Consider the following 57,671-nt stretch of genomic DNA (forward strand, 5'->3'; position numbering starts at 1 on the left):
TAGAAAAAGTATTCCCACTTTCTGCAGATTTTTTATATAAACTAAAGGCCTTTTCATGGCTCTGCTTCACACCTTGACCAGCATGATACATGCTTCCAATATTACCAAGAGCAAGAGCATACCCACGGTCAGCCCCCTTCTTATACCAACTTATGGCCTTGGCATAATCCTGAGAAACAGCCAGTCCAAATTGATACATACTTGCCAGCAAAAACATCGCTTGAACATCACCTTTTTTTGCAAGCTCCTCCACTTTAGATTTATTTTTACTCGCAATTTTTTGAGCTTTTGCCACATCCTTCGGAAACCCAACCCGCCCCGTAAAAGAACTTCTTGCGATCCACATATCCGCTTTGGGATTGCCAAGCTTGGCGGCCTGCAAAAAACAGCTTCGGGCCTTCTTATTGTCCACGTGCGGGACACCTATATACCAGTTAATGCCTTGAGCCAGAATATTATCACTCGCGGTATAACCTTCCTGCCCTCCACTCTCACCCGGAATAATAAATTCAGGGACAGCGTCAACATAGGCAAAAAGCATCGTAGGCGTGCTCAGTGCAATCATAAGAAAAAACAAGACTATTTTATATTTGTTATGCATAGCTTTCCATATTGATCAATTTAATCGGCAGTAGATTTAAAAAGTCGCCACTTTTTCTTACCAAAACGAACCATCACTTTTTCACTATCAGCCCCGACAGTCGTAACCGGATCCTGATTTCCATTGGAAATGCGGCGGGCAACAACCGGAACATTTTCCTTGAGATAGCTTGTCAGCTCATTAACGGTAATTTTTTTATCTTTGTTGGAATCCGCAGCACCAGCCACACCTTTGAGGAAAAAATATGTATATAAACCATGCCCTTTGTCTGGATACCAATGACTGACCTGCGCAGCATCAGAACTGGCAAACAATACTGTGCGTGATGAAATATTCATAGCGGATTTATTTATTTTTGGCTTAATAAGCCTGCGCCCTTTAAGGAGCGTCCCTTCACTGAATCCACCAGAAAAGCAGGCATCCATAACAACGGTAAGTTTAGCAGCCTTGAGTTTAGCCATATTTGCATAGAATTCCTGCATGGAATAACCGTTATTGGCTATATAGTTTACGTCCGCATCTACAGGAACAAGATATGGCTTACCAGTTTCCATGTCAGGCGCGCCGTGGCCGGAATAGTAAATAAATACATCCGACTTACCGGGCTTAATCATATTATGAAGTTTACCACGCCTGCCCCCGGAGCCAAACACAGTATTAAGACTCCCCCTAGTTGCATCAGTTATGTAAATAATATTATCCGGGCTGTAACCGAAAATAGTTACAAGATATTTTTTCATGAACCCGGCATCGCGTGCAGCATAGCGGACATCAGGAATGCCATTTCCATACCGAGCATAATTTTTATTACCAATAATAACTGCTACAGCATCAGGACGCTTATCCATACCTTCAGGAATATTTTCATCTACATCAGAAACAAGTGTTGCGGCTGAACCGGAAACAGCCGTTTCACCATCACGCAATCCATCAAGAAGGTTATCCACACTATCTCCTCCTGCTGCCGCAACAGCCGCACGCTTAGGGGGAGGAGCCGGAAGGTGAGCCTCGCCCTTAATGGCGGTCCACATATCCTTATCAGCCTTTTTCAAGGCTACATTACCGGGAAAATGTCTTTCAAGCATAACCTTAATATCTTCAATGGCAGCAAACTTATCGTCGGTTCCTCCACGGCGAAACTGACTATATCGAGCGCGAATATAGTTACTCATCAGTTCATCAAACATATTATTAATAGGAGGATACTCAACACCGAAACGCTTACTGGACTTACTGGAAAGCTTGAGAGCCTCAATGGTTTTGCCCTGTTTATCAAGAATCAAACACCGAGCTTCTGCGGCCTTCGGTGAATCATCTAACAACTTTAAACCCTTTAAAGCTTCATCCGGCTTGGATTTTGCCATAAGAATTAACTGCGCAAGATACTTCTTTTCAATATCTTTGACACGCACGCCAAGCGGCCCATCATTCGGCCATTTTTTACTGGATTTTACGGCCTGACTAAAAGCTTTATCAATCTTACCATTAGCAATGAGCGCACGCAGAAGGGTATCCTGAATTGCTGGATTATCGGAATCAAAAGATTGAGCCTTGAGAGCATACTGCAGCGCCTTGGCATTAGCTGTACGCCCGTCAAGAGTGACCCACGCAAGAGCATTCCATGCTTTAGCATTATCAGGAGCGATTTTAACAGCCTTGCCTAAGTAAACCGCAGCCTGTTTAGGCTCGCCATAAAATCTATAGGCCGTCCCTAAATTCCAATTATGAACAAACGTAGAGGGGCACATCTCCTGCGCCTTAATAAATAAAGCCAACCCCTTGCGTTTATCTTTTTCAAATTCAGTTCTGGCATCCTTAGCAAGCCGATCAGCTATTTTACACGCAGCACTTTCCGCGAAAGCAAATTGAGCGCAAAACACAACGCACAGCAGCAAAAAAAATGGCAATATTTTCTTCATTTAGTCCACCCAAGTTATCTGATCATCACGTATAGTTATGTACTCATAAACTTATATACAAAATTAGAAATTAGAAAGAAAAGAATCCTGCAATTCTAAACACCCTTCACTTCCCAATTTCACTTGATATTTTCAACACATGAAATATGGTACTTTATTAACTTTCCATTGTTTTTGGCATTTATTTTGAATAAACTTAATCGAAGTGTCATAAAACACACATTGTGTCGCAAATTTCCCTATTTACTGAGTGATTTTAAACCAAACCTACCAAATTAAGCACACTAGAGACTTATTCATGCAGCAAAATGAAATGCAAAAACTTCGCAAGCTGGCTTCATCCATACCCAAACAAAAAAATCTCACCATTTTTTTCGGACGGGCCGGAAGTCATTTCATGGACAATGTTAAATATTTTTTCCTGCATTGCGTGAAAAATCAGCCAGAACTGGAATGCCACTTCATGGCCTTTGATAAAAAAGAAGCTGATATCCTGCGCGAACAAGGGTTGCCCGCAACATGGGTAAATCACCCCGAATCCGCGGATCTTATGGCTAAAACAGGCATAGTTGTTTCTGATGATTTCAGTTGGAAAGACCAAGATTTTCTGTGGGCACTGCTTTCAAGCGCAAAAACGGTTCAGCTCTGGCACGGGATTCCCTTAAAAGCCATTGGCTTTCCTGAAATAAACTCCACCGTGAACATGACTCCCGAAAAGGCCGAACATCTATCCTTTGCATATTCTGGATACGATGCAGTAGTTTCCACTTCGCCATTTTTTACGGAAAAAGCTTTCGGACAAGCGTTTAAAGCTAAAGAGTTCATAGAATCTGGCTACCCGCGCAATGACATTTTCAAGCGCCGTCCGACAAAATTAGACATGATTAATACGGATCGCGACTTATACGGAGAGCTTGTTAAATTTCGCAAAATGGGCGGCAAAGTAATTTTCTTTATGCCGACATTCAGAGATACCGGAGGCGGTCCATTTGAAGATGGGGCAATCGACATGATGCGCATGTCCGAATTTTGCAAAAAGAATAATCTGATGTTCGTCTGTAAATTTCATCCATATCTCACGCTGGGCAATGTAACTCTTCCCGACAATATCAGGTTGGTAGATTCCAAGAGCGATGCATACCCGCTTCTCCCCCTTTGTGATCTGTTGTTAACGGATTACTCCTCTGTATATTTTGATTTTCTACTAGTAGACAACCCCATGGTTTTCTACCCGTATGACTATGAGCAATATATCAGTAAAAATCGTGAGCTTCTTTTTGATTACGATTCAATGACTCCGGGTAAAAAAGTAATGACCGAAGCCGAACTCTATACCGCCTTTGAAGATATAATGCTAAAAAACATCGATGATTTCGTGGACGTAAGACAGAAACTGAGGGACTTATCTTTCAGCAATGCTGACGGTAAGGCAGCCAAAAGACTTGGCGAGCATATAGTTTCTAACTATCTATAAATAAACGGAGGCGTACAACATGAAAGCTATTATTCTTGCAGCAGGTATCGGCAGCAGACTCAGCAGACCTTTCCCGAAATCACTTTCTGTACTGCCATACGGAGAAACAATTCTCGGTAGACAGGTTAGAATATTAAAAGATCTTGGCGTGACTGAAATCATCATCGTGGTCGGCTTCAAAATGACCCTAATCATGGAAAACTTCCCGAACGTTTACTACAAATACAATCCCAATTACTACATTACGAACACGTCTAAAAGTCTGCTTTGCGCCATCGAAGACTTAGACGATGATATTCTCTGGATGAACGGAGACGTTGTATTTGATAAAGCAATTATTCGTGAGATTCTCAGCATTAAAGATGATAATTTCGTCTGTGTTGACCGCAAATCATGCGGCGAAGAAGAAGTTAAATATACCCGTAATGAACAAGGATACATCAACGAAATTTCCAAAGAAGTCCTAAACGCAGAAGGCGAAGCGGTCGGCATCAATATGATCCGCAAGCGCGACCTCAAAACTTACGCAGAAGCACTTCGCAAATGCGATGATAACGATTACTTCGAAAAAGCCATTGAGATGATAATTCAGGACGGTGTTCAGATTAAGCCCGTAGACATCTCTGATCACAAATGTATCGAAGTCGATTTCGAAGAAGATTGGGTTTCAGCTCAGGCAACTTTCACAACAGCGGGACAATAGATATGCAGGTCGCAATCATCCCCGCTCGCGCGGGTAGTAAACGTATTCCCAAAAAATCGATCCGTCCTTTTCTAGGGAAGCCGCTAATTGCCTATGCCATTGAGGCCGCCCGTGACAGCGGTTTTTTTGACCATATTATAGTAAGCACAGACAGCGAAGAGTTTGCAGAAGTAGTACGAGAATATGGCGGGAAAGTTCCTTTCATGCGTCCGGCTGAGCTTGCAGATGATTTTGCTGCAACAGCGCCAGTCATAGAACATGCCCTTAACTGGGTGCGGGAAAACCTTGGCGATCCCGAAAGATATTGCCAATTTTACGCGAATCCTTTTGTCACGGCTGAGAGTATTCGCGGTGGATATAAGCTCCTGCGCGAGAAAAAGGCGAACTGTGTTCTGGGCGTGACCGAATTTGCATACCCGATACTGCGCTCCTTTAAGCTTAATGAACAGGGCGGCGTGACATATGCCTTCCCCGAATACAGCCAAAGTAGATCGCAAGATCTTCCTACATTTTTCCACGATGCTGCTCAATTTTACTGGCACGAATTAACGGACCTTCCCGCAGATAGAACAGAAGGGTTGAACCTGCCTTATTTCCTACCGCGCCATATGGCGGTAGACATTGATACTCCTGAAGATTGGGAAATTGCCGAGCGACTCTACAAGGCCTTCGCAACAGATGCATAAACCAGCTTCAAAAGATCAATCCTGCACATCGCAAGTGGAAAGCGAAAGCAACCCACACGGCAATATACTCTTCTTCTGTGAAGGCTCACCAGAACGAGGATTTGGGCACGTTAGTAGATGCCTTGCACTCGCCGCAGAATTTAAAGAACACAGCCGCAACTGTATCTTTGTATTCAGAGGAAGCGAAACTGCACGAAACAAAATATCCGAAGCCGGATTTGAAGTTATCGAAGTGGCTAACGAGGCTTGTTTTAGCAGTTACAAATTTTCAAACGAAGCCGCAGTAGTTCTTGATTTACTCATCCCGCTCGAAGATTCATTCTTTGCAGATGCATCAAGTAAGAACGTTTTAATTTGCACTCTCGATGATCCCACGCCCAATAGAATTAAATCTGATTTGGCTTTTTACCCGCCCGTCCCGCAAGTAAAAGAACTTGATTGGGAAAACTATGCTGGCGAATTATTTTGTGATTGGGACTTCATTCCTTTGCGCAAAGAATTTGCCAACTGCGCTAGCCCTGCGCATCACCCAAAACCCTCTGCGCAGCCTGAAATGCTGATCACCGCAGGTGGAAGCGACCCAGCTGAGCTTACCCTTAAAATTTTGCTAGCTTTACGATCTTTAAATGAGCCATTCCATGCAAAAGTAATAGTCGGCCCCATGTTCAAAAATCTGGACAAAATCAAGGGGATATCCTTAGAACTCGGTGACAAAGTAAAACTAATCACTGGCGTAAAAGAAATGGCTGAACTTATGCTGGAAAGTGACATGGCAGTGGCATCTTTCGGCATGACGGCATATGAGCTTGCCGCATGTAAGACTCCGCAATTATTGATCTGCTTAACGGATGATCATGAACGCTCGGCATCCGCCTTGCATAATGCAGGAGCAGCCATTTCACTCGGCAGATATGACCTTGTCAGTGAACAAATTTTGATCGAAAATCTGCACAAACTTATTTCCAGTGCGAATCTACGGTCTGAAATGAGTTCCAATGCTGAGAAACTAGGCATTGGAGACGGCTCATCAAACATTTGCACAGCCATACTGAAGAGACTGGAGCTTAAATAGTGAGCGATGTAAAAAGCTGGAAAGAACACAAAGGTGCAGTACTACACAGCATGGACGATTTTGATGTAATCGACTGCACCACTTGTGGTTTCAAGCATATAATACCAATCCCTAGCGAAGATGAATTGCGTGAGATTTATAAACACGATTACCATGTTAAAGATAAGCCGCTCATGCTTGAGCATCAGCTAGAAGATAAAGAATGGCTTGAAAGCGTCAATGATGCACGTCTCGCCACTCTGGAAAAAATTTTAGGCGGAACAGGTAAGTTTCTTGATATTGGTTCCGGTAACGGATTCTTACTCGGGCAGGCGCAAAAACGCGGATGGACTGTAAAAGGAATCGAGCCATCCGATAAGGCGGCTGATTATTCATGCTCGCAAGGGCTTGATGTTGCGTGTTCTGTATTCGATAAAGAATGTGCGGATAGTCTGGAACTTTTCGATGTTGTCCACTTAGGCGATGTCATGGAGCATCTGCCATCTCCGCAGGACATGCTTGATCTATGTAATCAAGTTCTGCGTCCGGGGGGACTTATTGCTGTCGGCGTACCAAACGAATACACTCCCATCCAAAAGATTCTTAATGAAGACATGGATGTGCGCCCATGGTGGGTGGCTCCTCCCCATCACCTTAATTACTTTGATAAAGAGTCCCTCGAAGGGTTACTCTCCCGTGTAGGATTTACTCCCTGCCATTCAGACATTTCGTTTCCGATGGAACTGTTCCTGCTTATGGGGAAAAATTATCTGGATGATCCAAAGCTCGGGCGTGAATGCCATGCCATGCGTAAAGAGCTTGAACTGAAACTTACCAAGTCCGGTAACAAAGATTTTTTAGATAAACTTTACAGCTGTTTTGCCGAGGCCGGAATGGGACGAACCGTACTTGTAATTGCGCAAAAGAATAGCGAAAAGGAATAAATTTAAATGAGTAGACTAGAAAATAAAATAGCATTGGTCACAGGTGGCGGACGAGGAATTGGTAAAGCCATATCCACCAAACTTGCTGAGAACGGAGCGGAAGTAATTCTCACATGGGTTTCGGACAGCGCAAGTGCGGATGAAACTGTCGGATCCATAATTAAAAACGGTGGCAAAGCGCGCGCCCTCAAGCTTGAAGTAAGTGATGCAGCTTCTGTTGAAGCTGTAGTTAAAGATATTTCAGGTAAAGAAGGACGGTTAGATATTCTGGTCAACAACGCTGGAATTAACAACCCTACAGATTTTGACCAGATTACTTCTGACGATTGGGATAAAATTTTAAACGTGAATCTCAAAGGACCATTCCTTTGTACACAGCGTTGCCTTGATTTGCTCAAAAAAAGTAGCGCAGGTAGCATCATAAACATTGGTTCTGTCAGCGGACAGTATGGCGGACCCCGGACCGCACATTACGCAGCAAGTAAGGCGGGACTAATTTCCCTCGGACAGGTTGCCGCACGTTTTGGAGCAGAGTGGAACATCCGCTGTAATACCATTTCAGCGGGCCTTATCGCTTCCGAAATGGCAGACGAAGGGCTCAAGAATCCGGCTGTTCAAAAAGCCGCTGAAAATGTACTTATGAAGAGATTCGGAGCTGCGACAGAAGTAGCAGACACTGTAGTCTACCTAGCATCCGACGACTCTTCTTATATCACCGCACAAACGATCAACGTTAATGGCGGACTTTATTTCTAAACGAGTTCAGACTGCAAATTGAACCATTCAGTTTTCAAAAGATCGACAGGAGAAACAATGAGCGTGTCCAAGTATGACGAACTTGAAAAGTTTGCTGCAGAATTAAGAAAGTCAATCATCATCATGAACTGCCATGCAGGATCAGGCCATCCGGGCGGATCGTTATCATGTGTAGAAATCATAAGTTGGCTTTACTGCAATGAAATGAACTACTCCACTGAAAATATGAACGATCCCGAGCGCGATAGATTCATTCTTTCTAAAGGACACTCCTGCCTATCTCTTTACGCCGCATTAGCGGAAAAAGGATTTTTCTCTAAGGAAGCTTTCAAGACATTGCGCCACGCGGGCGGAATACTGCAAGGACATCCCGACCGTTTGAAAACTCCGGGAGTTGAATTCAACTCAGGTTCACTCGGACAGGGGTTTTCTTTTGCACTCGGCTGTGCTCTCGGAGCCAAAAGAGCAGGCCGGAAGAACCGTACATATGCGCTGCTTGGTGACGGAGAACTCAACGAAGGCCAGATCTGGGAAGGGTGCATGTTCGGAGCGCATCAGAAGCTAGACAACATGGTTGCCATCGTCGATTACAATAAATTTCAAAGTGACGACCTGAATACCAACATCACTGCCATTGAGCCTATGAATGATAAGTTCAAAGCTTTCGGATGGCACGTGATAGAAATTGACGGTCATAATTTCCGCGAGATTGAGAACGCATTTACCCGTGCTAGAGCCATGACAGGCAAGCCGACCATGATCATCGCGCATACCATTAAGGGTAAAGGAATCTCATACATGGAAAATGTACCAAAATGGCACGGCAGCCTCTGCCCCACCGGAAAAGAAAGAGAATGCGCCATGCGTGAATGCGGATGCGAGGAGTTAATATAATGGAAAATATGAGAGACGCCTTCGGTAAAGTATTAACTGAGCTCGCGGCAGAGCGTGACGATTTCGTAGTTCTTGACGCAGACGTAGCCGGCGGAACCGGAACCTACCATTTCCGCGAAGCTTATCCAGACAGATTCATCCAGTGCGGAATTGCAGAGCAAAACATGTTCTCAATGGCGGCAGGTCTCGCAGAATCAGGGATTATCCCGATTGTTACTTGCTATGCAGTTTTTGCTTCCATGCGCGCTATTGAACAGGCTCGTAACTCCATCGCTTACCCGGAATTCAATGTAAAAATAGCAGCCAGCCATTTAGGACTCGATGTTGGTCCAGATGGGGCAACTCATCAGGCACTCGAAGACATCGCCATTTATCGTAGCATTCCTAAGATGAGCGTGGTCTCCCCTGCCGACCCAATAGAACTTAAGGCCGTGATGCCATATTTGCTCGATAATACGGGACCATTATATTTGAGAACAGGGCGCAGTCCACTGCCGAATGTTTTTGACGAAAACACAATTTTCGAACACGGCAAAGCACAGGTTCTCCGCGAAGGAACCGATGCAACCATTATGGCTGTGGGCGTTATGGTTCACCGCGCACTTATTGCTGCGGACGTTCTTGCAAAAGAAGGAATATCCTGCCGCATATTAAATATGTCATGGCTAAAACCCATGGACGAAGCCGCTGTAATCAAAGCCGCAAAAGAGACAGGCGCAATCGTTACCTGTGAAGATCACAACAAGTACGGTGGACTCGGCGGAGCTGTTATGGAAATAGTCTGCGAAGGCTGCCCTGCTCCAGTTGAACGCGTAGCTGTAAACGACATTTTCGGAGCATCCGGCGAGCCGGAAGACCTTGCAAAAGAATACGGGCTAATGCCGGATGATATTGTTAAGGCAGTGCGCAAGGCTGTTAGCCGGAAACTTTAAGCAGAGCTACACCTATGCCTACACATAGAAAAAAGAAGTTACTCATCATAGGTTGCGCTCAGCACAGCCATATTGAAGAATACTTAAAAAGTGTTGATCATACCAATAATGAAACACATATCCTTGTACCGTACAGAGACTTAAACGGCTACAATGTTCCGAGTGCGACCTATTTTAGAGGTTCTTTCCACCCTTTCCTCTGGCCGCTTGTAAAAGTAATGTGTGCTTTTAGGCCGGATGAGGTCGTCATAGTCTGTGGACTGACGTATGATCATGATAATGTGGTCCATGCAGTTAAATTCTATTCAAATTTCAAAGATATTAAAATCAAAATATCTGTTAGAAATAACGAATCCGTAACGGACTCATTACCAACCCCTTCTCTAGTAAAAGAAATCGCAAAATGGGCTGGTTTGGGAGCAATTGCTCTTTTGGTTAAGGCTGCCAAGCCTTTTATCAAAATTCGGGCAGGAGAATTGTATTCAAGTCGCCTAGGCCATCTAGCCTTAGAATGCGAAATATACTTATCTGAAGCAGATCTCGGATATCACAACAAGAAGTATGACCTTTTCTATTTCAAAGATGGAAAAGTTGCCAACAAAACCCTTGCACAGTTGTACTCTCTGCAAATGAATATTTCGGCCAAAAACCAATATGTTCTTGATGCACTCCGCAGATTTAATCTCACCCCTGAGCACGAAGTAATTTTGAACACTCAGGTGATGAAACCAGTTCGAGACTCCCAATGTGTAATTCAACAAACTGAAAACCATATTGAATTTACTTCAGAACAAGAAGAACGTGCCCAGAGGGAAATGGAATCTATGGGGCTAAATCAATCCCAAAAACATGTATGCATTTTTGGACGTGACTCTGCATATCTCGAGCAATCTTTTCCGGTTTTTAATGATTCAGACATGCAAGACTGTCGTGACATGGAAATAAACTGTTTTAAGTCAGGAGTAGAAGAGCTTCTTAACTTGAACTACAACGTTTTACGAATGGGGAGCATTGTTAAAGAACCTTTACAAGTAAATCACCCTAACTTCGTCGATTATGCCACAAGTGGAAAACGTTCGGACTTTATGGACATTTACCTGACGGCAAAATGTAAGTTTTTCGTAGGAATCCAAAGCGGCGTACAACAAGTAGCGAACGTATTTAGAGTTCCTTGCCTTCGAGTTAATGTTGTACGACTTGAAATAATTGAATATTGCTCTCCAGAAGATCAAGCTTTATTCAAACTTCACTGGTCTAAAAAAAAGAAACGATTCTTGAAAGTTAAAGAAATTGTTGAGTCAGGCATTGGTCTTTGGCCCATAGAAAGATATGCAAATTCCGACATAGAACTTATCGACAATACGGAAGATGAACTTATGGAAGCCGTCAAAGAAATGCATCACAGGGTGGAAGGAACTTGGCAGGTCCTCCCTGAAGATCTTGAACTTCAAAAAAGATATCATTCTTCTTTCAACGTTTCTAAATATAATAGCCAGTTTAAAACCCCAATAAGCTCGTACTTTCTGCGTAAATACGCAAAGGAACTACTCTAAACATGCATAAGGATAAAACAACCACTCCCATAATCCTAGTACAAGCTGCATCCAGAGCATGGAGCGGAGCACCGGACTGGTGCATGAACGAAATTGACGGCCGCCCGGTTGTAGCCATTACTATTGAGAATGGGTTGAAAGAATTTCCTAATGCGGACATTAGAATAATTGCGCCTGAATTCGATAGGGGCGGACGCTTGGATGATCTTCCGTCTATGTTTCCAGACAATACAATAAGCGTCTACTACGGATTCGATGCCAGTCCATTAGGTCGCATGATCGCGGCTCTTGAAGGTTTGGAGGATGACACTCTGGTTCTTCGTGTAGATGGTCTGCATTTTGGATGGTTACCGAAACACGGTGCCTCCATGCTGGAATCTGCTAAACAAAACAATTTGGACTGCATGAAAATGCCGGACGATTTTCCAATACAGCTCACCTCAGATGTATACAGACTGAGCGCACTGAAAAAAGTATCTGCCATGCTCAGCGAATTACCGGACGCTGGAATTTTCAAGATCCATCCAAAATTTTTCATGTTCAAAAACACTGACAATTTCAAATCAGCTCACTACACAGACTACCCCCATGTTGCAGACTCTTGGCTTAAAACATGCCGTAAAATTGCAGAGGGAGTATACGTTGAAGGTAGAATGCTGGTGGGTAAAAACGAAGGCATCAAAGCTGGCGATCAGCTAACTTTCCACTATGAACTTGCGCTTGATTTTATCACTCCGCAAGCAGAAATACTAGATTGCGCTTGCGGCCCCGGATACGGAGCGCGCATGCTAGCAGGTAAAGCAACTTCTGTTATCGCAGCTGACCTTGACGCAGAAACGGTGAAAAATGCGGCGGCAGCCAGTGAGAATCCTGACAATCTTTTTTTCCAAACAGCCGATGCAACAGCGCTCGATTTTGCAGACAACTCCTTTGATGCGGTCACAAGCTTTGAAACGGTAGAGCACGTTGATCCCGTTCCATATTTCGCGGAAATGTACCGAGTGCTACAGCCCGGAGGATTCCTTATTTTAAGTACACCGCAAAACAGCCTAGGACACATTCCGGTTAACTCTCAGCACCGCAGGGAATTTTCTATAGATGAAATTACGGAGCTTGCTTCCAGATATTTTGACATTCATAAAATTATCGGAATTAAACAGGGACGAGTCATTTTCCCAGACGACTCAAAGGGGCAAAACACTTTTATGGTCTGCCAAAAACCGGAATAAAAAATGAAAAAGATTTTAATCATGGTCGGAGCAGGACTTGAAACTATCCCAACCATAACCAGGGCTAAGCAAATGGGTATATACGTGGTAGCCACTGACCTGAACCCAGACGCGCCCGGCTTTGAACATGCAGATGAATCTATCATCGGATGCGTTTATACTCCCGAAAAAACGGTCGCTGCTCTTAAAATATGGGCGGCAAAAGGGGCCAAGCCTGATGGCGTTATGTGCGCGGCTGTTGACGCTCCCCATACAGTTGCGGCTGTCGCAAAAGAGTTTGGATTGCGCGCAGTCAGCACAGAAACTGCAGCCCTTGCCACCGATAAGCTTGCTATGAAAGATCGCTTCAAAGAAGTGGGTGTACCCATTCCTTGGTATAAAGAGATATTCAGCGCCGAAGAATTGGAGCAAATCCTTAGCGAGCGCAAAGAATCCCTTGTGATAAAGCCTGTGGACAGCCGCGGAGCCAGAGGAGTGTTACGGCTAACTTATGGGTCAGATAAAATGCCCGCCTCTGAATGGGCCTTTGAACAAGCGCAAAACGAGTCTCCCACGAAACGCGTCATGGTGGAAAGCTACCTTGATGGCCCACAGATCAGCACCGAAGGTTTTGTGGTATGTGGAAAGGCTTACACGCCCGGATTCTCAGATAGAAACTACGAATTTTTAGATAAGTTTGCGCCCCACATAATCGAAAATGGTGGAGAGCTACCGTCCTTTCTACCGGATGACATCCAAGCAGCGGTGAAAGATCTTTCCGGAAAAGCAGCGATAGCTCTTGGTGTTGATCACGGTGTCGCAAAAGGGGACATGGTCGTTCACAACGGGAAGCCATACGTTATTGAAATGGCGGCTAGACTTTCGGGTGGATATTTTTGCTCGCACGAAATACCGTGGAATACAGGAGTGGATTTTGTAGGAGTAGCAATCAAACTGGCCATGGGAGAAACGCCCGCGCCCGAAGAAATGATTCCTGAGTATCAAAAAGGGGTCGCCCAGCGCTACCTATTCCCAGAGCACGGCAAAGTTGTCGCCATTGACGGAGTAGAAGAAGCCAAAAAGATTGAAGGGCTCCGCATGGTTGAAATAAGATGTGAGATAGGCGAAACCATTCCTCCGACAACCAGCCACCCTGCCCGCGCAGGAGTAGTAATCGCAGTTGCAGATACTCGTGAGAATGCGCTTATAGCCGCCCAAAAAGCCGTCAACTGCATCAAAATAACTACAAACAAAATTTAGTCATGAAACATTTTGCGATATTTCATCTCAATCTGATGTTCTCCTCCATTCCGGTAGAAAGCAGGCCTGAAGTCATAGAACGTTGCTATTGGCCTTTATTAAGACTCATCGAAGATGAAGCTTTTCCACTTGGGATTGAAGCGTCAGCCATAACTCTTGAAATAATCCAAAAGCTTGATCCGGCATGGATCGACAAATTTAGCAGCCTGCTTAATTCCAAAAAATGTGAATTCATAGGTAGCGGATATGGGCAGGTAATCGGCCCTCTTGTTCCAGCATCTGTGAATAAAGCAAACCTTCGAATCGGCAACCAAGTATATCAAGAAATTTTAGGCCTAACTCCCGTAATTGCGCTCGTGAATGAGCAAGCATGGTCCGCGGGCCTTGTCGCTCATTACCTCGAGGCCGGATACGAAGGCGTATTCATGGATTATGACAATCCTGCCCGCTTTGCAGAAAATTGGGACGCTCGACTTCAACATTTCCCGCAACGGGCGCTAGGAGTTTTCGGGGAATCTATCCCCATTATATGGAGCCGCTCCATGATATTCCAGAAGCTGCAACGCCTCGTACATGGCGACTTGGAATTACCTGAGTACCTAGATTATATAGAGAACATGGGTACAGGCGACGGCTGGCTGCCCATTTATGGTAACGACGCAGAAATATTTGATTTCAGACCGGGGAGATACAAAACCGAAGCGGTACCAAGCGAGGAAAGCGAATGGAATCGTATTTCAAAAGCTTTTAATGCTCTGCGCGATAGGAACCATAATTTTTACTTGCCTTCTCAAGTTTTGAACGACCTTGATCACAAGCATGCAGGAAGAGAACTAGTTTTAAGTTCAGCCCAGCAGCCTGTGCCTGTAAAAAAACAGAGCAAATATAATCTAACCCGCTGGGCGGTAAGCGGAAAGAATGACTTTTTTATAAACTCGCTATGCCGCGCCATTGCCGCCATTTTGGAAAAGGCAGATCAGTCTATCGCCTCTACAGAAGAAAAATGGCAGGAGCTTTGCTTTTGCTGGTCCAGTGATTTCCGAACACATATTACGCAAGGCAGATTTAATAGTATGACTCAAAGGCTGAGCAAACTAGCAGAGTCAGTTGGAGCTTCGGTAGGAGGTCCGCAATTTGATGTTCAAGGTGACAATTCTAACCACAAGGGACGCCTTTTATCCATCGAAACACCATCGACAACAGTTACTTTAAACACGGCAAAAGGGCTGGCTATACACAAAGCCGGCTTTGCTGATCACGGTCATATCCCTTTGTTCGGAACGAAGGAACATGGCTATTTTAATGATATTGATTTGGGCGCGGACTTCTTTTCCGGTCATCTGATAATTGAGGGGCCCGGAAGTCCGAAGGAAACGGATCTTTGCAACATCGCGCCCAAGATATTGGAACTGGACGAATACACACAAATTTCATGCGGCATTGAAATTCATCAGGGACACCTTGATAAGGCCGTTAGAATCCACAAGGACAAGCCGCAGATTGATATACTTTACCGATTCAATTTTACAGCAAGACCACAAGGAATTATCAGGCTTGGACACATTACTTTAATGACCGACCAGTTAAGATCGGATGGACTGTTCTACAAAGTCGCAAATGGAGGGAAAAGCGAGACTTTCTCCTTAAAAGGGAAAACCTTTGACCATAGCAATAATGTATCTTTTTTGGTATCGTCCTCCCAAGCAACGGGAATGACCAATTCATCTTTGGTCCTTGGGGGAGAAGAAAGATCTCTCGAAATTACTCCCATAATGCGAGAACATGCATTTATTGCTATGTTAACATGCCGTCAAACGACGCCTTCTCCATTTGTGCGGGTATCCTTTTCTATGCAGGAAATGGATGAAACGTGCACTAATTCGGCATGTGGCGATGATCAATATAATTTTTCTACCGGATTCAGCATTAAGCCGAATTCAAAAACAGGCAGCGTATAAATGTTTAATGACAAATCAATTTTAGTAACTGGTGGGACAGGCTCCTTCGGTCAGAAATTTGTTGAAATGACACTAAACAAATATCATCCCAAAAGGCTTGTTATTTTCAGCAGAGATGAGCTTAAACAGCATGAAATGCAGCAAAAATTTTCTCCTGAAGATTACCCTTGCTTGCGCTATTTCCTCGGGGACGTGCGCGACGCGGACCGCTTGCGCAGGGCATTCAATAAAATCGACATTGTCATCCACGCAGCAGCTTTAAAGCAAGTTCCAGCTTGTGAATACAACCCCTATGAGGCTGTTAAGACCAACATCCTCGGGGCTCAGAATATTATTGAGGCTGCAATTGATAAACAAGTATCTCGTGTAATAGCTCTCAGCACCGACAAAGCCGCCAATCCAGTAAATCTATATGGCGCTACGAAGCTCTGCTCAGACAAACTTTTCATTAACGGCAACAGTTATGCAGGACAGGATTCAACAAGGTTTGCAGTGGTCCGCTATGGTAACGTACTTGGCAGCAGAGGAAGCGTTGTCCCTCGTTTTCTGGCAGCAAAAGAAACCGGTACAGTACGCATTACCCATCCCGCCATGACCCGCTTCTGGATCACCCTTGATGACGCAATTAAATTTGTCGTCAACAGCCTTGAAGTGATGCAAGGGGGCGAAATTTTCATTCCAAAATTACCAAGCATGCGCGTAGACGATATGGCAAAAGCCCTTTGCCCTGAATGTGAAATGAATATTACGGGGATACGACCGGGCGAAAAAATGCACGAAATCATGGTTCCCATGAACGAGGCACGCAACACTTTTGAGTTTGAAGATTATTACATAATTCAACCTGCTTACCGCTTTTTTGAGCGAGCAAAATCACATTGTTCAGGGTTAGCCGTAGCAGAGGATTTTGAATACAGTTCTGACAACAACGATAAGTGGCTCAGCAAAGAAGACTTACTTAATCTGGTGTAAAAAATGATTCCTTACGGCAAGCATATTATTGATGAAGATGATATTTCCGAAGTAGTTAAAGTCCTGCGCGGAGATTGGCTTACAACTGGCCCAATTGTCACAGATTTTGAAAACGGTGTAGCAAAGTACATCGGAGTAAAAGAAGCTGTTGCAGTTTCAAGTGGAACGGCAGCTCTACACGCAGCAATGCATGCTCTTGAAATCAAGCCCGGCGATGAAGTCATCGTCTCCCCACTGACCTTTGCCGCCTCTGCAAACTGCGTAGTGTACATGGGCGCAACTCCGGTTTTTGCAGATGTTAACGCGGACACCCTACTCATAGACCCCGAAAGCGTTATCCAGAAAATAACACAAAAAACACGAGCAATCATTGCTGTCGATTACGCTGGGCAGACTTGCGACTACAAAGCTCTTAAATCCATTTGTGAAGCGCACAATCTCAAGCTTGTAGGCGACTGCTGCCACTCTATCGGTGCAAAAGATGAAGACGGCAACACAGCCGGTTCGCTAGCTGATATTTCTGTACTAAGCTTTCACCCAGTAAAGCACATAACCACAGGTGAAGGTGGAATGGCTCTTACGGACGACCCAGAACTAGCTAAAAGAATGCGATCTTTCCGCAGTCACGGTATTAATATTGATGCCTCCGCCCGCTTAGAAAAATGTACATGGGTCTACGAGATGCAGGAGTTAGGATATAACTACCGCATAACTGACATCCAGTGCGCTCTTGGGCTCAGCCAGCTAAAAAAGCTGGATAATTTTTTAGAAATACGCCGTAAATATGCAGCCAAATACAGATTTCTATTTCTAAATCATTACGAGATTACCCCCCTTAGAATTAAAAAAGGCGTTCAGCATGCCTTCCATCTTTATGTTGTAAAAGTTCCAGCTCACAAGAGAAAAGCTGCCTTTGAAGAAATGCGCAACCAGGGATTCGGCGTTAATGTTCATTACATACCTGTGCATTATCATCCATATTATATGAATAATTTCAAAACAGGGACCGGACTTTGCCCGGTTGCAGAAGAAGCTTACGAAGGACTTATGACTCTACCGTTACATCCCGGAATGACAGAACGGCAGGTTGATTCCTGCGCCAAAGCACTTGATACCATTCTTAAAGCCTGTTCATGAGCAATATGAAGCGCCCAAAACTTTCAGTAAAAATACTAGATACCAAACGTATCACACCGCTTGAATGGGATGGCTACCAATCCTTCCCGACCATAACAAAGGTCGGAAGCGACTTACTTGTAGGCTTTCGTAGAGCTGTAAACATCCACCCAAGTCTGCGCAACGTCATGGATCACGGAATGGCGGGGGATGTTTACACCACTCGTTCAAGTGATGATGGACAAAATTTTGACCAGCCTGAATTAGTCATCAACCACGCCACGGATCACACGAACGAGCATGACGGACTTGTCACGGCACTGGGCGACAACCGCGTTGCGTTAATTACGCGCACGCATTCCTCCGAGCTGAGAGAAAACTATTTATCACTCAGCTCAAATGGCGGCGTTACGTTTCAAGAGCGGAAACCGCTCAATCTACCTCCGGGAGAATGGGCATCCTTCGGACATTTAATTCCCACACTCGACGGCACAAAATTAATAGGGACGTTTTATAACGGACAGGGAAGCGGCACATTCAGACTCGATCCAGAAACCATGGAATTTTCTGACAAAGGATTCATGTTCAAATTCAGCGACCAGAATTACAGACTGAATGAAACGTCCATTGTACGTCTAAAATCCGGCAGAATTGTCGCATTGATAAGACAACAGCCATGTTACGAGGGAATCTTTAAATCACATTCGGATGATGACGGACTCACATGGTCCGCCCCTGAGCCTATCGGACTTTATGGCGAAGCCCCGGCATTATTACTTATGCCGGACGAATCCATCCTGATGATTTACCGGGGCATGATCCGTAAGAATCGCAAATGCCGCGTAGCCCTTTCCATATCACGGGATCACGGCGAAACATGGAGTTGGCCCGAAACTCTTGCATGGTACAAAGGTGGACGATTTCACGGGGGATACGGAGATTTGGCTTTGAATTCTAAAGGGCAGGTTGTGGCGGTTTATTATATTTCTAGAAAGTATGAAGCTCCAACTGTGGAACGAATATTGCTTACAACTGAATAGCTTTAACTCTCTAATTGTAAGAGTTCTACAGTAAAGTGGCACAGAGACACCAAACTTAATAAATTATATTTTTTAAAACTTTATTCAATAACTAAAGAGGTTCTAATGAAGCTATACACAAGTCTTAAGGTTTTCCACTATCAAGAAAAAATAGATTCTCTCACACGTGATTCTGAAGAGATAAAAGCACCAATCCACATCCGTATTAAACCTACGAATGTATGTAACCATAATTGCTCATACTGTGCTTACCGTGATGAAACCATGCAGCTTGGGCAAGACATGGTGATTAAAGATAAGATACCGTCAAACAAAATGGCTGAAATAGTTGAAGATTGCATTGAGATGGGAGTTAAAGCGGTCACTTTCAGTGGAGGCGGCGAGCCTTTCTGCTATCCACATTTAGCTGAGACTGCACAATCACTCGTTGATGGAGGAATAAGCATTGCCTCGTTAACAAACGGGGCATTACTAAAAGGAGAAGCAGCTAAAGTCTTTGCCAAGCATGGAACATGGGTACGTGTATCCATGGATGGATGGGATGGCCCAAGCTATGCTAAATTCAGAAGTGTTCCTGAAGATGAATTCTCAAAAGTCATGACAAACATTGAAAATTTCCAGAAACTTGGCGGAAAATGTTTCTTAGGGGTCAATTACATTATTAACAGAGATAACGCTGACCATGTTTTTGAAATGGCCAAAAAAGTTAAAGACTTAGGTGTTAACAGCATCAAATTTTCAAATTGCGTTGTTAGTAATAGCGGCAAAGAAAACAATGCATATCATGCTCCTATATTCGAAACAATTAAAGCCCAAGCTCAGCGCGCAATGCAAGAACTTGCAGACGATTCTTTCGAAGTATTCGACGCTTATCACTATAGCGGTGAAGATTTCAAAAAAAACTATGACTGGTGTCCATATCTACAAATACTGCCAATTATTGGAGCAGATCAGAGAATATACTCCTGCCATGACAAAGCCTACAATCTCGGCTGTGGAGTACTAGGTTCAATAAAAGATCAACGATTCAAAGATGTTTGGTACGATGGACGCGATAAATTCTTTAATATTATGCCCAGTAGAGATTGCAACCATCACTGTATGTCAAATGCCAAAAACATGCTGATCCATGAGTACTTAGGAGCTGATCCAAACCATTTAGTCTTCGTCTAACGCATTTTACAGAGTACATTATGGACATACTAATTGTTGGTGAAGGAACATTTAGCAAAAACTTGGCCAAGGTTTTTAGAGATCGAGGGCACAATATATTTGTAACTTCTCGTAAAACAGATCGAAAGCTTCAACTCGACTTGAGTCATACGCCCGACATTAGCAATCTCCCCAAAAGTGATTGGGCTGTAATTGCGGCCGCAGTGACAGGCTATAAAGCATGTGAAGAAAATGCTGAAGCTTACAAAGTAAATGTTACGAACACTGTCCAGCTTGCGAATAGTTTGATGAAAAAAGGAACAAAAATAGTTTTCCCATCGAGTACCGCTGTTTTTAATGGAGATGTTCAGTTCGCAAAATGCAGCGAACTGACGTCCCCTGAAACAAGCTACGGATCGCAAAAAGTCGAGGTGGAAAACTACCTGCTAAATAGCAAAAACAACGCGCTGGTTATAAGATACTCGAAACTCCTAGAGTATAAATCTGGGCTTATTTTCGACTGGATAACTTCATTGGTTAACGGCAAAAGCATTACAGCATTCACGGATTTATCTATTGCCCCAGTCATGGTCAATGACGCGGCATTTGTTACATGCAGATTAATGGAAGAAAGGAAAACAAATGTTTACCACTGCTCTCCGCCAGAGGAAGTCAGTTATTATGATTTCGCAAAGGCCTTATGTATGGAATTTGGATTTGACACAACTCTCATTGTGAAAGGATGCAGTAAAGACTTTAACATCAGCTACACTCCGAAATTTTCTTCCTTAGAAGCAAGCGGCACTGAAACAACAATTGATTGGCACTTTCCTAGAATAAAAGAATTAATTAAAAAATTAAAAAATTCATACGACGCCGCAACTTAATAAGATCCCAAGGAGAAATAACCATGAATAAATCCAAAGTTTGTTTAATTATTCCCAACTATAACTGGGCTGCCGATGATGAGCGAATACTCTGGCACATCATACCATATAACCTTTGTTTATTAGCTGCGATTATTGAGAATGATTACGATGTAACTATCCTTGATGCTTATGCTGAAAATTTAACGGAAGAACAATTTAAAGACAAATTGTTACAATTGAAACCAGATGTGGTTGGACTTACAGTCCTAATGGATCAATTCGCTGCAGCCGGACATAGATGCGCTGCAATCACCAAAGAATTACTCCCAAAAGCATCAGTTATTCTAGGTGGAGTATATGCGACAGTTGACCCTGAGACTGCCATTGAAGATGATAATATTGATTATGTCATTTATGGAGAAGGAGAGGTCGCTTTTACCGATCTTATAAAGCACCTTCTATCAAATGGGCCATTACCTGCAAAAGGTATTGTATATAAACAAAATGGCAAAATTATTAATAATGGTAGAGCTGACTTCGTTCAGAACTTGGATGATTTTCCGTTACCAGCATACCACCTAATAGATTATGAAAAATATACTCTCAGCGCCCCCAGAAAAAGCGTTGATGGTCCAAGAGCCTTTCCTTTTGCAAGGATCATCAGTTCAAGAGGATGCCCTATAAACTGTTGTTTCTGTCAGGTTAAAAAGATTATGGGCCTTAAATTTAGGCCCCGAAGTGCAAATTCAGTTTTAGATGAAATAGCTTGGCTCAAAGAAACTTATGGTATTAAGTCACTAATTTTTGATGATGACAATTTATTTACTGATCGTCAGCGCGGAATTGACATTTTGCAAGGGATGATTGATCGCGGCCTAGCAATGCCATGGTCATCAATAGCTACGGCTGTTTTTATGTTAGATGAAGAATTGATGGACCTCATACACAGAAGCGGCTGCGAATACATGTCTATTTCGATAGAGTCTGGGACTCAACGAGTCCTCAAAGAAATCATCGGTAAGCCCATCAAATTTGATCATGCTAAAAAAATGGTCAAGCTTGCCAGGGAAAAAGGTATATACGTTAGTGCGGCTTTCATTGTCGGATTTCCTACGGAGACTTGGGATGAAATCCGTAAAACCATTTCATATGCGGAAGAATTAGAAACTGATTACACAAAAATTTTTGCGGCTGTCCCCATGCGCCATACGAAGCTTTGGGACTTATGTGTTGAACACAACAGTTTTAAAAAAGATTTTTCTGTAGAAAATATCTCATGGCACTCAGGACAAATTGAAGGTGATGAATTTACAATCAATGACCTTACCATTTTACGGACATACGAATGGGATAGAATTAATTTTAAAACGCCGGAAAAGATTAAAAACACAGCAGACATCATGGGAATCACAGAAGAAGAACTGCTTAAAATTAGGCGTGACACTCTACTCGGAGCACATGAAAATATAAGTACGTAGAGAGATGTTAAGGCAGATAATAATCCTAAAATAACATTTAGGAAACCAATACACATGAATAAGAACATTATATATGTGTTAACTGAGCAATTTTGACGTCGAAAAAAACGCAACAAAAGGATATAATGTCCAATGCTATTCGTAAGTGTTCACTCTGCCTAAGTCCATCAGTAGAAGAACTACCAGAAATTCAACTTAAAGGCGTGACATCTGACTGTAACCCTTGGCCTTGCTCTGGAGTCTTTTGTATATGCCGCGACTGTGGACACATTCAAAAAAAAATGACTTCACGTTGGCTGAAGGATGTTGCCAATATATACTCTGAATACAACTCATATCCATTGAGCGAAGCTAAAGAACAACTAGTCTACGATAATGGAATGCCAATATCCCGGAATAAGCGACTACTAAATCTTTTTTCTAAGGAAATTACACTCCCAGCGACAGGGAAAATACTAGATATAGGATGTGGTAAAGGGCAATTTTTACGGTGTTTTTCTGAAATGTATAATGGATGGGATTTGTTTGGATGCGATCAACAAGAAGATCTTCGTTCAGAAATCATGAGCATCCCCAAAGCCTGCAATTATTACACACAAAATTTCGAAAAAATTGATGAAAAATTTAACTTTATTTCACTGCTATACGTCATTGAACATTTATTTGAGCCTGTCGAAATGCTGCGTTCTATCAAGGATAAATTGCATGATGGAGGAGTTGTTTTCATCCAGACGGGCGACCTGAAAGTTAATCCCTTCGACCTTGCTGTCGTTGACCATTGCTCATATTTTACATTGAGCACGCTTGAGCAACTTATGCGACAAGCTGGATTTAAAATCATTGCTTCCTCCAATGCATGGAACTCTAAAGAAATTGGGGTACTTGCACAGCGTGATGACAATATTGATACTCCAACCAAAATTATTAATTACTATCAAGAGAATATGGATCTAATTCATAGACACAATTCTTGGCTTACAAATATACTTGATGATCTAAAAGATTTTGATAGCAATCGCAAAATAGGCATTCTCGGAACGGCAATATCTGGTACATGGCTTGCAAGTTCATTGCAACGCGAATCGTTCTTTTGGGTTGATGAAGATCTGTCGCAAACAGGTAAAAAGCATATGGGCGCTGTAGTCATGAGTATAAAAATGGTACCTGCAAACAGCATGATATATTTACCATTTCCAAATAGTATAGCTCGCGATATTTGTTCGAGACTACAGAAAACTCGTCCTGATATTGAATTTAAATATCCACAATAACAATGGAGTCATTTCATTGACTGCAATAACACAATTTAACAACCACAATTATTATGTACGAAAATAAGCCAAAGCTTCACAAAAGAGAAAAAGACCCCAACAGGGGCCATCTGCATATGATAGCGATTGATGTCACAAACAAGTGCAACATGAATTGCGAGCACTGCTATGCTTCAACGTTTAAGCATATCCCAGAAGTTGAAATTAACGAGTTTAAGACATTTTGCGACGAAGCATACCAACTCGGAGCATCCCACTATATACTCCAGGGTGGAGAGGCAATTCTAGACTTTGAAAGATTAAAAAAACTTATTCCTCTACTTTATCCACAAGAATCATACATAAATGTAATGTCTAATGGATGGGAAATGGACATCGAAATGATTCGTAAGCTCAAGAATCTTGATGTGGACAAAATTGGGTTGAGTCTTGACTCTGGTTTTGCCAAAGAACATGATGCGAACCGCATGCCCGGAGCATATGACCGAGTAATTACTGCCATTAAAAACATAAAATCCGAAGGCTTACACTCTTCCATTTCAACAGTAGTAACCAGAGGTTCTTTACAGAACGCTAACTTTAAGAAAATATTAGAAATAGCATCGAAACTTGATGTTCGCGTGGACGTTCAGGTTGCAATGCCCGTAGGCAAGTGGGAAGGCAAAAAAGATATTCGTATTACCCCCGACGAAGCTAAATTTTTAAAAAACATCTATATTAGTAAGGGCCTTTTACCTAGCGGACGACGTCATATCGGCAGAGATATTTATAAATTCTCGGAAAAGGACCGATGCATTGCGGGTAAATATTTCATGGCAGTCACAGCAAGCGGTGAAATATTACCGTGTAACTTTTGCCAATATACACTTGGAAATATTAAAGACACATCACTTATTCAAGCTAGACAAGATTTGATGACAAGTAAGTGGTTTCAAGGAACACACCCACGCTGCCTGCTAGGTGAGGACGATGACTTTTTCGACCAATATGTAACTCCCAATATTGCTAAAGAAAAGCCCCTTGATGCATACGAACTTTTTAGTCTAGAGAGGACAAATGATTAATAAATTTGATGGAGACGGGAAAACTTTAAGTGATAGTAAAATTGAAGAATTAATTTCTGATCATTGCGAGAAACATAATTTCACCCCTCTAGACGCAATGAAACACTGGATGGTTTTAGGACGAAGACAATGGATGAAAAGATTTTTGGCACATTCGGAATTTTTTAAAAAAACACTCACTGTCCCCGGAGATATCGCTGAACTGGGAGTATTTCGAGGCATGGGCCTTTTTACGTGGGCTAATTTGCTAGAATCATACTGTGTCGGAGATAGAACAAAAGTGGTATGGGGATTTGATAATTGGGAAGGTTTTACACAGTTCTCACCAGAAGATGGCGAAGCCGACGACGCAGCACACAAAAATATTGGTGAGTTTTCCCCTAAAGACTTTTATCAGGAACTACTTGATGCAATTAAACTTTTTGATCAAGATCGCTTCATACCACAAAAACCACGAATAAAACTAGTCAAAGGTCCGCTAGAAGAAACCGCAGCTCAATTCGTGCTAGATAATCCAGGAGTTAGGTTCTCATTAATCCATTTTGATTGCGACCTCTATGCTCCAACCAAAGCTGCCCTCGAAGCTTTTTGGCCGGTCCTTAGCCGCGGAGGCATAATGCTCTTCGACGAGTATAGCATTCCACAATGGCCAGGAGAGACAAAAGCCGTAGACGATTTTTTTGCTGACAAGCCTGAGATCAGAATAGAAACTTTAAGCTGGACAAATGTTCCTTCAGGATTTGTTGTTAAAAAATAATTACAGCCCTAGTACGGAAAAGATACATGTTAAGTAAAAATAAATATTCGATTCACCATATAGGTGGGCGCCGGGCAACCTCTTCGCTAAAGCATGATTTTTTCCAGAAGGACTCTATCTGGACATTTTATGACGCAGATGAATCATGCATTGAGCAGATAAAATCAAAAACAGACGAAAAAACAACACAGGTTTTACCTTATTGTCTTTTTTCTAAAAAACAACAGGTTGAATTTAATATTAACGTTGACCCAACAACGAACTCGATATTCGATTTAAACAGTAAGTTCAAAGACTTATATCTTGATCACGACTACCCTTTGTATGGGCCAATGGACTTTAGACTTGGCGATACAGTAAAGAACATAAAAAAAGTTGAACTAAGCTGTACGTCTATGGATATTCTTGCCCAGGATAATGATTTTATCGCACCTGATATTCTTTCAATTGATGCACAAGGAGCTTCCTACGATGTTCTTGAAGGAAGTATTAATTGTCTAAAGAGTAAGACCATTGCTGTGAGCTGTGAAGTCGAATTTGTGCCTATTTATGAGGGCCAGAAACTATTCGGGCATGTTGCTAATTATTTAAATGACAATGGATTTATCTTTTGTTGCTTTTTAAAGTTCGGCAAAGGCTCAATGTATCGCGAATCAGTCGGCCTTCGCGGAGATGGCTTCCAAACATATGCAGACACTTTTTTCTTAAAAGATATTAATGCGATTCTTAAAGAAAACTCAGGACAGGAAGCAGTTACCAGGCTTTATAAAACAGCTTATGCCGCATTGGTATACGGCTACACAGAATACACAATACAAAGCCTTAGAAGTGCAAAAGAATTCCCCTCATGTGATGAAACAAAAAACATCCCCTATAAAGAACTTTTAGATTCTTTTTATGAAATTGCTAGCACTACCGAATATAAAATGTTGCAAAGTTTCGACGAGGTTTTTCCTCAAAATGCAAATCTTAGACGATTCAGTAAAAATCAAGATGAGGTCGATCACGATTCCTATCAGAGACTTCTGAATGTTTTAGATGTACTAACTAAGAAAGCTATTGCTGAGAACGTTCCCAATATTTTAGTTATTAGCTATACACGCTTTAATCAAAAGATTTCAACTCAAATAAAATCAGTAATTAAAGTTCAATACTTTTTTGACAATGCAATCCAAGATAGCGAACATTCTCCTGCAAATAAAATTAGGAGTGTTCCAGAAAATTCTTTTGTTTTAATAACTGCTTCACATAAAACCCCAGAGATAATGGCTCAACTAAAAGAACTTGGGATAACTGAAGACAACATATTTGTTACGGGGCACTGGGTTCCTACTGATTCGCCAGAAACATCTAAAATAGAATCTTTCTTATCTGAAAATGGATTTGAAATGGTTGCTAATTTGCTAAAAGACAAAAGGAAAAAACAAAACTACAAAAGAAATCCCCTTATCCCATAAAATCAATATTAGATCTGCCGTGCAAGAGATTTTCCAAGCTATAAAACCAGTTTGACAGTATCTTCGACAGCTTTGAAATATTCCTCACCAAGTTCAACTTCACAGTGAGAACTTTTATATACCATCAATCGGGTTCCTAAGAACCTCGCCATAGGATCTGTTGTCCCGTGTATCCAGTAGGATGCGAATGCTGAAGACCGCTTCTTATCACAATACCTGTCCAGTTCTGAGTCTTCAGCGACAACTTCAAACATCAACATTCCTTCAGATTCATCAGAATAAGCATACTTACCTAACCCGCCATCGGTAACTTTATAGGGCAAATCGGCATCGAGAGTAGAATCAATTTTAAGCAATTCCTGTGGATAAATAAACAAAGGATTGCTGCCGAACATGTTATGAATAAAATTCCCATCACTATTTTTCCGCAGGAAATAACTTGGCCATAAAGGAGTATAGTTTTCATCCATAGCTTGAGCACTATATCGATGGATATATTGAACACCTTCCGCAAATAATTCAACACTAGCAATATCTAAAGAAGTCTCTGAGTTGTATTTAGGCACAATCTTTTCAACAAAAGGTTCATGCCGCACTCGTATCCCATTAACTAATAGAATATCGTATCCAGTATCTAGTTTTTGCAAAGCAGCTCTCAAAAAATCTGCCGAGAACATGAAATCTGCAATAGGAATAAAAGCAACACTTCCAGCGTTGTACGCCTGTTCAAGTGCATCATTCTGGCATAGTGTCATCAATGAATACTTACAAAAAGACCTGCTTCCGCAATTATTTTTTTCTACAAGAGATTCAATGGATATTAATTCAGCAGGGATCAGGCTCTTTAGTGTTTTCCACTCAGGATAGCTTTTAATGCACTCAAAATCTTGTTCGCGAGTATAAATTGTATAGCTTAAATCATGCTCCTTCGCAGCATGGGGAATATTTCCTGAAGCTAAAAGAGATCGTAACCCAAGTTCCATAAAAATCTTTATATAACTTTCCCCCCAGACTGGCGTCGAACATTTAAGGCGAACCTTCCTGTTCTTAAATTCTGGGCAAACATCTCTCCTCATCCACTTATCCAGAATAGACGAAATATCTCCAGACTCAATCATTTGGCCTACAGCCTGCAATTCAGTAGAGTTTGGAGAAAAATATAATGCTCTAGAGATAAACGTCTCAGCTCCGACTAGATCTCCTGATAAAGCTTTCAATTCTGCGAGTTTGGTCAAGGAAAAATGGCAACAGGGATACTCGAGTAAAGTCGGCTCAAAAACATCCAAAGCAGCCTTAAATTTACTGTCCTGAACGAGTAAGCAGGCCGCGGCATCTCTTGCAATGGCATAAAAAGGATAATTTTCAGCAAGATTAATTAATTTCTCTATTTTAGAATTAGGATCCTTTATTGCTTTCCTAAGTTCACCTTCAAGGTATTTACCAAGGCACATTTTTTCTAATTCAAGCTTATTTAGGGCTTCTTCGCGTGTTTTTTTTTGCCTAGATCTTCTTTCTTTTACCTTTTCATCGATCCTAGTGTTAATTACAGAGGCAACCTCTTTATGAAAAACAGCAACATCACCCTCTAATCCAACATCATTAACTAAGATTTTGTATGAAAAATCCCAGTTTCTATCGTCAGTAACGTATGAAAAAATATCATAAAGATTCAAAACAGATAAGTTGCTATTTTGGGAAAAGATTGTTTTTAATACATCAAAAACAAATTGGGGTGGAGCAGTATTGATTATCAAATCTAGGTCAGGAAACTCTGAAATATTAGCAGGATTAGCCATGGCAATGTGTTTACTAACAATAGTCGAACACATGTCAAAGCCAGCCACAAGCTCGACCGAAGTAGAATCTTTAAATATGTCTACTATCTTTACCCCAGCCTCAGCCATTCCATAAACAGCTACTCGCACTCTTTTTTGAGGAAGAGTAGACAAATAGTCTTCGAGACTATTCAAGTAGGTATCTGGCATCCTATCATCTGCTAAGTACTCAAGCCCTAAATTAATTAACTTCATAAACACCCTTTAAAAAAAACCGAGCCTATTTCAAACAATGACAAAAATCATCTTCATACATCTTCACAGTAGAAATAAAAAAACTTACAAAACAAAATCAAGTGAATCTTGAATGAATTTTCGGAAAGTAGCGCAAGAAGAGTCACCTGCTCCGTCTTTGTTATACATCATCATTCTCGTTCCAAAATATCTACTTAACGGATCGGTTCGCCCGTACAACCAGTAAGTGCATTCATTTAAATTCCGACTTCTCTTTTCGTGAAAACCCAACTTTTCCATTTCATCTACAATCTCAAAAAGTAACATACCCTCGACATCATCAGCAAAAGCATACCGTCCTAACCCTCCATCTGTGGCCCTATACGGCAAGTCTGCATCGAGAGTTGTATCCATTTGTAATACTTTTTTTGGGGGATGAATAAATAAAGGATTATTCCCAAAAATTGAGTACATAACGCAACTAGCATCCTCATAAACGAAGTAATTCGGGGTTACAGGAGTGAACTTATCCATTTTCGCTTGTAAGCTAGAAGGATGCATCACCTCAAGCCCTGCCTTGGAAAAAGCCTCTGTAGAGGCGGCTAAAATGCCATCCTTCATTAATCCAGATCTAACCTTTTCACGAATTCCCGGAAAAGAAGCACGGAGGCCGCTGACAAACAGCGTATCGTAGCCCATATCTAATATTGCCAAAGCATTCTTTAAAAAATTATTCGCAAAAAAAGAATCCCCAAGAGGAAGAAACAAAGCTCTTCCTTCCTCTGCCGATCTTTGAAGAGCATGATTCTGACACATAGACATGCAAGAAAATTTATTTGAAAAAGAAAACTTATCCTCAAAATTTTCCTTAACAGAATCAATATCAATCAGACAGACTGACACTAGTGACTGTAGAATATCCCATTGAGGGTAACTTTTTATAGATTCAAATTCATTTTCATAAGAATATATATCAAAGCAAACATCATATTCCTTTGCGGCAAAAGGAATATTTCCAGAGGCAAGAAGTGAACTTAATCCAAATTCCATAAATATTTTTATGAACTCTTTGCCCCAGATCGGAACAGCACATCGAAGGCGAACCTTCCTACTTTTAAGAGCAGGCCTAACTTCGCGTGCGCTCCACTTATCCTCTATACCACTTAAGTCTCCATGTTCCAGTGAGCAAAGTAGCTCCTTAAGTTCATATGAGTCTGGGAAATAGTAAAGCCCCTTTCTGGCAAACTGAATAGAATCCTTTACCCTTCCACTTAGAGCATACAATTCAGCTAGTTTTTGCAGAGAAAAACGGCAGCATGGATACATTTCAATTGTTGGCTCAAAGGCTTTCACTGCATCCAAAAACAACCTTTTTTTCACAAGCAAAACAGCCGCAGCATCTCTTGCAATCACGAAAAATGGGAATTTATCTGCAAGCGCCAAAAGATTTTCAACGCTACGATTTCCAGAATGAACGGCCTCATCAAGCTTCTCTTCCAAAAATCGGCCAAGACATTTTTGCTCACTAACAAGCTCTTCTAAAATATCTTGGTGCGATACAGTTCTAGCCTTTTTAATTTTTTGCAGAACGTCATCAATTCGCTGGTTTATACTTTTAGCAATATCTTTATGATATTCTGCAAGAACACCCTTGAGCCGATCATGTTGAACCAAAATTCTATATGAATAATCCCAGTTTCTTTCATCTAAAACGAATGCTTTAAGATCATACAAATTTAAAACATCAACATTTGAATTTTCGCTTAAAATAAAACTATTAATCTCGAACACATACTGAGGCGGAGCGGTATTAATAACTAAGTCAATGTCAGTAAATTTATGAAGCTCATCGGGGCGAGTTATGACTAGATTTCCGCCCACCACTTCTGGACGCACATCTATACATGCAGTCAGTTCAACTCTGTTGTCATTTAAAAGCCTAGCTGAAATTTTCTGCCCAGCCTCAGCCATTCCATACACTGCAATTTTGGGAAGATTTGTGGAAAAGCATGATAGATATTTAATTAATTCTTCAAGGTTTTTTTCTGGAAGTCTATCATTCGCGACATACTCAAAATCCATATTATGCAGTTTCAAAATGACAATCCCCCATAAAACTGTAGAACGTCCATACGACTAGCGACACTCTTTTAAATGCTTACTCAAGCAGTACCCACTTATCATCGGGCATTAAATCGAAGACATAAGAGAACTCATCATGAAGCCTTTTACTAACAAGAGAAACACTCGCTTCGGTAAGTAAAACCAAATAGTTTGGAATAAGTATATGCAAACAATTTGAAACTTCCCCCCTCCCAGACTTATCCACAATAACACCTGAAAGAGGATAATTATGCTTGGCATCATCTATTGCTGAAGGGACATAGCATGTAATAGTCTTAACAACCAAACCCGGGAAATAAGCTGCATACATTTCTTCCGAAGAGCTTCGAATCTCAAAAATTTCGTCAGGCAAACAAAATACATGTAACGGACACCCAGCTTCAAGATCCTTATAAAGGCGAGCTACCGCTATAGATTGCCGCAACAGTTTAGACCATTTATGACCAGCCTTAACGGCCGCATTCAAGCGCAAGCTATCGAATTCTCGTGCGAGGTTTGGCAGGTAATCAGGAAAATAATCCGGCCAGATTGTCGTCAAACATGAAAACTTTCCTGAACGAGACGAATTAAGCAAAGATTCATATAAAAAACTTTTAGTTACACCTTCTATATCACCTGTAGCCAAGCAATATCCAGCTCGACATGCTTCAGCATCAACAATAGCACCTAATTCCTTAGCGTTTTCTATAAAAAGATCATAATTAATTTTCTCACGGTTCAGTAGGGCACGATCTAAAGCCCGATGAACGGCTCCCCTGTCTAAAGGTGAGTAGTTATTCTTAAGATGCTCAACCCCGCCAAGTGCAAAAACATCTGGGTTAAGTATTCCCTGATCCATAAGCAAATGAAAATTAGATCCTACACTCTTTGAAATCTCTTCAGCAAATAACTCGGTCTCATAAGCTATCGCAAAATATGTGAAGAAAGTGGTTGCTGTACGTCCCCGTATATCCGGTACATTAAAAGGTACATCTCTATCTTGACATGCCAGCACAGGCTCATCATCGGGGTAAATTGGCATATCGTCCGCGGTCTTTTCTGCTCCACCACTTGCCGCATAAATTGTACTTGAGGCCGAACTCGCAGGAAACTGTTTAGCTAAACTGGTATCATACCAACAACTGTCCATCCCTGCGAGATATACATCAGGAGCATGTAAAGCCTCTGCAAGACCAAGAGCTGCAAGCACACAACTTAACCATGATTCACGAAGGCGATATGGGTTTGGAAAAAAGTTGAGATTATAACTATCAAAGAAAAAAACGCCCTTAAAATTATCAGCAATTTTCGAAATATTTGAAACACTTAATGCTATCAAATAGGTATCTTTCCACTTCTCATCATGCGGAGTAAAGTGAGTCATCCTATGAGCAGTATCAAGTAGCAGTGCAAAATCTGGAGAAATCCCATACTCTCGCAAAAGAGGCAACGAACGTGTAACACACACAATCAAAGCCCGCCTTTTAAGTTCTGCCAAATGAGGCAATATTTTTTTTAAAGACGGCCCCGGGCCAAGAATGATTACTGGAAGACCAATACGTTGAGCATCAATTTTGTCACAAATAGGAGAACGAGCGTGAATTGGAAAATTTGCGGCTCTAACCATTTCCCGCAAAACCATCATGTTCGTCTTCTGTTTGCGAACTCCCAACATATCCGGAATGGTTTCATTGTTTCTAGGATGAGCAACATATTTTGCATACAAAAAAACTAGATGCTTCTGTATTGCATCTATTATCCTCTTTTTAGAGGAATACCCTTCTTTACCAATAATTAAAACAACCCCATCTTTTAACAAAATAGGGTCAATCTCTTTTATTACTTCTAGAACTTTTTCAGAGACAGATGGGAAAAACATTTTTTTGCTACGCGGAACATCATTTGAAATCTTAACCTTACCAAGGCCAATGACAAAAGACTCATCTTCATACCGCTCAAGAGTATTGATTAGCGTTATAAACCCCATAAATACCCCTCATATATACTTAAGAAGTTAGCATTATAGTATATGTTACTTTTAAATTGAGAAAATAGATCTCCCTCTCGCATGCACAAAAAACTCAATTATCACCCCCTTCGATAAGGGATATCACACTTTCGACAGAGCTCTATATTCTTAATATTTCCCGACAAAAAGGACTCTACTAAGGACTGGCTAACTTCACCTGCAGCCATTTCTTCAAAACTATTGAGCTTAATATCACCCAAGAGACTTAATTTACGGTAATTTCTACACCCGCAAGGCCCAACAAGACCATCAGTATAAACAACCCATACATCAAGCCCTGAGCAAATAGTTAACTCGCGATCATTAATAGGCAATAGCGAGTTGATATCAAGAGTAGGATAGTAAGTACCAAAAGAACTTCCTCCTGAAAAATTATCTGCTAAATTAATACTAATCTCTGAATCAGCAAATCCGAGCCCTTTTAAAAAATTAACGCTACGTTCTTTGGCTCTATGGTCATAATCAACTAGCGTCCCTCGCACGCATAAAATGGGGGGGGTCTTCATCTTCATGACTTTAGACTTCAATAAAAGCAAACACTCAACAGTATGGTCAAATGATGCGCCAACATAGATATTTTCATAACTTTCTTTATCATGGCCACTAAATGAAATATCAATAGCTGAAAATCCAGACTCAAGCAGTTCATCCATATTTCCAGCATTGAGCAAAACGGCATTCGTTACAAAATAAAGATTAAAGCCTCTCTGGGATCCAATGCGCGCATACTCAAAAATATTTTTATTAAGTAAAGATTCTCCTCTTGAGCTTACGAGGCTGAGGTTATTAATCTTATTCTTTTCACATTCATCAAGAACTTCCAAATAAGTATCTTTATCCATGAATGGTTTCTCATGGCCCCACTGAGTATGGGGGCACATTTTGCATTTTAAATTGCAGACCGACGACAATTGTATCACAACTCTACTGGGTAGATATTGTCTACTTTGTATACATCTGAGCTGTAACTCGTTAAATTCTCTTATATTTAAGTCATAATTTATGAATTTTTCCTTATCAAGTACAATATAGTTAACAATCCCTTCCGATTGCAGATTTTCAACTATATCTTGCGCATACTGTGAAGCAATAACTATAACGTCAAACTCACACGCATCTTCTAACTTTTTTTGGAATTGGACTACAGGAAGACCGCAAAACTCGCCTTCTTTGAAAGAATCTATGAAACAAGTTACACTATTTCCTCGGCCACGAGTTTCCAAATAGTTTTTGACGGCCCTTCCCAACTCTCCTGCCCCGTAAATAGCGACTCTTGTATCTGATGGAATTGAACGTGCTGATCTTTCCTGAAAATTCATAAGCTCTCCTGTAATATTTATTCAATCTCTATTCAAAATAAATAAACTCATAGTCGCCAGTAAATCCGAATTCCTTGTAAAGCCAGATCCACTCTGCTGTATCAAAGAAGGATTCACAGGTGAGCGCCCAGCATTGCAAATTAAAAAGTTCTTGCTCATTTCTATAACTTTCGAGCATGACGTAGCCATCTTTTGCCACTCGTTCTAGTTCTGCAAGAGCAGTCTTCAATTCAAAAATGCGCAAATTATGCAAGCAACCAAGCGAAAGGGCCAGATCAAATTCGTCATCACCATATGGAAGAATATCCTGAGCCTTGTAGATATATAAATTATCACGAACTGAGTCTGGAGCATCAGCTATTCCATGATTGGAAATATCAAATCCTACAACACGGAGCCCGGGTAAAAGCTGTTTCATCTCATGAATCAGAAAAGCTTTTCCGCAACCAATATCCAGCACCGAAGAATCATTTGTCAGCCCGTAATGTGTGATAAACCTTTCGGCAATTGGTTTCCATCTGCCATCATACTTATACCCACCGTACCCAAAGCGGCGATCCCCGTCCCAATAGTCGAGTTCATACTCTTTTGCTTTAAGCATACACTGAACTTTATCATCAACCATACGCGGCAAATATTCGCGGCTCGTTTTTTTGTGTAGCGGAGTAAATAAATTAAGAAGTTTTCCCACAGCATATCTCCTTTAAATTTCAAGCAGCCCTTTAGCCGCTTCAACAATCCCATCTGCGGAAAGTCCGTAACCAGCCATGAGTGAAAGTTGCGACCCATAACTGTCAGCAAAGCAATCAGGCAAGCCGAGACGTTTAAACCGTAAAGGCTTATCGAGACAGGCTTCAGCTAGAACCTCGGCAACAGCACTTCCAAGACCTCCGATTACGGAATGCTCTTCGACACTGATCACAGCTTTTACTTGCGACGCCATTTCAAGAAGCATCTCTGAATCAAAAGGCTTGATGGTAGGCATGTGCAATAAACCGACGGATAAACCTTTTGCCTCAAGTGCGGCCATGGATTCACGAGCAAGCCTAAGACCTATACCAGTGGTAACGAGCAAGAGGTCTTTCCCTTTTTGAAAAGGCAGCCCTCTTCCGATAATGAACGGCTGTGAATCGTCAGTCACAATCGGGTCGTAACCTTTGGCAAGGCGAATATAGATTGGTCCGGACTCATTCAATGTAAGTGGCATAAGCCGGCGCATTTCATCCGCATCAGCTACAGCGACTACGGTCATATTGGGAGCCGCCCGCATTACAGCTAAATCTTCAATAGCCTGATGTGTAGGCCCTAAAGGAGCATAAACAACCCCGCCTCCATTACCAATGAGGCGAACCGGAACATTGTGCATGCAAAGATCAACGATGACCTGCTCATATGCACGGCGAGTAATAAAAGGAGCAATAGTATTTACATAAGGCATCCAGCCATCAAGAGCCATTCCAGCGGCCATGCCCAGAATATTAGCCTCGCTTATGCCTTCCATGAAAAATCTTTTGGGATAGTCCTTGCGCATTTCATCAAGAGTTCCAAACCCTAGATCAGAACCGATGAAGACTACACGTTCATCCACCCCTGCCAACCTGTGAACTTCCTGCAGACAAGCTTTACGCATTACTCGCCTCCCAGTTCTGCAAACATGCTGTCCATAAGTTCAGAATCCACATTTGCTTTGTGATGCCACTTAAGATTGTGTTCAACGTCTTTGATTCCCTTGCCCTTAACGGTATGACAAATAATTGCGTTAGGCTTACCAGTTTCAAAAGGGACTGAGCTTAGCAACTCTTTAAGTGCAACCGGATCATGTCCGTCCACTTCTCTTACGGCGAAACCAAACGCTTCCCACTTATCAGCAAGCGGTTCCAGCGGTTGGACCTCAGCAACAGGCCCGCTCGACTGCAATTTATTATAATCAACGAGCAAAGTGTAATTTTCAAGCTTATGTTTACTTGCGCACATAGCCGCTTCCCAGACAGAGCCTTCATTAATCTCACCGTCACCGGTAATAACAAAGACCCGAGCATCGTTTCCGCGCATTCTAGCACTCAAAGCATAACCGACTCCGATGGATGGTCCATGCCCGAGACTACCAGTAGTGGCCTCAACTCCGGGAACTTTATGATACTCAGGATGACCACCCAAAATAGTGTCACCGGAACAAAATTTTTCTAGCTCTTCTTTTGGAAAAAAACCTTTATCGGCGAGGATTGCATACAGAGCCAGGCACCCGTGCCCTTTACTTAGAATACATCTATCCCGCTCCACCCAGTCTGGATTTTTTGGATCTATTTTTAAAATATCATCGTAAAGAACACGCAAAATTTCTACCAGCGAATAGGCCGACGCCAGATGGCCGCGACCTCCGCAACGCATAGTGTGCAAAATAGTCCTTCGTAATGAAGAAGACCGTTCATCACAGCAGGACAGCTCAGTTGTTGACAATGACATCTAAATAATCCTCGTATCCGTTTTTAATCATTTGAAATTGTTTCAGCGACTTATCCAACTGACGTCGCCTTGCACCCTGAAATTCTATATCTTTTCCGCTAGCATGGACCCTGCGAGCCAGACCATGCGGCAAAAATTCATTTAAAAAGATAGTGCACCACTTAAGCCCGACCAGCGGCAGTAAAGTCCTGATCCGGACATAGTATTCTCCGCACCCGAAAACTTTATCAAACCCATCATAGACTCTGCGGACATATTCAGAACTCAAATTCATTGCAGGATGTAGCATAAAATCGCTGACCATCTTTGCGGGATCATCTCGTCCGAAATATTCAAAATCTACAAAGACAAATGTTTCGTCATCCTTTAGCAAACCGTTGTGAAGGCCGAAGTCCGAAGGACTGAGGGTCCATTCACCCTGCTTAAGCGCGTAACCGTCAATCCCCGCAAGCTTTAGATGACTGCGCCGCCATGAAGCTACTTCCTGATAGAGCGGTATAAACTCACTCGTCAAAAATTCTTTCAATTCCGCCGCAAGATCATCCTCACCAGCATCAACACCTTTCAAAGCTTCAATCCGGCGCTCTAGCTGTTCTTCAATCGCACCCTGCGTTAAACAATGAGCTTTTGCCGTTCCGTAGGAGGAAGTTTCTTTTCCTTTCGAAATATCAAATAGCTGTCCGGCAAACTTGGCAAAAACATCCATTTTTTCAGGCTCAATATCTCGAGCATCAACCTTGCGTCCGTCTTCAAAAGAGTAGACCGCTACTCCAGCCTCAAGATCCATCTGCAAAGGCTCGGGTACACACAATATCCCGTGCTCACGAAGCAAGGAAAAGGCCTTGAACTCTGCATTAATGCGATCCTGCCAATCCGAGCACAAAATATAATACTCTTTCACAGTCCGAATCTGACCAGACTTAAGCGTGACTTTCCAAACTTTGCTATTTCCGCCGCCACCAATGGGTACAATTTCTACAGGCTTTTCTCCGAATATGCGGATGAGATCCTTATTTTCCATCTTTCAGCCCGACGGTAGAAATAAAAGGTTCGACGAAAATAATCTCTGACAGCTCGCTCCATGTTTTGACCTGCTCAAGCTTTGGCGGGCTATCTGCTTCTAGTGGAGCCTCTATTCCTTGCGGCGTAAAAAGAAATTTATAAATATTTGCGGGGAAAGATGATTCACGAAAAACTTCAATCAAGTCATCTACGAACACATCACAATTGAGTGATTTTATGATTTCGCCCTTCTCGTGTCTGGTATCTGCAAAAAACACGCGCTCGACGCTCCCCCCATAAGGGGACGAATTAAAAAGACTGTTCTTTTCCATAAAGCTGAGAGCAGCCTCGCGCAGATCAACATCTCCGCGGCGGGCAAAACGGGTTTTGTGACTCACCACATACGCAGGGATTTTCTTTTCGATACAAAGGGATAAAAAGTCACACACTCCTGAAAACAACACGGCCTCATTAATGCGAGGTCCGTAAACTTCAGCTTGCAACTTCTGCCATAAAATTTCTCCGCCATCAGATTTCCGTATAAAGTCACGTACTGCAGTTTTATTCGCAGCAACGGAACAGTCAACTAGGCCAATTTCTAACGCAGCTCTATGAAAAAGCGCGTCATAATCAACTATAGTATTGTCGAAATCTAATCCTAAAATCATGGCATCCTTAAATATTTGTTCAAATAAATAGCGGCAGATATATTATATAAAATTAACATGGCCCTTCGGATTAACAAGCTCCCATAAGTAGGAATTAATTTTATCCATACGGCAATTTACTCGGCAATTGTGAGGATCAAGATTATCTGCGCACCACTTCATGGACTCTGCTCGTTTTTCGCCAGTCCAAATATCTTCGAAACTTTGCTCGAAAATATTACCGTAAAGAAAACGGTCGTCCTGCAAATAAACACTGCAACCCCAGACATTTCCATATGAATCAACATAAGACCAGAACGGCAGTGCATGACAGCGATTGTAAGTATGCTTTTTTTCATCCCATGATTTCATAGTATCAAGACGAAAAATGACATTAAAAGATTCTGTGCTGTAGCTGTTAACTTTCGCTGCAAGCTCGGTGTAATCCTCATAGACTATGTCAGCATATTCCTGTCCTTCGGACTGAGGATGGTGCGAATATGGCTTCACAACCAAATAATCCATACCGAGATCTCTACATCTAGCGGCAAGGGTTTCTATTTCTCCCGCATTTTCAGGGAGTAACAAAATTTGAGCACCAAGAGCACAGCTTGCATTCAACTTTTTGCGAATAGCAACTGCAGCTTCAAGGTTTTTCATCACTTTTTCAAAGTCAGTAGCGACCGTCCCGTGAATTTTAGCATAAGTTTCAGCAGTTCCTGCATTAAGGCTGACTTTAATCCAGCTCGTAGCCTTCAATATTTTTTCACTTATTTCGGGTGTCATGAGCACAGCATTCGTGGTCAGAGCAACATCAATCCCCGCATTTTTAGTGCGTAAAATAATATCTGTCATCTTCTTGTTCAGGAAAGGTTCCCCCTCACCTGCATACATAATGCTCTTAACACCGAGTTTGCCCATTTCATCGAGCCGAACGCCAAGCTTCTCACCATCCATAAAAACAGGCTTATAGCCAGCGAAATCAAGCCCGCAAAAACGGCAACGATGATTGCACGCTCCGGCGGGACTAAGTTCCATATACAATGGGTAAATATTTTCGCCATTCATCCAATTGGCAACTCTTTCTGGGTGAAATAGCAACTTATGAGAATCTATACGAAATTCATCGTTAGACATAATCCCTCTATCCTTCTAAAAAATTTATATAGAAACAGAATCCATCCAGTAATGAAGAATACACGCATGCCCCGTTTCAGCCATACCGTACGTCTCTGCTGGAATCCAAAAGTTCAAATCTCCAATCTGGCGCATCTGATTCTCAGCACCCATGGCGGTAACGGTGACCACCGAAGCTCCCACCTCAGAAGCAAAACGACAAGCGTTCACAACATTCGGAGAATTTCCGGAGCTACTGATAGCAACAAGCATGTCATTAGGAGTGAGTCTGCGACGAAGCGGTTCAACAAAAATTTGATCATATGAAAGGTCGTTGGCAACGGCGGTAAGAAGTGCCAGATCGGTAAAAACCTGAGTGTGCACATGGGCATTTTTTGCAAGATCGGCGGAAAAATGACTCGCCATTGACGCGCTTGCTCCGTTCCCCACCATATAAATGATGCGCCCTTTTTCCCGAAGCTCAACTGTCATCTGTTTCCAATGATCGAAAGCGTGATCGCAGACATTAATACCTTTTGAGTCACAACTGACTTCTAAAGAGTCCAGACAATTTTGCAAAGAATCAGTATGTTTACACCACAATTCGCTACCCTTCCGAGCTGCTGTTAGAGCAGCATCTTCTGACGGCTGTCCATAATCCAGGGACCGTGTCGGCATGAAATCCACGGACATAATAGCTCCTCCCGCCATCTGCGACGGTCCTGACTAACATCGTTTTCCAAGGTCTGAAATAATACGCAGCATTGGTTTTAGGAGGCTCAGCACTCACCTCTTCGGGAAGATCATGCAAATCACACACCAAGCTGGTAAAATGACAAATAGATTTGTGTCCATCAGCCTCAGAATTATGAGCTGCATTACGAACCATTGATAAAGCTTTAAGATAAATTTCAGGAGCCATAATCGCACTGCCAAAATTCATCACGACTCCGCCCTCAAGGGACTCAAGTTGCGCCGCAAAAATTAAAAAGTCAGCATAACTCGCCTGACCAATCGAACCGCCATCACAATTAGGATGCTCATGCACAATGTCGTAGCCGATTCCAACATGAACTGTAATCGGAATATCAAGCTCATATGCTTTAGCAAAAAGACTAATATCAGCTGAAGGAAGTTTTTCTTCTACAATATACTTACCTACAGCCTCTCCAAAACCGAGTCCGTCTTTGACGCCATCAGCGACAATATCATTCAGCAGCCCAGTTTCCTGCCAGAGACCAAACTGCCCATTTGAAATATATGTGGAAACGCACTCAGTGGTGCTACCGTGGTAGGCTAATTCGAAATCATGTATTGCACATGCTCCGTTTACAGCAATGCAACTTATTAATCCTTCTTCCATAAGGCTGAATAAATACTTCTGCATGCCAGACCGCAGCACATGTGCGCCTAGCATGAGAACGCGCGCGCTACCGGATTCTTTTGCTGCTTTTAAATCTTCTGCGACCTTCATAAAAGAAGGATGGAATTCACTGCGAAGAGCAGGTACCTGCATGATATCGATACCGAGAAGACTTTTTCTCTTCTTCAAGGGAAGTAACGTCAGCTTAGAGCGATCAAACAATCTGTATTTACTGGGCATAATCTAATCTTTATTTGAGAGTTGCAGTTATGTACTTCTTCATGGCTTCTTTACTGATAGACTTATCATTACCCATAATCTGTACCGCAAGGGAACCAGCAACATTACCAAAAAAACCGACAAGTTCTTCATGAAGGCCCATACAGCCTGCCATAGCAGAAACTGAAAACAGAGCATCTCCGGCACCGACTCTGTCTACAACATTTGAAATAAATGACGGTATTCTAACGAACTCGCCTTCAGGATTCCATAATGAGCACCCGCGGCTCCCCTGAGTAACCATTGCCAACTTCGCATCAAGCTTCTCCCCTACTTCGATGAGCAGAGGACGAAGATCGTTTACCTGATCTCTAGTTTCAAGGCGTAATTCGTGCTCTGCCAAAGAGAAGAAATCAACATGAGGATATTTACCTATGGTATTAAAACCCCTGTTTCCGGCATTAGCTTGCGTATTCACAGCCAAATATGGAGCTTTAGAAGACAACAGTTCAACCATGTTCGGAGTAACGAGACCATGCCCAAAATCGGCTACAATAACAATGTCATAACTGCCAATTAGCTGCCCAAGCTGCTTGCAAAGGCCAGAATCAACATTGCTTGGCAAAGGATCGTCATTCATGATGTACATTTCCATCACTTTGCTCAGCGAATACCCATCAATAAATCTTCGTTTTAACGTGGTCGGGGAATTTGGACGGGTGAAAAAGTAAGGTACAATTTTAGGGTTAAGTTTTTCGCGGATAAATTCTTCATATCGGTCAGTATCGCCAAGCATTGAAAGCAGGGTAACCTCACCGGCAAAGTTGGCAACATGGTTAGCAACGGCCAGCCCACCACCTGCGTATAACTCGTGCGATTGATACTTAAGAGCAAGGATCGGGTCCTTTGACGATTTACCCAAAGTTGACGCTATCTGATATTCATCAAGAATCGTATCGCCGATGACAAGCACCTTTAGCTCACTCATTTTATCAAGCATACCCAGAATATCATTTAGCTCGTAGCGAGTTCTAAACATCTGGAGATACTCATTCATTTCATCACTATTCTGAGTCAAATAGCGATTAATGAGATTGGATGAGCTAAAAACAATATCCGAAGTAAAGACAAGCTTTGCCCCGATCTCTTCTACAACATCAGCTTCTCCGCCGATTTTTCCAGCGGGGTCACTGTCAACATCTTTAAACTCATCCCCTTTAGCATAAACATCCGGGCGAATGCGGCGAAGGGTCTCTTCTGCTGTAGGCCATTCATTAATTGTCACGTAATCAGCTTCACCTAGCGATGCCAGAGCTTCAGCACGTAAAATCTCAGTGAATGCCGGACGGTCAGGCCCTTTATCTACAAAGCGGTCAGGGGTGAGACTTACTATTAAAATATCGCCATGTTCTTTGGCCTGATTCAAGTAGCGGATATGCCCAATATGCAAAAGATCGAAAACGCCGTGACAAAGCACTATTTTTTTACCGTGCTCTTTCAGATCGGCAACTATTTCGACAAGCTCAGAAACGCTTTTAATTTTATTCTCAATACTGGTCATATTATTTCCTTTTTACTCTCAAAAATGGATTCCATAAAAAACTAAAGCACCATAAACCTTTCGGTTTTAATCGCTGCCTATGAAGCTTTTTCGTAAATTTATTAATGGTCGCAAACCATCTTCAGGATCGGCGCGCCAATCTCGGTCGGCCAGTTCTGCTGCAGCAGGTTCTTTAATACCATTACCGTCAGAACTTAAACCAATACGCACATTCCTAATTAGATTTTCAGCAGCTTCAGGAAGCCAACAATGCCCTCCAGAATACTCCGCTCCTTTCTCATCAAGATCAAGATGAAATTCAATCATGCTAGCGTCATACTTATGAATAGCCCTAGCCACAACCCCTTCTTCAACGGTATGATCAGACCAGCCTACACCGCAACCAAATGCCTTTCGTAAGGTTTCAATTGCGGACAAATTAGCCTGCTCAGGAGGTGTGGGGTAGCCCGAGACGCAATGAAGCAAAGTCAGATCAGAGCACCCCGCTTTACGAATCACAGAAACGGCGTGACTTATTTCATCCATATTCGCCATACCAGTTGAAAGAACAACAGGCTTTCCGGTTGCCCCAGATGCGTGAAGTAAGTCATCCCAAAGCAATTCATAGGAAGCTATTTTAAAAAAATCTACATAAGGGGCTAAAATATCGACGGCTTTCAGATAAAATGGAGTGCAGGAAAAAGCTATTCCTGCATCTTTGCAGCGGATAGACAGTTTTGGAATAAAAGATTCCGGCAATTCCCACTGTTTTCTATTTCTATGTGTTTCACTCTTTTCAAGTATTTCCGGAGCGAATAAGTCATCAATCCTAAACAACTGAAATTTCACTGCGCCGCACCCAATACGAGCAGATGTATCAATAAATTCATAACAACGCTTTAAATCGCAAGCATGGTTACTGGAAACTTCTGAAATGAATAGAGGAGACTTCATTTAACCTACTTATATATGTCCATTACGATTTTACAAAATCAAACCAAAACAAACGATCAATTGTCCATTTTTTCCTACATAATTCAAATGCACAAAATACGCCAACTTACTTACCCCAGAACAATACAGAAAGATAGCAACCAGCTTGCAGCACTGATTAATTACCATACGAATAACTACTTTTATCAAACATCTAAATTATCACTCTAAGGCGTTAGAACATAAGTAACGCCAATCTTAAGTTAACAAATATTCCAAAATAAGTTACTCTTTTTAACAGGTTTTTTATTATTCATACAACCCAATGGAACTCCACAGACAGGGACACGCTTAAAGAAGTGCGCTTATGAACAAAAAAGTTACAATCTTATTTATTTTATTATTTGCGGGAATTTTTATTTTCTCGTGGTTTCATTTTTCACAGCCAAAGCTTCCGATCCGCATTGGATATATAGGTAGTTTGACCGGAAAATTTTCTGACATGGGAAAAACATGCAGGGATGGAGCCCTCATGGCCGTCGAGGAAATAAATGCGAGTGGCGGAGTGGACGACAGAAAACTACAACTGATAGTAAGTGATGACCAGTCCTCTCCCAAAATAGCTCTGACCGTCGCGAAACAACTGATTGATCAAAATGTTCAGGCAATCATCGGCCCACTTACATCTGCGTGCGCAAAAGAAATTTTAGAATTAATTAATGACAAAGAGATCCTGACTATAGGCCCGGTTGTCGCGGGTAACTACATGGCCCAAAAAGAAGACTTCTTCATAAAAATGTACCCTTCCACTTCGCTCTTCGGAGAAAAACTGGGAAAATTAGCTGCGTCGAACAAAGATCTTAAACGACTGGCCATAATTTCCGACGACAGTAACCTAGCTTACACTGCTCCCATTGCCGCCAGCTTCGAAATAAAAGTAAATGAATTCGGTGGAGAAGTAATTGAATCAATCCATTTCAATTCTCAAAACAAACTTTCTTTTTCGAAACTTGCGGATGAAATTATTGAGGCCAATCCAGACGGTTTGCTTCTGATTACTGGCCCATTATCAACGGCTATAATCCTTCAGCAGTTGAGGCTTAAAGGTAGCAGCATACAGAGTTTTTCATCTTCATGGGCCGCCTCACAAGAGCTTATCTCTGAAGGTGGGTCTGCAGTTGAAGGCTTGCTCCTTTATATACCCTTCAACTCAGAATCAACACTGCCCAACTATACACAATTTACGAACAGCTACAAAGATCGGTTCACAAAAGCCCCTACCTATTGCTCTTCATTTAACCATGATGCCGTATATATGCTGGCGGAAGCGCTAAAGAAATCAGCTAAGAACTCATCAAAAAAACTCAATGAACTAATCATTGAAGGTAGCCCTTATGAAGGCACTCAAGGTGAATTTGATGTGGACAAAAACGGAGATATTCATAACAAACTTTTTTTGCAAGCCATCAAAAATGGTCAGTTTATCATAATTGATACTCCATGAAAAAAAATACAAGTTTACATAAAAGAGTCGTCTCCGGACTTGTAATACTATCGCTTTTTACAGCGTCACTTATTTTTATAGGTTCATCCTACCTTGGTTCGCAGATTATTGATGACATCTCTCAACGCAATATGAACCTTGCCGAGTCCATAAATATACAGACATGGTATATCCTTAAAGAGCCAACTCAGGCTTTGATAGAAGTAAGTAAATTTGCCGAAACTAGCCCCACAAGAGAACAACTTACCTCACGACTGAAAGCCTTACAGGAATTCGGTAGAATCTTCCAAAAAATACAAGTTCTTGACGATTCGGGGCGTGTTCTTGCTGTTTTCCCTGAAAATGATGATTTAATAGGGATAGATCTCTCTCGCCAACCTTTTTTTAAAAAAGCGAAAGAATCTAAAGGCGTGCAGTGGACCGATTCATTTATCTCAGGACAAACCGCAACTCCGATGGTTACAATTTCTCTAGCTTTTCCCGGGGGTGTACTTTCCGGGCACGTAGACCTGAAAGTACTGAGCGAAATTACACAAGTAACTCATCCTTCCGCGAAAGGATTCATCTCCATACTGGATAAAAAAGGTGTTATTATCGGGCACTCAAATTCCTCATTAGCACTTAGAGGAATCAATCTGCTCAACATGCCTGCTGTAAAACTGGGCTTGGCCGGCAAAGGTGGAACATATAACTCCGAATTTGATTCAGAACAGGGAGTTGTCAGTGTTGCTCGTGTTAAAGACACCGAATGGCTAGTTTTAGTCTTCCAGCCAAAAGAAGAAGCGTTGGGTCCAGTGCGCTACCTTCGCTCGTTCGCACTTGGCGCCGTATTACTCATCACACTTTCAGGCCTGATAGCTATCGCATATTTCCGCAATATGTTGTTCAAACCAATACGAACTCTCACGGAACGGACTGAGGCTGTTTCTCTGGGGGAATATGATGTTAGAATTAAGCCGGAATATAAAGAATTCGCGCCCCTTGCCGCCAGCTTTAACGAAATGGCAGAAGCCATAGGTATCCGTGAAGATGCTATATTCCACGAAGCTCAGATCAATAAGGCTCAGGCTGAAATAGTCCGTACACTTACAGAAAAAACATCTATCAGAGCTTTATCCAAAGTTGTTCATGAATGGGTAATGGAACTGACCATGAGTGAGTATGCTTTCATAAACACCATCGATCCAATCTCCTATGATTCAGCAGCACAGCCAGAAATAAACAAATCTTCCATCAAAAAACGTGCTTGCCCCCTGACATACGGCAACAACCCAATTTGTTCAGAAAGCGCAGTAGGCTATGGAATGCTCTGGGATCATACATTAAATACCGCACCTAACTTTTATTCCAATGCCCCAAAAGAGTATTTCGGGAATGATAACCTGCCTGAAGGCCATATACCTTTAAAGAATTTTCTATCCGTTTCCGCCACGTATCAAACTGAACTGATGGGCCAAATAGTTGTGGCCAATTCTCCGCGTGGCTACACGGATCAGGACTTATCCACAATTCAAGTCATTGCAGATCTGCTGGCTGTGGCGGTAAACCGCATACGGGAACATCAATCCCTTCTCCAGAGCGAAAAAAATCTTCGTAATTTACGGAACTATCTTTCAAATATAATTAATTCCATGCCATCCATGCTCATAGGAATTAACCCTGATGGGATCATCACTCAGTGGAATCTAGAAGCTGAAAAAATCACAGGGTGCTCCATTCAGAACGCAATAGGGAAACACGTTAAAGATGTAATTCCGCATCTGACTGATGAAATGGACCGAGTCCATACGGCAATTTTGACAAAGCTGAAACAAACGATTTTAAAACAAACTCATACGTCTGATTCTAGAGATATCCATTACGAAGACATCACAATATATCCTTTGATGGAAGATGGAGTTGAAGGCGCAGTAATTCGCATAGATGATGTGACTGAGCGGGTGAGGCTAGAGCAAATGATGGTTCAGTCCGAAAAGATGATGTCTGTGGGAGGACTTGCAGCAGGAATGGCACATGAAATAAACAACCCGCTTGCCGCCATCCTCGGACACGCCCACAATATCAACCGGCGTATTTTCGGAGACCTTAAGCAGAATGAAGACATAGCTGCAAAGTGCAATGTGTCTCTTGAAGATGTCAGAAAATACCTGACAGAACGGGACATATTAAAGATGTTGGATTCAATTCGGGAATCAGGCCGCCGGGCAGCAACAATAGTTGCTAACATGCTCAACTTCAGCAGAAAAAGTGAGAAATTAATTGGATCTTTCAAACTCTCAGAATTGCTAGACAAAACGTTAGAGTTAACCTCAAATGACTACGATTTAAAAAAGCAATATGATTTTCGCAAAATTGAAATTGTTCGTGAATATGAATCAGATATCCCGGACGTACATTGTGAAGGGAATGAAATTCAGCAGGTTTTCTTGAATCTTTTGAAAAATGGAGCCGAAGCCATGGCAGAAAAAGATTATCATGGCGATCATCCTAAATTTATCCTCCGCGTAAAGAGAAAAGACAACATGGTAGAAGTAGAAGTAGAAGACAACGGCCCCGGCATGGACGAAAAAACACGCCTTCGTATATTTGAGCCATTCTTCACAACTAAGAAAATAGGAAAAGGAACAGGCTTAGGACTGTCGGTATCGTACTTTATTATTACAGATCAGCATCATGGAACAATGGAAGTAGAATCAGACCCTGGGCTTTGGACACGGTTTACTCTTAGGCTCTCAACCGAAAAGAACGTTTCTCGGCAAACGTAAAGAAAACATTTAAGCCTGAAAAACATTCTGAATTTCCTGCATAAGTTTTTTCTTAGAAAAAGGCTTTGTAACATATCCAGTACAGCCAGCGGCCCTAACAGAGTCTTCCACTCCCTTCAAAGCATGCGCTGACAGAGCGACGATTGCTGTTGGAGAAGCTTGGCAGTCATGCTCCCACTGACGGATTTGCCTTGTAGCTTCGTAGCCATCCATCACCGGCATTTCTATGTCCATAAAAACAATATCCGGCCGGATTGCTTTAAACATCTCAACTCCGACTTTACCATTTTCTGCAATCTCGACTTTATGCGGGCTCTTCTTCGTATAATGCTGAAACAGCAACTGATTATCTTCGCTATCTTCAACCAGCAGAATGGTCAGAGGCCGAACCTCAACATCTTTTTCAGCTACTTCGCAGTTTTCCTTAGCGCACTCAAAAACGGTTTTACTCTTCTCAAAATAGGCATCAACAATAAAAGAGCTTCCCTTGCCAAGTTCACTACGTGCGTAAATATCACCGCCCATCATATTACTAAGGCTCTTGCTTATAGCCAGCCCAAGACCTGTTCCACCATGCTTGCGTGCAACAGAAGAATCAGCTTGGACAAAAGAATCAAAAATCGTTTCCACAACTTCCTTTTGCATCCCCGGCCCTGTATCGCGCACAACAAATTCAATGTGTTTTTTTACTGAGCTAGTATCGCTTAAAAGCTTTACATCAATATAGATTCCACCGCTTACAGTGAATTTAAGTGAATTACCTATAAGGTTGATCAATATCTGGCGAAGTCTGCCAGGATCACCCTTCACATAACTGGGAACGTCTGACGAAATATTGCAAACAACTTCAATCCCTTTATGTGAAGCGGCAACCTCAAATACTTTAGCAGTCTGCTGAACAGCTTCACTAAGACAAAAATCAATATTTTCAAGTTCTAAAAGACCTGATTCAACTTTCGACATATCCAAAATGTCATTAATCAAGCTAAGTAATCCATCTCCTGCGTTTACTAGGAGAGAAACCAGCTCAAGCTGCTCTTCACTAAGCTCAGTTCCCTGTAATAAATCAGATGTCCCAAGAATAACGCTCATAGGAGTACGAATTTCATGACTCATACTAGCTAAAAACTGACTCTTTGCATTCGTAGCGGCTACGGCTTCCTTTCTAGATTTCTCAATACGCTTGGCCACAATCAGCCCAGCTAGCCCAGCAAACAAAACAACAAACAGAGAAATAAGAATATTCTGATTTCGATTGGCTATGACGTCACCCAAAAAATCATCCTCGCGGACATAAATACCAATAACCCAGGGCCATCTAGGGTCCGTGAATGGAACAAACATCGAATTGTAATTTTCACCGTTATGGCTGAAAGAAGTGTATACTGGAGTGGATGACAACTTACCTGAGGGCATTGAGTTATATGCCTTGCGACTAACCTCATCATCAAGCTCACTCATCTTGCTGAGGCTGACCTTATTATCCTCACCCACTATCCCCTGAACTTTGGATAAATCAGGAAAAGCCACAACATCACCATTTCGGTTGGCGATAAAAGCCTTACCAGATTCTCCGATCTTTAATTTTTCCAAAAATATGGAAAGCTCATCAATAGTAATGTCCACCCCGACAACACCCTGCAGCGCCCCCGCCTTGTCGTACACAGGACAAGCTGTTGTTATGCCAGGCTTTTGCGCGGTAAAAAACACATACGGATCTGTCCATATTACTTCATTGCTACGAACGGCTGAAGCGAACCAAGGACGCGTACGCGGGTCATATTTGTGACCAGGATCAAACTTCTTTTCAAGCGTCTTATGCTCAGAGTTTTCCCACAGCAACTCGACCTTCTGACTTTCTTTAGTTTTCCTGATTATTTTAGTGAAATACCCATTCTTAACGAGTGAGTTTGACCGCGAAGCCATAAAAAACTCACCCTCAGTATTACCATAATAAATAGCCGTAAACTGCGGGTAAAGTTCGATTTGCTGATAAAAATAGCTAATCATAGAGTACGGATCTTCACTACTCACGATATTGCTGTCAGCCAAAAAGGTAGTCAGCTCTGCAGCTTTTTCCGCAGGACGCAGGTATGCTTCCGACTTATCAAGAGTATAAAAGGCTATATTCTCCATAATATTATGGGAAAGCCCTGTGAGAGTTTTTCTAAAAGTCAGAGAGGAGGAAACAATAATCACTGCCGCAAAAATACAAATCAAAGAGGTAAAGCCTGCAGCTAAACCCCATTTACTAAAAATTTTCATAAAACTTCCAACTCATTATATATTTACCATCATCAACATTCCGACATTAACAAAACATTACTCAAAAAAGTAGCTTTAACTGATTTAATTGTTGCATTTCTATATTGAAGTCTACAATTAGAAAAGAAACTGTTCGCAACATCACCTTAAATAACTAACTAATATATAATAAAAAAAATATGATTATAATCAAAATTCCGACTAACCTCTGAAATGTTTTTCCAGCTGTTCATTCAACTGCTTCTTAGAAAAAGGCTTTGTTGCATATCCTGAGCACCCTGCAGCGCGAACAGATGCTTCCATTCCCTTGAGAGCATGTGCAGAAAGAGCAACAATAGGTACAGCCTGAACACTTGAGTACTTTTCCCATTGGCGAATTGCCCGTGTTGACTCATAACCATCCATAATAGGCATCTCAATATCCATGAAAACAATATCTGGACGTATGGATTTATACATTTCAAAACCAGCTTTGCCATCTTCAGCAATTTCTACTTTATGACCGGAATCTTCAAGATAAAACTTAAACAGCATGCGATTACTGGCGTTGTCTTCAACAAACAGTATGGTTAAGGGCCTTAAAAGATCAGCACCTTCGCTCAAACCTTGTTCGCCAAAATCAACACTGCTCACAAATTCCTCAAAAGCTGCCATGAAGGTAAATATGCTTCCTTCAGAAAGATTGCTCTCAACGCGGATATCCCCACCCAACATAAGGCTCAATTTTTTACTTATAGTAAGACCTAAACCAGTTCCGCCGTATTTGCGTGAAACGGAACTGTCAGCTTGAGTGAAAGACTCAAAAATGGACTCCAACCGTTCTTCAGGTATGCCGGGTCCAGAATCCTGAACGGCAAAGTTAAGGCGTAGCATATTCTCTGCCTCTTTCTCTTCGAGAGTGACATTAACCTGAACTTGCCCTTCACTTGTGAACTTCACAGCATTACCGATGAGATTGATCAACACTTGCCTGGTTCTACTAGGATCGCCAAGCACGCTGGCCGGTATTTTAGGATCTATACTCCAGCTAAAACCTATCCCCTTAGCCGAAGCAGCAATATCAAAAACACTGCACGCCCGGTCCACAACATCTCGCAAATCGAAAGGAACGTGCTCCAAATCTAAAAGCCCGGCCTCAACCTTCGACATATCCAAAATATCATTAATCAGATCAGTAAGTCCTTCACCGGCATTCCCGAGAAGGTTTACCAATTTCTGCTGTTCCTCGCTCAAATCGGTAGCCTTCAACAAATCTGTTGTGCCAAGAATTACATTCATAGGGGTTCGTATTTCATGGCTCATAACAGCTAGAAAGCGGCTTTTTGCAACATTTGCGGCAACAGCTTCCTCGCGAGATTTTTCAATGCGCTTAGCTACAACTAGCCCAGCAAGACCTGCTAACAAAACAACAAAAAGAGATATAATAATGTTTACATTTCGGTTGGCCTTAACATCACCCAGATAATCATCTTCAGGCATGTAAATGCCAATGGTCCAAGGCCACTGACTGCCTTTAAAGGGAGTAAACATTGCATTATATTTAGAACCATTCTGAGTAAAGGTCGTAAAAATCTGCTCTGATGGCAATCGTCCGTGTGGCAGAGATTCATAAGCCTTACGACTGGTTTCATCGTCCAATTCACTCATCCTGCTGAGCCGAATTTTATTATCTTCACCAACACTGCGCCGTAACTTTGTAATATCGGGAAATGCAACCACATCGCCATTACGGTTTACGATAAAAGCTTTGCCAGATTTCCCGACCTTCGTATTTGAAAGAAAAGTAGAAAGTTCATCAATAGTAATATCAACCCCGACTACCCCAAGCAACTTACCTTTTTCATTATAAACAGGACTTGCTGTCGTTATTCCGGGTTTTTTACCAGTAAAAAACACATACGGATCAGTCCAGATCACTTCTTTATGCCTAACTGCGGCGTTATACCACGGCCGCGTGCGCGGATCATAGCTTTGCGTTTCATCAACATCTTCTTTAATCACTTTGAAATTTTGATCGGTCCACAAGAGTTCCCCAGTTATTTTATCGCCATCCTTGCGGAGCAATTTTGTGTAATATCCACCCTCAACTATAGCGTTTGAGCGTGAAGCCATAAAAAATTCACCCTTTATGTTTCCGTAATAGACGGACGTAAACTGAGGATATAGAGATATTTGCTGATAAAAATAGCTGACCATAGAAGAAGGATCTTCACTTGTGACTATATTACTATCAGCCAAGAACTTTGTTAATTCGGCGGCTTTCTCTGCAGGGCGCAAATAATCTTCAGATTTATCGAGCGTATATGAAGCTATATTTTCCATAATGTTATGGGCAAGCCCTGTTAAGGTCTTACGAAAGGTCAGCGACGAAGAAATAATAATAATAGATGCAAAAACAACTATTAAAAAAGTAAAACCTGCCGCCAAAGCCCATTTTTTAAAAAACTTCATATTCACGTCCATAAACAGAATATTAATCGACTACCCACTATACAATAGAAATTCGACAGACATCTCAAACACGCTCAAAATATAAATAGATCATTTATACTAGAATATATTATTTGCCAAAAGTAAATGTTTACACTTCACATTCTCTTTCTTTTTATAAACAAAAAAGGATACAGCCAATTGGCTGTATCCTAGAAAAAAACGGGACGTATATGATGCGTTAGCTAAAAAGGACAAAGCCCTATTAATAGACTCTATGCGAGAGAGATCACTAAGGGGATTACATGCAGCTGACTGCTGTGTTCCTTAGTTGATCCGAGTTTCCACGTTATACTTTCACTTTTACCGACAGCATCTCCGACCTTTTCCGCAAGCCCCTGAATATTGATAAGAGGATGACGCGAAAAAACCTGAGGCAAACCATAGGTAAGGTTACAAGCAAGGCATCTTCCCGGACGCTGCTTAAGGCGAAGTTCAAAGTTTACGGTATCACCGGAATCTCCAGTGTAACCCAGAGCAATATCGTAACTCCCCTCTTCGGCATCACCGAACAGAGCTTCAAAGAAGTCGTTGGAGAGACTCGCCGGAAAAAGAGATTCAAGCTTTTGCTCGGTAAAAACATCGGTATATTGGCCCATGGTGTTGCTCCTGTACTATGCATTGATTAAAACAAGGTCATGTTGCTTTACAAAAATCTTTGATCCCTTTCAACCCTGTTCAGCAATATAAAAATAATAGTTCCTACAATCTAATTAAAAACATTATCAGCAGCTCACAATAAAAAAACTTCCTCTTTGTGATATTATGAAATAATATATCAGATCTTTAAATGATAGAATCAACGCGCCCATTTTACGATGCGAAAAAGACTTATAATTTCACCCTGAAAACCAGACAGACAGAGTTCAGCACATGCTTAAAAATAAAAAATATGCGGGAATAGTTTATTCAACTGATCATGGAACCATATGCCCAGCATGCAATTCCCCGAAAGAAAAATGCTCTTGCGGGAAAAAATCCATACCAAACAATGATGGGGTTGTTCGAATTGAACGCCAGACAAAGGGCCGAAAAGGAAAAGGGGTCTCGATCATAACGGGATTACCCCTTGATGGAGACTCGCTCAAAAAACTAGGAAAGACCCTTAAGCAAAAATGCGGCACAGGTGGCACTATCAAGGATAGCATCATTGAAATTCAGGGCGACCATCGCGATACACTCAAACTGGAACTTGAAAAGCTCGGCTACAAAGCAAAGCTTGCAGGGGGCTAAACTGCATCCCCACTTTAATAAAAGTTGGGATTTACCGCCGGTAGTTCTCAGTATTCCGTAATTTACACGAAGGAGATCAATAATGATGGCAAAGTTTAAACTGACTCGGATAGCTGCAAAAATAGCCGTCATCTATGCAACTTTCGGTTTTTTGTGGATTTTACTTTCAGACAAGCTTTTACTCTTTGTTATTCAAGACCCGGAAACAGTAAACCGCCTTCAAACATACAAAGGATGGTTTTATGTGGTAGTCACCGCAATCTTGGTTTACGTCCTAATCGATAGACAACTCCGGTCCCAACAAAACAGTAACAGAAGATACCAACGGCTTCTTCGCAACATTACCGACTGCATCTACCTCGCGGATTCGCAGGGAAATATAATTGATGCCAACAACGCCACATGTAAAAAACTGGGCTATACCAAAAATGAAGTGCTAACCAAATCTCTCACCGATATCGATTCAAAAATAAACCTCGATGAATGGGTGGAATTCGTTAAAACAGCTAAAACAGATCAAAACTTTACCCTAGAAGCCTACCACATTCGTAAAGATGGTTCTCTTTTCTCTGTCGAGGTGACAGCATGTGTTTTTGATGAGAATGAACACCGATATTGTTTAGGGGTTGCGCGTGACACATCGATCCGGAAAAAAGCGCAGGAGCTTCTTGTTCAAAGCGAAAAAATGAACTCTCTGGGAGAACTAGCAGCCGGAATGGCTCATGAAATAAACAACCCGCTCTCCGCAATAATGGGCGCATCACAGAATATTTATAATCGTGTTTTCACAGACTCGGCAAAAAACATTCAAGCAGCCGAAGAGTGTTCAATTTCAATAGAGGATGTTCGCAGCTATCTAGAGAAAAGAGAGATTAAGAGAATGTTAAATTCAATCTCCGAGGCAGGTGTGCGGGCTTCTATAATTGTGCGCAGTATGCTTAACTTCAGTCGTAAAGAAGATAAGCAGCTATGCATTTGCGCTGTAAGTGATCTTCTTGAAGAAACAATTGAACTTGTTTCAAGCGACTATAATTTAAGCAATGAGTATGACTTTAAGAAAATTAAGATCACTCGATTATATGAAAAAGACATGCCGCACATCTGTTGTATCGGCAATGAAATCCAACAGGTTTTTCTCAATGTACTAAAAAATGCGACAGAAGCCATGACGGACAAAGCCTATGCTGCGGGAGAAAACCCTGAGCTTAAATTACAAATCAGTTCCACAAGTTCCACAATCCTGATTGAAATCGAAGACAACGGGCCGGGCATGACTGAAGAAGTTCGCAGCAAAATATTTGAACCTTTTTACACTTTAAAAGATGTAGGAAGAGGAACAGGGCTGGGCTTATCCATATCCTACTTTATCATTACAGACCTGCACCACGGACAAATGAGCGTATCCAGCATCCCTAGTGTGGGAACCAAGTTCAGCATAGAGTTACCAACCGTCGAGGGAGGAGAATGTACCTAATCTTTCTCGAGAGCATAATAACCGACAGGAATCACGACCAAAGTAAATAACGTTGATGCCAGCAAGCCAAAGATTAAAGCCCACGCAAGCCCGGAAAAAATCGGGTCTAAAGTAATAGGCCACGCGCCAAGTGCGGTTGTAGCTGCTGTAAGTGCGATGGGCCGCAAACGAACAGCACCAGACCGGATAATTGCATCTTTTAGTGCCATCCCCTCAGCCAGAGATTGCCGGATAAAATCAATAAGCACCAAAGAATTACGGATAACAATTCCACCAAGTGCTATCATCCCAATCATACTCGTAGCCGTAAAGAATATCGGATCGGCAAAAGCTTCGCCCACCATTCCTACAACTTCACCTGCTCCTATCAAATTAAGCAGCCAGAACCCGGGCATGATACCCAGCAGAGTAAGCGGAATCGCGCTCATAATTAAGAGCGGCATACCAAATGACCCAGTTTCTACCACTAGTAAAATATAGATGCCTAGAAGGGCCGCGGCAAAAGCAATTCCCAGATCACGGAACACATCAAGAGTTATCTGCCACTCACCTTCTCCGGCCCATTCAGACCAGATAAAAGGAGGAAGTGGATCCTTTTTAAGCTCAGACTGCATATCAAGAATGGCTTCACCCGGTGCGCGCCCTGCCATTTCGGCGAAAACATAAACAACGCGCTTGAGATTCTTATGATAGATAGGCTGCTGCTGATCAATTTCCACTAGCTCCCCAAGTTCAGCCAGCGGCACTGATTTTCCAGCGGTCGACTTAACTTTAAGCTGAGAAAGAGTTCCCGCATCCGAGCGGCGCACACGTGGCAAAATAAGTTTCACGGGCAACGGATTTCTTTCCCCCTGCACATGAACAGTTGCCGGAACCATACCTGACAGGGCCATCTGCAAAGTTGCGACAACACTTCTCGCTGTAACTCCGTGCAACGCTGACTTTTCTTTATCAAGCACAAAGTCCACCATAATGCGATCTGCCTCGGTAGAATCATCTATGTCGACAACCCCCGGCTCAATCGCCATAACGGATTCCACCTGACGCGCCCCGTCTATCAAAGCTGAATACGGGCGATCCTCGGCTCCATAAATTTCTGTGGTAATGGTTGAAATGACAGGAGGTCCCGGTGGAGATTCAATAATTTTAATTCGCGCACCATTACGTTCGCCAATAGCTTCAAGCTCTCGCCTGAGCCTGAGTACAATAGCATGACTCTGCTCACTGCGCTGGGATTTGTCCGCCAGATTGATGCGGATATCCGCCATATGTCCGCCGTTTCGCCAATAGTAATGGCGGACAAGCCCATTGAAATCCATGGGTGACGGCTCGCCAGTATAAGTCACAAAATTCGTCACTTCCGGCACACCGCGAAGCAACCTTTCAAACTCACGGACAACCCTGTCCGTCTGTTCGAGAGGAGTTCCTTCGTCCATATCGATTACAATCTGAAACTCATTTTTATTATCAAAAGGAAGCATTTTAAGCGGAACCATGCGCAAGCCTGCAAGCGCCATTGAAGAAATCAACCCAAAAACAATTACTCCAACGAGCATCCATCGTTTAGTTCTTGATTCGAGAAATGGAGTTATGAGTCGCGAATAAAATATCTCTATTTTACCGGGACCGGAATCAAGCTCTGCCCCTGGTTTAGGCTTAATATTTTTAAGAAGACGAAAGGCCAGCCATGGCACGATGGTAAGAGCGCAAATCGTCGAAAAAACAACGGTAAGCGGCACATTAGCCGCCATGGGAGCCATATACGGCCCCATCATTCCCGTGATGAAGAATAGCGGAACAAATGAAACAATAATCGCCAAAGTGGACATTATGACAGGGGGCAGGACTTCCGAAACGGCATCAAGAGTTGCCTCTGCCGCCTTCTTTTTTTTCATGAGAATATGACGTTGGATGTTATCCACATTAGTAATTGGATCATCCACAACCAGCCCAAGCGATAATATAAGAGCAAAAAGAGTTACCCTGTTAATGGTATAACCCAGCAGATAATTCACAAAAAGTGCCAGAGAAAAACTAACGGGAACAGCCAGCGCAACTATGGATGCCTCACGCCACCCCAAG

46 protein-coding genes (2 of these 46 only partly in view) are annotated in these 57,671 nt (G+C 42.1%); 26 read left to right on the forward strand and 20 right to left on the reverse strand.

Features of this window, described 5'->3' with window-relative positions:
* On the reverse strand, positions 1-601 hold the start of the coding sequence (locus tag BR06_RS0105560; protein WP_051676934.1) for an SEL1-like repeat protein. It extends 674 nt beyond the left edge of the window; the window shows 601 of its 1,275 coding nt (coding positions 1-601); its start codon is at positions 599-601; its stop codon lies off the left edge, out of view.
* A 20-nt stretch (positions 602-621) separates the two neighbouring features.
* Positions 622-2,520 carry a caspase family protein gene (locus tag BR06_RS0105565; protein ID WP_031480961.1) on the reverse strand — a complete coding sequence of 633 codons (1,899 nt, stop codon included), beginning with the start codon at positions 2,518-2,520 and terminating at the stop codon, positions 622-624.
* A gap of 298 nt (positions 2,521-2,818) precedes the next feature.
* On the opposite strand from BR06_RS0105565, the gene BR06_RS0105570 reads away from it, so the two are divergent.
* From BR06_RS0105570 to BR06_RS0105675, 22 genes are all read left to right on the forward strand, one after another.
* Positions 2,819-3,994, forward strand: a complete 1,176-nt coding sequence (locus BR06_RS0105570) for a CDP-glycerol glycerophosphotransferase family protein (RefSeq protein ID WP_031480963.1) — start codon at positions 2,819-2,821, stop codon at positions 3,992-3,994.
* A gap of 19 nt (positions 3,995-4,013) precedes the next feature.
* Positions 4,014-4,697 carry a phosphocholine cytidylyltransferase family protein gene (locus BR06_RS0105575; RefSeq protein WP_031480965.1) on the forward strand — a complete coding sequence of 228 codons (684 nt, stop codon included), beginning with the start codon at positions 4,014-4,016 and terminating at the stop codon, positions 4,695-4,697.
* Between the two features lie 2 nt (positions 4,698-4,699).
* On the forward strand, positions 4,700-5,383 hold the full coding sequence (gene pseF / locus BR06_RS0105580; protein ID WP_031480967.1) for a pseudaminic acid cytidylyltransferase: 684 nt from the start codon (positions 4,700-4,702) through the stop codon (positions 5,381-5,383).
* Positions 5,376-6,455 carry a PseG/SpsG family protein gene (locus tag BR06_RS0105585; RefSeq protein ID WP_051676935.1) on the forward strand — a complete coding sequence of 360 codons (1,080 nt, stop codon included), beginning with the start codon at positions 5,376-5,378 and terminating at the stop codon, positions 6,453-6,455. Before pseF ends, BR06_RS0105585 begins: the two co-directional genes overlap by 8 nt.
* Complete coding sequence (locus BR06_RS0105590) at positions 6,455-7,378, forward strand: class I SAM-dependent methyltransferase (RefSeq protein ID WP_031480971.1); 924 nt, start codon at positions 6,455-6,457, stop codon at positions 7,376-7,378. The genes BR06_RS0105585 and BR06_RS0105590 overlap by 1 nt, the downstream gene beginning before the upstream one ends.
* A gap of 6 nt (positions 7,379-7,384) precedes the next feature.
* Positions 7,385-8,134, forward strand: a complete 750-nt coding sequence (locus tag BR06_RS0105595) for an SDR family NAD(P)-dependent oxidoreductase (protein WP_031480973.1) — start codon at positions 7,385-7,387, stop codon at positions 8,132-8,134.
* Positions 8,135-8,191: 57 nt separating this feature from the next.
* On the forward strand, positions 8,192-9,028 hold the full coding sequence (locus tag BR06_RS0105600; RefSeq protein WP_031481767.1) for a transketolase: 837 nt from the start codon (positions 8,192-8,194) through the stop codon (positions 9,026-9,028).
* Entirely contained in the window at positions 9,028-9,960 is a 933-nt protein-coding gene (locus tag BR06_RS0105605; protein WP_084154036.1) for a transketolase family protein, read from the forward strand. The genes BR06_RS0105600 and BR06_RS0105605 overlap by 1 nt, the downstream gene beginning before the upstream one ends.
* 14 nt (positions 9,961-9,974) lie before the next feature.
* Positions 9,975-11,513: a TIGR04372 family glycosyltransferase gene (locus BR06_RS0105610; RefSeq protein WP_031480977.1), complete on the forward strand. Its 1,539-nt coding sequence runs from the start codon at positions 9,975-9,977 to the stop codon at positions 11,511-11,513.
* Positions 11,514-11,515: 2 nt separating this feature from the next.
* Positions 11,516-12,742 (forward strand): methyltransferase domain-containing protein, encoded by a 1,227-nt coding sequence (locus BR06_RS0105615; RefSeq protein WP_031480979.1) that lies wholly within the window; start codon positions 11,516-11,518, stop codon positions 12,740-12,742.
* Positions 12,743-12,745: 3 nt separating this feature from the next.
* Positions 12,746-13,981 carry an ATP-grasp domain-containing protein gene (locus tag BR06_RS0105620; protein ID WP_031480981.1) on the forward strand — a complete coding sequence of 412 codons (1,236 nt, stop codon included), beginning with the start codon at positions 12,746-12,748 and terminating at the stop codon, positions 13,979-13,981.
* A 2-nt stretch (positions 13,982-13,983) separates the two neighbouring features.
* Entirely contained in the window at positions 13,984-15,939 is a 1,956-nt protein-coding gene (locus BR06_RS0105625) for a glycoside hydrolase (RefSeq protein ID WP_034602878.1), read from the forward strand.
* A complete protein-coding gene (pseB, locus tag BR06_RS0105630) occupies positions 15,940-16,911 on the forward strand; it encodes a UDP-N-acetylglucosamine 4,6-dehydratase (inverting) (protein ID WP_031480985.1) in 972 nt (323 codons plus the stop codon).
* Between the two features lie 3 nt (positions 16,912-16,914).
* Positions 16,915-18,048 (forward strand): UDP-4-amino-4,6-dideoxy-N-acetyl-beta-L-altrosamine transaminase, encoded by a 1,134-nt coding sequence (pseC, locus tag BR06_RS0105635; protein WP_031480987.1) that lies wholly within the window; start codon positions 16,915-16,917, stop codon positions 18,046-18,048.
* Between the two features lie 5 nt (positions 18,049-18,053).
* Entirely contained in the window at positions 18,054-19,067 is a 1,014-nt protein-coding gene (locus BR06_RS0105640; RefSeq protein ID WP_031480989.1) for a sialidase family protein, read from the forward strand.
* Between the two features lie 105 nt (positions 19,068-19,172).
* Positions 19,173-20,240, forward strand: coding sequence for a radical SAM protein (locus BR06_RS0105645; RefSeq protein ID WP_031480991.1), 1,068 nt, complete (start codon positions 19,173-19,175; stop codon positions 20,238-20,240).
* 20 nt (positions 20,241-20,260) lie between these two features.
* Complete coding sequence (locus BR06_RS0105650; protein ID WP_031480993.1) at positions 20,261-21,106, forward strand: sugar nucleotide-binding protein; 846 nt, start codon at positions 20,261-20,263, stop codon at positions 21,104-21,106.
* 23 nt (positions 21,107-21,129) lie between these two features.
* Positions 21,130-22,566, forward strand: a complete 1,437-nt coding sequence (locus BR06_RS0105655) for a B12-binding domain-containing radical SAM protein (RefSeq protein ID WP_031480995.1) — start codon at positions 21,130-21,132, stop codon at positions 22,564-22,566.
* A gap of 125 nt (positions 22,567-22,691) precedes the next feature.
* Entirely contained in the window at positions 22,692-23,837 is a 1,146-nt protein-coding gene (locus BR06_RS0105660) for a class I SAM-dependent methyltransferase (RefSeq protein ID WP_031480997.1), read from the forward strand.
* A gap of 116 nt (positions 23,838-23,953) precedes the next feature.
* A complete protein-coding gene (locus BR06_RS0105665; RefSeq protein ID WP_031480999.1) occupies positions 23,954-24,901 on the forward strand; it encodes a radical SAM/SPASM domain-containing protein in 948 nt (315 codons plus the stop codon).
* Positions 24,894-25,658, forward strand: a complete 765-nt coding sequence (locus BR06_RS0105670; RefSeq protein ID WP_211252466.1) for a TylF/MycF/NovP-related O-methyltransferase — start codon at positions 24,894-24,896, stop codon at positions 25,656-25,658. Before BR06_RS0105665 ends, BR06_RS0105670 begins: the two co-directional genes overlap by 8 nt.
* Before the next feature lie 26 nt (positions 25,659-25,684).
* On the forward strand, positions 25,685-27,115 hold the full coding sequence (locus BR06_RS0105675) for an FkbM family methyltransferase (protein WP_031481003.1): 1,431 nt from the start codon (positions 25,685-25,687) through the stop codon (positions 27,113-27,115).
* A 38-nt stretch (positions 27,116-27,153) separates the two neighbouring features.
* On the opposite strand, the gene BR06_RS0105680 is transcribed toward BR06_RS0105675, so the two are convergent.
* The 14 genes from BR06_RS0105680 to BR06_RS0105745 form a co-directional block, all read right to left on the reverse strand.
* The gene (locus BR06_RS0105680) at positions 27,154-29,145 is read right to left on the reverse strand and encodes a hypothetical protein (RefSeq protein WP_031481005.1); all 1,992 of its coding nucleotides are present in this window, start codon (positions 29,143-29,145) and stop codon (positions 27,154-27,156) included.
* An 84-nt stretch (positions 29,146-29,229) separates the two neighbouring features.
* Complete coding sequence (locus tag BR06_RS0105685) at positions 29,230-31,221, reverse strand: hypothetical protein (RefSeq protein WP_156952661.1); 1,992 nt, start codon at positions 31,219-31,221, stop codon at positions 29,230-29,232.
* Between the two features lie 61 nt (positions 31,222-31,282).
* A complete protein-coding gene (locus BR06_RS0105690; protein ID WP_031481009.1) occupies positions 31,283-33,214 on the reverse strand; it encodes a 6-hydroxymethylpterin diphosphokinase MptE-like protein in 1,932 nt (643 codons plus the stop codon).
* Between the two features lie 101 nt (positions 33,215-33,315).
* Positions 33,316-34,575 carry a radical SAM protein gene (locus tag BR06_RS0105695; RefSeq protein WP_031481011.1) on the reverse strand — a complete coding sequence of 420 codons (1,260 nt, stop codon included), beginning with the start codon at positions 34,573-34,575 and terminating at the stop codon, positions 33,316-33,318.
* Between the two features lie 28 nt (positions 34,576-34,603).
* Positions 34,604-35,266 carry a class I SAM-dependent methyltransferase gene (locus BR06_RS0105700; protein WP_031481013.1) on the reverse strand — a complete coding sequence of 221 codons (663 nt, stop codon included), beginning with the start codon at positions 35,264-35,266 and terminating at the stop codon, positions 34,604-34,606.
* A gap of 12 nt (positions 35,267-35,278) precedes the next feature.
* Positions 35,279-36,205, reverse strand: coding sequence for a transketolase family protein (locus BR06_RS0105705; RefSeq protein WP_031481015.1), 927 nt, complete (start codon positions 36,203-36,205; stop codon positions 35,279-35,281).
* Positions 36,205-37,038: a transketolase gene (locus tag BR06_RS0105710; RefSeq protein ID WP_031481017.1), complete on the reverse strand. Its 834-nt coding sequence runs from the start codon at positions 37,036-37,038 to the stop codon at positions 36,205-36,207. Before BR06_RS0105710 ends, BR06_RS0105705 begins: the two co-directional genes overlap by 1 nt.
* On the reverse strand, positions 37,019-38,059 hold the full coding sequence (locus BR06_RS0105715) for a phosphotransferase (RefSeq protein ID WP_031481019.1): 1,041 nt from the start codon (positions 38,057-38,059) through the stop codon (positions 37,019-37,021). Before BR06_RS0105715 ends, BR06_RS0105710 begins: the two co-directional genes overlap by 20 nt.
* Positions 38,049-38,708 carry a hypothetical protein gene (locus BR06_RS0105720; RefSeq protein ID WP_051676936.1) on the reverse strand — a complete coding sequence of 220 codons (660 nt, stop codon included), beginning with the start codon at positions 38,706-38,708 and terminating at the stop codon, positions 38,049-38,051. The genes BR06_RS0105715 and BR06_RS0105720 overlap by 11 nt, the downstream gene beginning before the upstream one ends.
* A 42-nt stretch (positions 38,709-38,750) precedes the next feature.
* On the reverse strand, positions 38,751-39,824 hold the full coding sequence (locus tag BR06_RS0105725) for a radical SAM protein (protein ID WP_031481023.1): 1,074 nt from the start codon (positions 39,822-39,824) through the stop codon (positions 38,751-38,753).
* A gap of 24 nt (positions 39,825-39,848) precedes the next feature.
* Entirely contained in the window at positions 39,849-40,481 is a 633-nt protein-coding gene (locus BR06_RS0105730) for an SIS domain-containing protein (protein ID WP_235727673.1), read from the reverse strand.
* Positions 40,411-41,406 carry a hypothetical protein gene (locus BR06_RS0105735; RefSeq protein WP_031481027.1) on the reverse strand — a complete coding sequence of 332 codons (996 nt, stop codon included), beginning with the start codon at positions 41,404-41,406 and terminating at the stop codon, positions 40,411-40,413. The genes BR06_RS0105730 and BR06_RS0105735 overlap by 71 nt, the downstream gene beginning before the upstream one ends.
* Before the next feature lie 10 nt (positions 41,407-41,416).
* Positions 41,417-42,946, reverse strand: coding sequence for a PfkB family carbohydrate kinase (locus BR06_RS0105740; RefSeq protein WP_031481029.1), 1,530 nt, complete (start codon positions 42,944-42,946; stop codon positions 41,417-41,419).
* Between the two features lie 66 nt (positions 42,947-43,012).
* On the reverse strand, positions 43,013-43,879 hold the full coding sequence (locus BR06_RS0105745) for an N-acetylneuraminate synthase family protein (RefSeq protein ID WP_031481031.1): 867 nt from the start codon (positions 43,877-43,879) through the stop codon (positions 43,013-43,015).
* A 346-nt stretch (positions 43,880-44,225) separates the two neighbouring features.
* Between BR06_RS0105745 and BR06_RS0105750 the strand changes: the two genes are divergently transcribed.
* Entirely contained in the window at positions 44,226-45,362 is a 1,137-nt protein-coding gene (locus BR06_RS0105750; RefSeq protein ID WP_031481033.1) for an ABC transporter substrate-binding protein, read from the forward strand.
* Positions 45,359-48,127 carry an ATP-binding protein gene (locus BR06_RS19630; RefSeq protein ID WP_051676938.1) on the forward strand — a complete coding sequence of 923 codons (2,769 nt, stop codon included), beginning with the start codon at positions 45,359-45,361 and terminating at the stop codon, positions 48,125-48,127. The genes BR06_RS0105750 and BR06_RS19630 overlap by 4 nt, the downstream gene beginning before the upstream one ends.
* A gap of 9 nt (positions 48,128-48,136) precedes the next feature.
* On the opposite strand, the gene BR06_RS0105760 is transcribed toward BR06_RS19630, so the two are convergent.
* From BR06_RS0105760 to BR06_RS0105770, 3 genes are all read right to left on the reverse strand, one after another.
* Entirely contained in the window at positions 48,137-50,392 is a 2,256-nt protein-coding gene (locus BR06_RS0105760) for a hybrid sensor histidine kinase/response regulator (RefSeq protein WP_031481037.1), read from the reverse strand.
* Between the two features lie 201 nt (positions 50,393-50,593).
* Positions 50,594-52,843 (reverse strand): ATP-binding protein, encoded by a 2,250-nt coding sequence (locus BR06_RS0105765; protein WP_031481039.1) that lies wholly within the window; start codon positions 52,841-52,843, stop codon positions 50,594-50,596.
* Positions 52,844-53,097: 254 nt separating this feature from the next.
* Positions 53,098-53,481 (reverse strand): hypothetical protein, encoded by a 384-nt coding sequence (locus BR06_RS0105770; protein ID WP_031481041.1) that lies wholly within the window; start codon positions 53,479-53,481, stop codon positions 53,098-53,100.
* 274 nt (positions 53,482-53,755) lie between these two features.
* On the opposite strand from BR06_RS0105770, the gene BR06_RS0105775 reads away from it, so the two are divergent.
* Entirely contained in the window at positions 53,756-54,115 is a 360-nt protein-coding gene (locus BR06_RS0105775; protein ID WP_031481043.1) for a translation initiation factor Sui1, read from the forward strand.
* Positions 54,116-54,197: 82 nt separating this feature from the next.
* Positions 54,198-55,589 carry a two-component system sensor histidine kinase NtrB gene (locus BR06_RS19635; RefSeq protein ID WP_051676939.1) on the forward strand — a complete coding sequence of 464 codons (1,392 nt, stop codon included), beginning with the start codon at positions 54,198-54,200 and terminating at the stop codon, positions 55,587-55,589.
* On the opposite strand, the gene BR06_RS0105785 is transcribed toward BR06_RS19635, so the two are convergent.
* Positions 55,586-57,671 carry the 3' portion of an efflux RND transporter permease subunit gene (locus BR06_RS0105785; protein ID WP_031481047.1) on the reverse strand. 1,145 nt of this gene lie beyond the right edge of the window, so 2,086 of the gene's 3,231 nt are visible here — the last part of the coding sequence; its start codon lies beyond the right edge, outside the window; it ends in the stop codon at positions 55,586-55,588. The two genes, BR06_RS19635 and BR06_RS0105785, sit on opposite strands and share 4 nt — an antisense overlap.

The organism is Maridesulfovibrio frigidus DSM 17176, assembly GCF_000711735.1.
Taxonomy (GTDB): domain Bacteria; phylum Desulfobacterota; class Desulfovibrionia; order Desulfovibrionales; family Desulfovibrionaceae; genus Maridesulfovibrio; species Maridesulfovibrio frigidus.

Coding starts and splice junctions, on each gene's coding strand:
- BR06_RS0105730 (WP_235727673.1), bottom strand. CDS start 40,481: ATGCCGACACGGTCCCTGGATTATGGACAGCCGTCAGAAGATGCTGCT.
- BR06_RS0105585 (WP_051676935.1), top strand. CDS start 5,376: ATGCATAAACCAGCTTCAAAAGATCAATCCTGCACATCGCAAGTGGAA.
- pseC (WP_031480987.1), top strand. CDS start 16,915: ATGATTCCTTACGGCAAGCATATTATTGATGAAGATGATATTTCCGAA.
- BR06_RS0105640 (WP_031480989.1), top strand. CDS start 18,054: ATGAAGCGCCCAAAACTTTCAGTAAAAATACTAGATACCAAACGTATC.
- BR06_RS0105655 (WP_031480995.1), top strand. CDS start 21,130: ATGAATAAATCCAAAGTTTGTTTAATTATTCCCAACTATAACTGGGCT.
- BR06_RS0105740 (WP_031481029.1), bottom strand. CDS start 42,946: ATGACCAGTATTGAGAATAAAATTAAAAGCGTTTCTGAGCTTGTCGAA.
- BR06_RS0105765 (WP_031481039.1), bottom strand. CDS start 52,843: ATGAAGTTTTTTAAAAAATGGGCTTTGGCGGCAGGTTTTACTTTTTTA.
- BR06_RS0105710 (WP_031481017.1), bottom strand. CDS start 37,038: ATGTCATTGTCAACAACTGAGCTGTCCTGCTGTGATGAACGGTCTTCT.
- BR06_RS0105775 (WP_031481043.1), top strand. CDS start 53,756: ATGCTTAAAAATAAAAAATATGCGGGAATAGTTTATTCAACTGATCAT.
- BR06_RS0105620 (WP_031480981.1), top strand. CDS start 12,746: ATGAAAAAGATTTTAATCATGGTCGGAGCAGGACTTGAAACTATCCCA.
- BR06_RS0105720 (WP_051676936.1), bottom strand. CDS start 38,708: ATGATTTTAGGATTAGATTTCGACAATACTATAGTTGATTATGACGCG.
- BR06_RS0105680 (WP_031481005.1), bottom strand. CDS start 29,145: ATGAAGTTAATTAATTTAGGGCTTGAGTACTTAGCAGATGATAGGATG.
- BR06_RS0105770 (WP_031481041.1), bottom strand. CDS start 53,481: ATGGGCCAATATACCGATGTTTTTACCGAGCAAAAGCTTGAATCTCTT.
- BR06_RS0105670 (WP_211252466.1), top strand. CDS start 24,894: ATGATTAATAAATTTGATGGAGACGGGAAAACTTTAAGTGATAGTAAA.
- BR06_RS0105695 (WP_031481011.1), bottom strand. CDS start 34,575: ATGAATTTTCAGGAAAGATCAGCACGTTCAATTCCATCAGATACAAGA.
- BR06_RS0105660 (WP_031480997.1), top strand. CDS start 22,692: ATGTCCAATGCTATTCGTAAGTGTTCACTCTGCCTAAGTCCATCAGTA.
- BR06_RS0105690 (WP_031481009.1), bottom strand. CDS start 33,214: ATGGGGTTTATAACGCTAATCAATACTCTTGAGCGGTATGAAGATGAG.
- BR06_RS0105565 (WP_031480961.1), bottom strand. CDS start 2,520: ATGAAGAAAATATTGCCATTTTTTTTGCTGCTGTGCGTTGTGTTTTGC.
- BR06_RS0105600 (WP_031481767.1), top strand. CDS start 8,192: ATGAGCGTGTCCAAGTATGACGAACTTGAAAAGTTTGCTGCAGAATTA.
- pseF (WP_031480967.1), top strand. CDS start 4,700: ATGCAGGTCGCAATCATCCCCGCTCGCGCGGGTAGTAAACGTATTCCC.
- BR06_RS19630 (WP_051676938.1), top strand. CDS start 45,359: ATGAAAAAAAATACAAGTTTACATAAAAGAGTCGTCTCCGGACTTGTA.
- BR06_RS0105750 (WP_031481033.1), top strand. CDS start 44,226: ATGAACAAAAAAGTTACAATCTTATTTATTTTATTATTTGCGGGAATT.
- BR06_RS0105595 (WP_031480973.1), top strand. CDS start 7,385: ATGAGTAGACTAGAAAATAAAATAGCATTGGTCACAGGTGGCGGACGA.
- BR06_RS0105760 (WP_031481037.1), bottom strand. CDS start 50,392: ATGAAAATTTTTAGTAAATGGGGTTTAGCTGCAGGCTTTACCTCTTTG.
- BR06_RS0105605 (WP_084154036.1), top strand. CDS start 9,028: ATGGAAAATATGAGAGACGCCTTCGGTAAAGTATTAACTGAGCTCGCG.
- BR06_RS0105575 (WP_031480965.1), top strand. CDS start 4,014: ATGAAAGCTATTATTCTTGCAGCAGGTATCGGCAGCAGACTCAGCAGA.
- BR06_RS19635 (WP_051676939.1), top strand. CDS start 54,198: ATGATGGCAAAGTTTAAACTGACTCGGATAGCTGCAAAAATAGCCGTC.
- BR06_RS0105735 (WP_031481027.1), bottom strand. CDS start 41,406: ATGCCCAGTAAATACAGATTGTTTGATCGCTCTAAGCTGACGTTACTT.
- BR06_RS0105745 (WP_031481031.1), bottom strand. CDS start 43,879: ATGAAGTCTCCTCTATTCATTTCAGAAGTTTCCAGTAACCATGCTTGC.
- BR06_RS0105610 (WP_031480977.1), top strand. CDS start 9,975: ATGCCTACACATAGAAAAAAGAAGTTACTCATCATAGGTTGCGCTCAG.
- BR06_RS0105715 (WP_031481019.1), bottom strand. CDS start 38,059: ATGGAAAATAAGGATCTCATCCGCATATTCGGAGAAAAGCCTGTAGAA.
- BR06_RS0105615 (WP_031480979.1), top strand. CDS start 11,516: ATGCATAAGGATAAAACAACCACTCCCATAATCCTAGTACAAGCTGCA.
- BR06_RS0105650 (WP_031480993.1), top strand. CDS start 20,261: ATGGACATACTAATTGTTGGTGAAGGAACATTTAGCAAAAACTTGGCC.
- BR06_RS0105705 (WP_031481015.1), bottom strand. CDS start 36,205: ATGCGTAAAGCTTGTCTGCAGGAAGTTCACAGGTTGGCAGGGGTGGAT.
- BR06_RS0105570 (WP_031480963.1), top strand. CDS start 2,819: ATGCAGCAAAATGAAATGCAAAAACTTCGCAAGCTGGCTTCATCCATA.
- BR06_RS0105675 (WP_031481003.1), top strand. CDS start 25,685: ATGTTAAGTAAAAATAAATATTCGATTCACCATATAGGTGGGCGCCGG.
- pseB (WP_031480985.1), top strand. CDS start 15,940: ATGTTTAATGACAAATCAATTTTAGTAACTGGTGGGACAGGCTCCTTC.
- BR06_RS0105645 (WP_031480991.1), top strand. CDS start 19,173: ATGAAGCTATACACAAGTCTTAAGGTTTTCCACTATCAAGAAAAAATA.
- BR06_RS0105725 (WP_031481023.1), bottom strand. CDS start 39,824: ATGTCTAACGATGAATTTCGTATAGATTCTCATAAGTTGCTATTTCAC.
- BR06_RS0105665 (WP_031480999.1), top strand. CDS start 23,954: ATGATAGCGATTGATGTCACAAACAAGTGCAACATGAATTGCGAGCAC.
- BR06_RS0105625 (WP_034602878.1), top strand. CDS start 13,984: ATGAAACATTTTGCGATATTTCATCTCAATCTGATGTTCTCCTCCATT.